Below are 57,671 nucleotides of genomic sequence, written 5' to 3'. Positions count from 1 at the left end.
CTAGGTACATTGGTTGGTATGGCGGTCGCAAACTGGATGCTGTCTTGTGGACTATCGATGTGGGGTGTTGCTGTAGCGATACTAGCTATGATGTTTTTGATTGAGTCGTTTGTCGATCGGCATTACGGACTGGCGGTGATTTTTATCACGCCGTTGACAATATTTATCGCAGAGTATGGCAGCACGATGCTTGTGCCGCCAGTGGCGAGCGTGGTTATCAATGCACGTATGATTGATACGGCACTTGGCTGTGCGATTGGATTGAGCGGCGGTTTGGCGATACATTCTACGCGATTACGCGTGCCACTACGGCGTTTAGAGAACTGGTTGCTGCTGCGTTTTGGTGCATAAAAAGCAGCAGTGTTTTTGATAACGCTCGTCTAATCAGTAGTCATTAATCATGGGCGGTACTTATCATGATTTTTGGCTCAATGATTCTGTAGCTTTGGCGACGTCAATAGTATGACCCGTCCAGCGCTCAAAACTCAGCGCCGCTTGTCCGATGAGCATACCGTAGCCTTCTGATACTTGGGCATCTCGCGCCGCGAAATGCTGTAAAAACGGTAGCGCACGCCCGTACATCATGTCATAAGCGTACTGGCAGTTTAGATTATTATCCAGCGGTAAGGTATCACCTGACAGACCAATCGAGGTAGCATTGATAACAATATCAAAGGCACCGCTCAATTCACTAGTAGCACAGCTCTCAATTTTCTTTGCTGCAATGACGGGACTGGTGTCACTTAGCTCTTTTACTAAATCAGTCGCTTTACTCACGGTACGATTGGCAATAGTAAGGGTGTCAATACCTGCTTCAACCAGTGGCAGTATAACACCGCGTGCAGCGCCGCCTGCCCCAATGAGCGCAACACGAGCATCCGCCAGTGGCCAGCCCAAGCTTGCGATGTGATTGACGAGTCCTTGCCCATCTGTATTATCGCCATATATAGCCTCTGCTATCGAGGCGCCTTTTGCGACTAATGCTTTGTTTATCAATAGGGTGTTGACTGCGCCTGCCGTCTTGGCGTGATCCGATAGACCACCGCGCGCCGCGCAGCAGTCATAAGCCGTTTGTTTAAAAGGAACAGTCACATTGGCACCCACGCCGCCCCCACAAAAAAACGCCTCAACGACAGCGATAAAACTGGCATCGTCAGCAGGGCAATACTGACGCTGGTAGCTGATATCTGCTCCTACTTGTCGCGCAAACTGCTCATGAATTGCTGGAGATTTACTATGGGCAATTGGATTGCCAATGACGATAAAGTGTTGAGTCATAAATAGTCCGTTAGCTAAAAGGGGCAAGGCTCATCAAAGAAGCCGTCAGTCATGACCAATCATCATAAGCGATAAAATGATGGTTGACAAACTGAAGGGTTAACCAAAAATAAGTCATTAGCCAGTAATATTAAAGGATTAATGCTTTAACAAATATGTACTCTCCAAGACTACTATGCGTAACGTAAAAGGTAGTCAAGCAATGAGCAGTTGGGTAAACTATGGATTATATGTTAATTAATATGCTCTAATGATTGTAAGGTTATAACTTTTATTAAATACATTATTTATTAAAAATTCTTCGTTATCGGCGGCATCTGTGTCAGCTCGGTAATGTCATTTTGAGACTAATTTAAAAGTGTGAGTAAACAACCCATGTGGAATCATAACCTTCAGACCCTGCTAGTTGGTACGATAATGGCGGTTAGTGTGTCATTAAGTGGCTGTGATAGCACCAAAGACGATACTCAAAATCCAGAAGCAAATGCTGAGAGTAGCGAGCAGACAGTCACTGACGCACCAGCCAATACGACTGATAATTCTGACACGGATACGGCAGCTGCCCAGCAAGGAACACCAGTGAAATATGACATCTCGGCATGGGGCGCTGATACGGTAGAGCCGATCAGTGTCAATGAGCTCAATGGCATCCAGTCGGCGTTCGGTGAGGTGATGAGCACGGATGAAAATAGCCTAGACTATGCCAGTAACCCTGCGACCAAATACCGCTTTATGAAAACAGATGCGCCTTATCTGGATATTATCGATTCTGAAAAATATCTAGAGCTTGGCTGGTACTATGCCAACCCTACTGACACAGACAAAGAAAAAGAGCTGAGCCAAAACCACGCCAAAAAAGCTTATCAACTATCACGTCAGTTGATGGGTGATGATGGCGGAAAAATGGTTGCTGATATGCTCAATAGTCAAATCATCAAAAATAGAATCGTCGGTGGACAAAAAATAGAGCTGGCAAAATGTGAGTTCTACAGCTGCATGCTAGTTATCAATAAAGCCGCTGCTCAAACAGACAATAGCTAAATCATGATCGATATGACGTCAGTGCCAAACGGTTGGGTGTGTCTGTACCCACAAGTCAGCAGTGTGACCGATGATAGTAGTTTGACCGAAGATAACAGAGCGACCAACCAAACGGTAACGATGTCTCTAGATAATCGCGGGCTGGCATATGCTGACGGGTTTTTTACTACTATGGGCGTCATTGATGGATTGATACTATGGTCAGACTACCATTATCAGCGGCTTGTCTCTCATGCTGAAGCCTTGCAGCTAAACATAAATAGCGAAGAGCTATTAGCAGTACTGCAACTGTACGCTCAGCAATTAGAGCAGGGGATGCTCAAGCTAGTAGTCACCCGCGCTGCGCAGGATGTACGCGGTTATGGCTATGCACCTAGTACAAATGGTAGCGACTGTGAGATATGGCTAAAAGCTACGGCAATGCGAGTTTCTACTGCGCTGCAACTGTCCTTGCCTAATGGAAACTTGGTACCTATCCAACCTAATGCTTCGGCAATATGTTTGTCTTCTCAGATTGCTTGCTTACCGCCACCGTTGGCAGGTCTCAAGAGCCTTAATCGTTTAGACAATGTCCTTGCTAGTGGTGAGCTACAATGTATAAAAGCTGAGCCATTAGCATCTGAGCTTGCTTCAACACTTCGTGAAGGTCTGCTACGCGATATGAGCGGGCAGTGGGTTGAGGGTACGATGAGTAATGTATTCTATCAATTGGCAGAAGAGCCACTATCAGAATCCAAAACCAGCTCTAGCGTTCATAAAGATAATGAAGATTACCTAACCACTGGCCAGTGGTACACACCTTCTATGGCTCAATCGGGCGTCGCTGGCGTCATGCGTCAGGTAATTATAGATGCGCTATCCACGACACAATACCCAGTCACAATCAGATCGCTACAAGATGAAGATTTGCCTAAGTTAACGCAGCTTTTCTTTTGCAATGCACTGCGCGGCATCATGCCAATGAGCAGTCTGACGTTATTGTCAGGTGATGTTGTGGATTTTGAACCCGTTTAGTTGTTATTGAAAAACAACAAATTTGGTATCAATAAAATCATCTGGATATAAAACCACTTGCTCATTTCTATACATTTCTTGCACTTTCAAAAGGGCACTTTGCTCATCTTCAGCATTTACTTCTACGATATTACTCAGCGTTTCCAAAATCTCTATTTGAAATTTTTGCGCTGCTTTCTCATCTTTTTTCATTGTATTCACTTCCATTTCTCACAAATAACTTCAGTCATCAATGCCAACTAGATTAGCAAAAGCGCTCAAAAGAAGTGATCGTCTTTTGTTACGTGGTCTTGTGTCTTAAAGCAAATCGATCAATGCTGCTTATCTAATAAGGAGATAAGCCAATGTACGAAGTTTATGAAGATGAAAGTATCCCGCTACAAATCCGTCGTTTGATGGTTTTTGATGAAATCTGTAAATTAGCAAAGAAAGATCCTGATGAAATTATTCATTTATCAAAATTTACTCAGTTATCACTCGGAGTTATGTATCTAAAGGATTTCAAGAAATTTATAGCCTTTGGTGGTGTGTTTGAGTATGCACAAACACCCGAAGAAGTTATTGAGCAACGTATTCGCATTTTTCCTAACGACGAGCCAGTAAAGTGTGCGCTGACTGTTAATCTAAAGCAGTTTACCCGCCCAGCTAGTACACCTATACAATTAGTGTGGTATTGGAATAAATATGTAAAGAATAGAATGCATGCTTATGTTGACTATCGTGAAGAAGTTTTTTTCGAATAAATGATGAAATTGATTCGGATTACCCACCGCATAAGTTTCATGACCGACTAGTTGCGACAGCTCGTCTGCCACTATGGGATGATAGAGATGAGTTAATTGCAGATGTATACCGTGACAATCAAGGCGAATCAAGACCTGAACGTTATAATGAAAAACGTCTGATATAATTCGAAATAATCACTATGTTATACGAAACTCATAATTAGGTTACTACGTATAGTTATAGCTGCTAATAAATTTTAGCGGCTGTAATATTATGATCTTGATACTGTGTTTATATGACGTATCAGCCTTCTTACATAAATCATCACTAGCCTTTGTGGCTTCGTCAATTGAAGTTAATGCACTGGTACTTTCGCAAGAAGTCTATTGAGTGATGCATATCTCCAATAACGTTCTTCATAATTGATCGTCTTTTGTTAATGAGTATTGCGTACTGATGTTAATCGATCAATGATTGCATTCTATCCAATACTATCTAACAGGGGATAATAAATGCGTACTACATATGAAGATCAACGAATTCCACTACAAGTTCGTAGATTGATGATATTCAATAAAGTTTGCGGTGCAGCGAAAAGAAATCCTGATGAAATGATTCATTTACCTTGTTATTCACAGATAGCATTTAGTATTGTTTATTCTAAGAAAAATAAAAAATACACAGCATTTGGGAGTGTGTTCAAGTATGCGCATACTCGTCAAGAAGTCATCGAACAAGGTTTAGATAAGCGGTTTCATGAAGACACTGTGATGTGTGCAATTACAACTGAAAAACAAGCTTTTACTAAAGCTTCTCGCACTCCGTTAGGATTACTAATGAGTTGGAATAAACAGGTAAAAAATCGAGCGTATACCTGTCTCGATGGCAATGTAAAAATTTTTTTTAAAGTGAATGATGAGCTAGAGCTAGATTACCCGCCTCATAAATTTTACGGTCGTTTGGTTGCTGCCAAAGGTTTGCCATTATGGGATAATAAGTGTTCTTAGTATAATTTTCGATAGTGACCACGGCTTATAAATTCAATGATGCCTTTATCTCGTAATACTTGTAACTGTTGGCGGACCTTATCTTTTACATGGTTGTTTTCAGGATGTTTGAGCTGCAACTCATCAGCGAAACCATAAACCTGCTTTAGCGAAAAGTGAGTATCAAGCCTATCGATACATTGCCAGACATCGAGTGTCCAACCGCGTGAAACCATAGATTGTTTGCGTAAAAATAAAGTCTTTTGGAACTGTTGGGTGACATTTTCACGCGGTATAACTTGTTGGTCTTTGACCAAAAACACTTTGCCTGATTCGGGTACTTGGCGTAAGTCAATATTGCAACCAACCCAACCTGCTCGTTTGGCATTCACTGATAAGGGTTTACGCTTAACAATAATATCGGGTGTAAAGAAATGCTTGGGAATAATTAGAAAATTGTTGACGGTGTATTCTTTTGAGTAGGTTAAAAAGAAGAAGCTGGGATTATCCTTACTATTGATACGCTCAATCATCGTCTTATAAGCACCATCATTGACAACATTGCTTAACTTAGCTTTTTTACTTTTTAGCTCATATTGCTCATTACAATTTTCGCAATAAAAATCAGCAACAGGTTTGTTATTAGCAAACTCAGCTAGCGATTGGGCGCTACAATTGGTGCAGTAACTATTTTCTTTTACCCATGCTTCGCTGAGTACACGAACTTTTTGAGGTTCAGAGTGATAGTTTTTAGCAAGACTTTGGTTAAAATGTAGGTTCATAAGATATTTTCATTATTAATAGATAAGCTGAGAATACTGAAAAAAACACCTAAGTATTAAGCCATATAAACTGCTATCAATAGCAAGATAATTCATAAGCTAAGCAAATACCATTTCATAAGCTAAGCAAATACCATTGAAAATCGCACGGTTCAGTGCTAAATTCTAGCAAACATCTGCCTCGCGAGTTGCCATGAGCAAGCCTACACCCAATATACCACCTGAACGTCCCAATGAGTCGCCGTCAAACAAACAAGATGGCACAGTCGAGGAGCGTGTCGATACCACGCTGCCGGACGCACAACCAGTGGTAGATGAGGTGGAAGACACATCAGCAACGCCAGCAACCAACGTCTCGCTCATCAGTGGTAACAGTAAACCGCGTCAATATAAAGTCAATAACCCGTCGTTTTTTATGCAACGTGGCTATCAAGTGCTGCTGGTGTTGGGGCTTATTGCTGCATTTTTATTAGTCATGGTTTATCAGACGTTGTTTGGTCGTATCGAGCAGCCGCAGCAAATGGTCACGATTGAACCAGGTCAGACCTATTATGGTTTACTACCGCAGTGGCAGCAGCAGATTCCGCTGTTTTCGGCAGGCGTAGCCAAGCTGTATATCAAATCGCAAGTCGATGCACCGTTGCATGCTGGTACGTATCAACTACCCGAAAACCCGACTATCGCTGAGGCGCTACAAATACTAGGTCAAGGCGCAAAAGCGGCTATGGTCAAGGTGCAGATTATCGAAGGTAAGACATCTAAAGACCTTTATCAAGCGCTGCGTGACAATGACAAAATCGAAAAAGAAGTACTGACCGCAGATAGTGACAATGCCAGTATCGCCCAAGCATTAGATTTGACAGGTGTATTGCCAGACAGTGTGGCTAATAGCAGTGACCCGATTGTTAACTACAATCTTGAAGGTTGGTTCGCGCCTGATACCTATTATTATGGTGAAGGAACCAGCGATAAAAAAGTACTGACTGACTTGTATCAGCGTCAGCAGCAGGTACTGACTGATGCGTGGGAAAATCGTGCGCCGAATCTGCCTTACAAGAGTCTATATGAAGCGTTAGTGATGGCGTCTATTATCGAAAAAGAGACCAGCGTTGCTGAGGAACGTCCTTTAGTCTCTGCCGTATTTAGAAATCGCTTGAATAAAAACATGCGTATGCAGACGGACCCGACCATTATCTATGGTATGGGCAGTCGTTATGATGGCAATATTCGCCGCAAAGACATCAATGAAAAGACGTCTTACAACACCTACCAAATTGATGGTTTACCGCCAACGCCAATTGCGCTACCATCAGCGGCCTCTATCGAAGCGACCTTACATCCTGCCGATAGTGAGGCATTGTATTTTGTGGCAACGGGCAATGGCGGGCACAAATTTACCAATAGCTTGGCTGAACACAACCAAGCGGTAAAAGACTATCTCAGTGTCATGCGTGAGAAAAAATCTCAAACGCCGCCGCAGTAATATTCCTTCTTAATCTTCTCACAAAACTTATCGTTTATTGAGTGCTACAAAGTAGAGGTAGCGCTCATCAATGACATAAGGTCATATCATGTCAGTATCTATGCACACCAGCGCAACACCGTTCCATAGCAGCATACCATCATCGAATCTACCTGAATCAAGTGCTTCAAATACGGAGACGGCACCTACGTTAGGCCGCTTTATTAGTTTTGAAGGGACTGAAGGCGTGGGCAAAACCACCGCGATTGAACAGCTGTGTTTGCGCTTAGAAGCTAATGGCATCTCGTATCTGCGTACTCGTGAGCCAGGTGGAAGCCCATTTGCCGAGCAATTGCGTGACATATTATTGGACCCAGCGACTGATATCGAAGACGATACCGAGCTGCTGCTATTGTTTGCGGCGCGCTGTGATCACATGCAGCAAGTCATTTTACCAGCGCTCCAAAATGGTACTTGGGTAATATGTGACAGGTTTACCGACTCTACTATTGCGTATCAGGGCTTTGGGCGTGCGTATGGTGACGAGCTGGTACGCGGCAAAATCGATATGCTCATTAATCAATTTGTGACGCAGCTTCCTGAGCTGACATTGTGGTTGGATTTGCCAGTAGCCGAAGGCATGAAACGTGCCAATAAGCGCAGTGCGGCAGATCGTTTTGAGCAGCAGGCTACCGAGTTTTTTACTTGGGTGCATACTGGTTTTAGTCAGCTTGCGAGCGAGTATCCTGAGCGTATACAGCGTATTGATGCATCGGGCAGTACGGATGATGTGAGTGCGCGTATATGGCAAACGGTTATAGATAGATTCGATATCAAATAATTAAATTTTGCCAAGTAGATTTATACGGCAGTTGGATGTATCGATAGTTAGTTAGACAGTTAGCCAGTCAGTTAGCACTAATAAAAAGCCCCAGCATATTGCTGGGGCTTTTTATTAAGGTAAATCTTTCATTATCAAATCAATAAAGTGGATAACTATGCACGTTATTTGTCATCTATTTTATCTACTTTCACATCCTCAGTAGTAGCGATAGAGGCGTCGCTATCTTGAGCAGAGTCAGGTAGACGATTTGGGTCAAGCGCCCCTTTTTTGTTTTTAGGCGCACTACCATTGCCATTACTGTTCGTAGAGGTTTTGGTCTTCGAAGTCGCTGTCGAGTTTGCAGACATGACGCCTTTATTATCCCCATTAGTAGCAGACGTTTTTGGCTCTTCTACTGGTTCACTTTTCTCTACGGTAGTGTTAGAAGAGGACTTAGTCTCGGTGCTACTGCTTTGGGTAGTTGATGACTGATTAGCAGTGTTTTGTTCATCACTTTTATCACTATCTACCGAAGGCTCTGGCGCTGCTGTCTGGCTATCGTCAGGGCTAGGCTCCTGCTCTTTGCGCTTTTCAGGGGCTTTTGAGTTTGACTCAAAGTTAGCATCAGCTGCCATGCGAGCCTGCTCTTGCTTAGGCGTTACATCGACTGGCTTTGGCTGTACTTCATCGTCTACCACTAGCGATATAAGCTTACGGTCACGAGGGACAGTACCGTCAAACTTATCGGTGATGACGTGCAGTTTACCTTCTTTGTCGACGGTATATAGCGGTACAAATTGCTTATTATCCGCTTTATACTGCTCAAAGCTATAGCTATCCGTAATGTTGGTAATCTTAATTCGAGCTTTTTTGGACAGCATACTGGCAAGCTTGGTATAGGTCACATCTTTGCCAAACAACCACTGTGAATGGAAGTTCGATTGCTTATCATCACGCTCGCTTTTGACTTTTTCATCACTGAATTTAAGACGGTATAGCTTACGCTCACCAAATTCATGACGATAGTGAATCTCGGACAGCGTGTTCATTTCTTTGTCCATACTCATCGCAAACAAGCGACCAATACCGATCAGATCCAGATGATGATCTGCATGATCAGAGATAGGATTACCAAAGTAAGTACGCAGACCGCTCATGCGTGCGCGTGCAATATTGGTGTAGTTATTGTGCGCAACGATAACGTCGAAGCCTTGGTCTTTGAGAGAGGTAGCAATCAATAGCGCAATTGGGTTTGAGCCGACGATAAGGATACCGTTGGTCTCAGGCTCACGTACGCCAAGTAAATTACCGACGACCTTTGCACCTAGACCCTGAATCATGACCGTACCAATGATGACCATAAATACGAGAGGTACAAGTAGCTCTACGCCTTGGATATCATACTCTTGCAAACGAATTGCAAACAGAGATGAGATTGCAGCAGCGACGATACCACGTGGCCCAATCCAGCTAATCATCAGCTTTTCATTGGTCTTAAGGTTCGAGCCGATAGCCGATGCCCAGACTGATAGTGGGCGTGCGACAAACATCACGATAGCGAGCAGCACTAGCCCTGCAAAACCAACGCTGAGCAAACTTGCCAACTCTACACGCGCCGCTAGAATAATGAACAGCACTGAAATAAGCAGAATGGTCAACGACTCATTGAACTCTAAAATCGTCTCACGTGGGAATTTTGGCCAGTTCGCCAATGCCACGCCCAATACTGTGACAGTCAATAGACCTGATTCATGCTCTAGGTGATTCGATATCGAAAATAACACCAGTACAAATGCTAGGGTAAAAACATTACGCAAGAACTCAGGAATCATATGACGACGCATGAGGAATGCAAGTAGCCAAGCGCCTGCCATACCCATTGCCGTTGCCAATACGACAATTTTAGCAAATAGTAGAATACTACTGGCTTCACCGCCTGAGATAATGTACTCATAGACCAATACCACAGCGATAGCGCCGATTGGGTCAATGATAATACCTTCCCATTTCAAGATGTTAGAAATGGTTTTGTTAGGGCGTACACTACGAAGCAGCGGCATAATGACCGTTGGACCAGTCACACAGACTAACGCACCGAAGAGTAGAGCAATCAATGGGTCGACATCGAATAGTAAATAGGTCGATAGTGCCACGATAGCAATGGTAATCAGTACGCCGACCGATACTAGCATCTGTACCACGGTACCATGTTGTTTAATCTCATCGAACTCTAGCGTTAGCGATCCTTCAAATAGGATAATCGCTACGCCCAAAGAGATGAAAGGAAACATCAGCTCGCCCAATACCAAGTCTGGGTCAAATACACCCAGCACTGGGCCGACGATAATACCAATCAGTAATAAAAACAAAATGGATGGTTGCTTTAAATACCAAGCCAACCATTGGGCGGCAATGCCAATCCCAACCACGCCGGATAGCAAAAGGGCGGTATCCATAAATTAATCCTTTTATAATCTTGTCATATTTTATATCTATCGATAGCTGTTATAAGATAGTCGCTACCGTTTATTTAACAATAAGTTGTTATCCGTTTTTGTTGTAGCCAAGCTATCGCACTGATAGCCATCGTGAATCACAACATAAGCTAGATATGATATAACTACTATAAAGTAGCAAAGACAAAAGCGCTTCTAGATAAATCACAATACGCTAGAAATGCAAAAGATGGAAAACAAGAGTGATGATAGCCAGTTTAATGAGGTCGTAATAAACAGACTCATATACAAGCTAACTTTTGTTTGTTTAGTAAAATATTTGGTTTGACATCATACCATGATTTTATTTCAAGCTGATGTAAGCCGTACCTGCTAAAAAGCTATCTCACGGCCACAAAAGTATACGAAGCCCATATGAAATAACGCTGCCTTGGGTTATCCTGCACTATGCAAAAGACCTCAGCACAATACTTCAAGTTTTTATTTATCATACAGTAGCTGCGTGGGGCATGCACGTCGCGCACAGGATAATAGTGTTAGTGCCATGAAATATCATATACTGAACGTTGAAAGTATTTATTTTTATAAGACACTATTAATCATGTTCTACACTATTAACCACCTTCTAAAGACAAGCGCTCTATAAATATTCAAGTAGTGAGTAGTGATAAAAATAAGCGTAAAGTAATTGCTAAATAGGTATGACAATAAGTTCGAATAAAAGTGCTGCGTAGCATAAATAGACAAGATAAATAGATAAAAGAATATAATTTCACCAAATAGTAACGAATAGGGGCATGCCGCTTGGTGTAGTCGCTATCGCTGAAAATCATAACGTGGCTGTTAATAACAGCGATTACTCATATGGAGGACACAAAATGCCTATCAATATGTTCAAAGGACAGACCACTGCCAATATGCAGCGCTGGGCACAACGTAGTGCATTGGCATTCGCTGTTGGTACAGCGATGTTTGCTAGTATTAATGTCACGACGATCAACAGTGCTCAGGCTGCAGTCACTACGGCTGATTTCTCTGGTTTGGTGCAACAAGTTACGCCAGCAGTGGCACGTGTCAATGTCACCAAAACGATTAGTGAAGCCGAGCTTGCTAAAGCTCAGACTGCTGAAGTATTGCGTCAGTTCTTTGGTGATCGTCTGCGTATTCCTGATCGAGTCGCGACGCCAGCGATTGAGCATGCTTATGGTACGGCCTTTTTTATTACCTCTAATGGATATATGCTGACCAACCATCATGTCATCGCAGGTGCGGACAAAATCACTGTGACGCTTAATGATAGAACCGAGCTTGATGCAACTTTGGTTGGTAGTGACGAGCGCTCAGATGTGGCCGTGCTAAAAGTTGAGGGCAGCCAATTTCCAGCCCTGCCTATCGGCGACTCAAGTGGTCTAAAAGTAGGGGAGCCAGTATTAGCAATCGGTTCGCCATTTGGTTTTGACTACTCAGCCTCTGCTGGTATTGTCAGTGCCAAGTCGCGTAGCTTCTCGCGTGAAACGAGCGTGCCATTTATCCAAACCGATGTGGCATTAAACCCGGGTAACTCTGGCGGGCCACTATTTAACCAGCGCGGCGAAGTGATTGGAATCAATTCGCGTATTTTTAGTGGTACTGGCGGTTATATGGGACTGTCATTCTCTATTCCTATTGACGCTGCCATGGACATTTATGAGCAGCTAAAAAATGATGGTGAAGTGGCGCGTGCATATCTAGGAATTTATCCACAAGATATCGATCGCAATCTGGCCGAGGCTTATAATTTAGAGCGCCCTCAAGGTGCCTTACTGACTCGTGTATCACCAGATTCACCAGCACAAAAATCAGGCCTAAAACCTGGTGACATCATTTTGCAATACAATGACGTACAAATCATGGAGGCGTCCGATTTGCTGAACTTGCTCAACCGAGCGCGTCCAAGCGACCCCTTCCGGGCACGGATTCAGCGTAACGGTAAGCAAATGGTGATTAACGGAAAGCTCGCTTACGCGCCTAATGATGTAAGAGCACAAAGCGGTGATGAGCAAAATGATGATGTACAGTTGGGCCTACGTTTACGCGATTTGACGGCAGATGAACAAGCAGAAATCGCTGTCGATAATAAAACAGGCATATTGGTTACTACGGTGGATCCTACTGGATTGGCCGCGCGCTCAGGTATTCTGGCAGGTGATGTTATTACCAACTTTCATCAAAAGCCGATCGAAACAGTGGCAGACTTTTCAGGTGCTATCTCTTCTCTTCCTAAAAAAGGCGTGGTCACTATAGAAGTTATACGCCAAGGTATTCCTGCTATTATTGGTCTACGTATTGAGTAGGTGTCATGATTAAAGCGTGGCTGTGAATGTTACTGTTAATGTGACTAATAACGTAACTCAGATTACGGTACAGAGTATAAAGGCAGCGCGCACGTCAATAATTGTGCTTGTCTATCATGGAGGTCGACCTCTATAATGTTTGGTTTTTTATCAAACAGCTAAGAGTAAGACCTCAATAGCAATCCATTCGTTAAGTGAGTTATTGATCAATCAATACGCTCTAAGGTGGGCCGAGTCGCTTAGTAGGCTCGTACCATTATGCAACCGCTAGGTAATTATGACTGACCCCGCTCTACATACGCTTATTACAACGACGTCAGCAGCACTGCTAGCGTACATTGCACTGTGGTCAGGGCTACAAACGTTTAATGCCAATCCTACCAAGCGCTTTATACGTATTTGGGTGAAGCTTGCATTATATTATGCCGCTTATACGATGCCTGTTTGGGCGATATTGCTTATCATGGTTTGGTCACAGGACCTGATGCCGATGTTAGCGCAGCTATCACTACCTGCCGTACTGATGGCAATATTAATGATGGGTTTATACTTTTATACTGTCATTGTACAGCCCAACCGCTTACGACTAGAGCATCATTCTATTGACTTAGACTTATCTACACCGCTCAAGGTCGCCGTATTGGCAGATTTACGTATAGGGATATACGGTGGTAAGCCGCGTCATATTCGCAAGTTGGTCTCTACTATTAATGCCTTGTCAGCAGACGCCGTACTGATTACGGGCGACTGGCTATACTATCCAAGTGCAGATTTAGTGGGTCAGTTAATGCTATTTAAAGGGGTCAATAAACCTGTTTATACAGTCATGAGCACCTCGGACTTGCGTTATCAATCTATGAATACGACCAAACAAGGTCAGCCACTATTAGAAGATACATTGGCCAGTACTTTTGATGTACTCGATATTAACTATATCGGTCAGCAATGTACGTCGCTGCCACTCAAATATGCAAGAGCAACAAATAAGCAGTCAGTCGTTAACCAGTCTACTCATCAAACTAATAATCAAAATATTGTTGATCAAGAAAATTCAAATATAAATTCATTAGTAGCGGTGCTTTGCGGCTGGCAAGATGTGTCCAAGCAATCTACAGATATTGAAACGTCAGAGGCGACTGATAAAGCAATGCTTGGATCGGAGATTGCCAATGCCACCAGTCCAGTGATTATCTTGGCATCACGATTTGATAGTATCAGTGATCTGCCAAAGTCTTTACAGCCACGCCCTTTGTTGATAACCGGTGCTGCAAAGGCTATTCAAAAAAATATCCTGCTTGCTCAAAAACAGAACGATATTCGACGCAGTAGTGAGCAGTCAGCATTGCTATATAACAGTCGCATGGGTAAGCAGCGCGGCCTATACCAACATGCAAGTGCACAGATATTTGTGAGTAGCGGCATCGGTACGAGAGGGTTGCCTTTTCGATTCTATCGACCTACTATCGATGTGTTGACGATTCGTTAATATTACATAAGAGACTTATCAGCGCACGTTGATTACGCTAAACTGCTCCTTTAATGATGTAAGTATTCATCTACAAGGTTTTAGGCCAGGTTCTATAAATTTAAGCGAAAAATAATACCCATTTTTTGGTACTAAAATTATGTGCTGACTGCCAATTGATTGATAGCGGTCAAATTAAAATATGCTACACTAACGAGCACTCTTATTATTATATTTCTGTCGGTTAGTAAGCAGGCCTATTACTCTTGGTAGATGGCCATCACGATACTGATATCGTAGATATAATCATCTATGATACAAACGCTATTATAGTAAGTAGAGACGCAGCATTAACATCAAGTAAGTTACGCCATCAGCGTTTATCAACGCACACAAAGCAATGGCCACTTGCAAACGACCTATCATGTGACAGCTTTAATAAAAGCTAGGATAATACAGTAAGGCACGGTTATGAGCACAGCATACGACGAGATCAAAACCCGACTACAAGGCTCAATGGTAGCTTTGGTAACGCCCATGCACCCTGACGGTAAGGTCGATTATAAACGTCTCGCAGATCTCATAGATTGGCAGATTGAGCAGGGCACACACTGCCTTGTGGCTGTTGGTACTACTGGCGAATCAGCGACCCTATCTATGCAAGAGCATAGCGATGTCATTCGCTATTTTGTCCAGCATGTCAAAGGTCGTGTACCGGTCATCGCGGGTACTGGTGCCAACAACACGATGGAAGCCATCAAGCTGACTCAGGATGCTGCCGATGCAGGCGCAGACTGTGCGTTGCTAGTCGCTCCTTACTACAATAAGCCGCCACAAGAAGGCTTGTTTCAGCATTATGAAGCCATTGCCAAAGCCGTAAATATACCGCAAATGCTGTATAACGTGCCTGGACGTACAGTGGTTGATATCGCTCAAGAAACGGTCGAGCGTTTGTGTGATATCGATAATATTGTTGCTATCAAAGATGCGACAGGATCTGTCGGTCGCGGTGAGCAATTGATCAAAGCTGTTGGTGACAGAATGGTTGTGTTATCTGGTGATGATGGCACTGCGCTTGATCTAATGAAAGTGGGTGGCAAAGGTAATATCTCAGTCACTGCTAACGTGGCGCCAAAAGCCATGAGTGAGACTTTTTCTGCGGGTTTACGTGGTGACTTCGAAGCGGCCGGTAAAATCCATGACGTGGTCAAGCATCTGCACCGCGACCTATTTATCGAATCAAGTCCTATCCCAGCGAAGTACGCCTTGCATAAAATGGGCATTATCGATAAAGGTATTCGTCTGCCATTGGTTTGGCTCGCCGAGCAGCATCATGCAACTATTGATGAAGCATTGGTTCGAGCAAACATACGATAAATTGATACTTAGCCAATTGATATTCGGCGATTTTAGATTTGCCGCTAGCCTGATAATTGATATTCGAGCTAGCGGTAGGTCAACTTATCATGATAAGTCAATCGCCTACATAAGCAATAACTGCTAACTCAGAGAGACAACATGATGACAGTAACATCAAAGACAGTATCATCAACGACAAAATTATTTCCAGCCATGCTGACCTTGGTTTTGGGTAGCACTTTGGTATTGAGCGGCTGTCAAGCGACCAAAAACCTGCTTGGTAAACGTGATAACGGCAGCTTAGATTATCAGCAAAGCAAAAAGCTTGCACCGATAGAGCTACCTGCCGCCCAAGAAACGGCACCTTTTGTCCCTTTGTATTCAACACCTAATGCTGGGGCAAACACGCTCCAACTACAAAATGAGTCAGGCAATCAGTATCAGCTGCCAAAACCTCAGCGTACTGTTAGCAACACTTCGAACTAAACTTATTCCCTTATCTATATCGCTGACTTTTGCGTTTTTTATTATAGCCGCAAACCATGTATCTTACATCAGTCAGCGGTAGCTGCGCGTTTTTACCACATAAGCTTGAACGAACAGGAACCCCCATAATGCAAAAGCAACAACTGCTGTATAAAGGTAAAGCCAAATCTGTCTATGAAACAGAAGACAATGATCTTCTGATTTTGCACTTCCGTGATGATACCTCAGCGCTTGATGGTAAGCGTATCGAACAATTAGCACGTAAAGGTGTGGTTAATAACCGCTTTAATGCTTTTATCATGCAAAAATTGTCTGATGCTGGTATCGAAACACATTTCGAGAAGCAATTGTCTGATGACGAAGTGTTGGTTAAACGCTTGGACATGATTCCTGTAGAGTGCGTGGTGCGTAACTTTGCAGCTGGTAGTTTGGTGCGTCGTTTAGGCTTAGAAGAAGGTCAGGCATTGACGCCGCCAACTTATGAGCTGTTTTATAAAGATGATGCGCTAGGTGATCCGATGGTTAACGAATCACTTTCTGTATCTCTTGGCTGGGCGACCAAAGAGCAATTGGCTAAAATGGAAGAGCTAACCTATCAAGTCAATGATGTATTAAAAGCATTATTTGATGCTGGTGACTTGATTCTAGTTGATTTTAAACTAGAGTTTGGCGTATTCCATGACCGTATCGTATTAGGTGACGAGTTCTCACCAGATGGCTGCCGTATCTGGGATAAGAACACTAAGAAGAAACTTGATAAAGACCGTTTCCGTCAGTCATTAGGCGATGTGATCGAAGCTTATGAAGAAGTGGCTGACCGTATCGGTGTACCATTAAAATAAGTAACTGATACTGAGCATAAAATAAAAGACTGAGCCATGTGCTCAGTTTTTTTATGGCATTATATTTATGATGATACCCTAGTGAGGACTTGAACCTTGGGCTGTAGCATTATGGTATTAAGGTTTTAACTCAATAAGATAGGCGCGATGTACTTCATGGTGTAAAGAACGTCAACTTTTGGTAGTAGATAACATCATCTTTATTCATGATAAGCACTGTTATGGGTGCAAAAAAATTTTTAGGGATATATTTGCAAGCATCTCACTGTTCAAACAGACCAGTTGATATTAGAATGGTAGAAAAGCTTAGAAAACATAAGTTTCTCATCCTTGATTCCTGACTCTATAGAGCTTTTAATTAACTTTTCATCAATATTATCAACTTCGTGGACTCTACTAATTAGGGTTCGAACTCTATTTTCAGTAGCAAAATAGATAGCTAAGATATTTTGTTTGTTCTCAATAAAAATATCTGGGAATGTGTTGGTTGATATCATATTTCTTATACTACACATAATATCTATTAATTCGACAGTATACTCCGGGTATTGTATCCAGACCTCGCAACAGTCGATCAGCATAGGATAGCCTTGCTCATAATTGATACCCTGGACATGCTTATCATCAAAATCAGACATATACCATTCACCAAGCTCATTAAAGCTCTCGGTAGACAATAAGAATTTTATTAACTCTTCTTTAAACATAATTTAGTCTCTAAACCCATTTTCAAAGTAGTGTATTCATTCAATGAGTTATCAGTATATGTTCGGTGCGCTATACAGGAACCTAACTGCTAGTGTTAGGTATAAACTTAATGACTACGAAATCGTTGGAGTAGTTCATTATAATTAAGAGGTGCGATTAAAATCTTTCAAGTTGGTTTCTACGAAATCAACGATAGGGGTCACTTATTAGTTAACCTAAATTAGTATCAAATGTATAGAAGGGCTTTCTTCATTGAGAATAGATTTATCGTTTACGCATTTAATAGCATAAAAAAAATTATTAATAATAAACTCATCATTATAAGGAAAGTTTTTAATCGTTAGACTCAATATTTCATTTTCTCCTATAGTGACCTCTGACATGCCGTATTCTGGATAACGTATATCACCCAAACAATCAATCAGAGCATTGAAATTTGCTCCATAAAAATCTGGAAAGCCAAAAGCTTGCTTCAATTCTTTATGCATTTTATCAACTGTATCAACATCTTTAAAATCTATAACCATTTCCATATATTATCACCATTTTTTAAGTATACCCCAGCGGAACCAGCTATTTCACCTTTCAAACCTATTAACAGACTACTTAAAATAGACCACTATAATGGAACCACTTATAACAGACTATAATTCCTATCCATTTATCAACAGTATCACTCTTCAGCCATAGGCTTATCATTTAACTCGTATAAAAAATCAAACATAGCGCCAACACTGTCCTCGATACCTTGTCTTACTTTTATGCTAATTTGTTAGTACTTACTCATATCAATTAGACCATAAAAATAAGAAAAGGTTTCGCTAATGTCTACTGCTTCATCAACTGTTTTAGAGCCAGCTTGGTTTACGCGTCCAACCTGTGTGGTGGCCGCTGATTTGGTGGGTAAGGTGGTTTGTAGAAAGCTGATCGACAGCGACGGATCAGAAAAAGTTTTGCGAATGCGTATTTCTGAGACAGAAGCCTATATTGGTCAAGATGACCCCGCCTGCCATTCACATGCAGGTACTCGAACGGCGCGCACAGAGATTATGTATGAGCAAGGTGGCGTGTTCTATGTCTATCTGACCTATGGCGTGCATCATATGCTAAATTTGATTAGTGGTGCTGTAGAGTCACCTGAATCGGTGCTGATCCGCGCTGGGTTTTTGACCGATGATAGTGACCGTCTGATCGAAGAGCAACAACTCAGTCCAGATAAGCAATTTACACATTCTAAGCAGTTCGCAGGCCCTGGTAAATTGACCAAACGCTTGCAGATTGATCGCGATTTATATGGCAAACCTGTTTCGCCGACATCCGAAGTTTGGATAGAAGATGATGGCTGCCAGCCACCTGTATCACTACGTCCACGTATTGGTATTGATTATGCAGGTGATGCCAAAGACTGGCTGCTACGTTATATATGGACTGATCACCCTTCCTTATCTAAGAACTAGCAGGTGATGCTTAAAACCACTCTATGAGGTAAACCTATGTATAAGTTGACCGTTTTCATTCCTGATGCAGCGTTAGAACAAGTAAAATCTGCTCTGTTTGCTGCTGGCGCTGGGAAGATTGGAAACTATGAGCAATGCTGTTGGCAGGTACAAGGAGCCGGTCAGTTTATGCCACTATCAGGTAGTACGCCGCATATCGGTCGTCACGATAGTTTAGAAACGGTCGATGAGTGGCGAGTGGAAATGGTGGTAGATGAAGCTTTTATCGATGCTACCATTGCCGCGTTAAAAGAGGCACACCCCTATGAAACGCCAGCTTATGATGTGATAAAAGTCTTGGATTTTTAGTTTTATATAGAAAGATATTAGCTTATGGAGTGTAAGACTTCTCATAAAAAAAACAAATAAGCCACTTAATGACTTATTTGGTTATAAAATTTTTGATATTTCAACTGAGTAGTAACAGTGAATATCAGCCCTTAACAACTGATTAATCTTTTTTAAGTTTAATCACGTTGTAGCTTGGATAGCCTAGCTCGATTTTATAATTGTCGCGTCCGCGTTCAGCCTTTACCTTAATCTTACGATCACCGTTTTTATATTTAACGTCTTTGACGCGATATCCCATGCTACGGACTTTACTAGCAGCTCGTTGCTCGACAACGGAGACATAGCTGTCTTTAACGTTCTTTTTATCTTTGTGTTTTTTATGGCCTTTATTGTCCTTATGAGTATGCTCGTATAGGTCGTCATAGCCATTGTAGCCATTCGGCGCAGTCACACAGCCTGTGGTCACTGCTAATAAAGTTGCGACTATGCTGCCAGTCGCTACCGTTTTTAATGTTGCAAATGATAGAGTCTTCATAATGATTTCCTAGTAATATATCGTTGCTCAATATGGGTAAAAGTTAAATGTACCGAGGTCATTAGCTGAAAATGCTTAAAGCGATCAATCTTTTCTGACTTTGATCACATCTAAATTTGGATAACTTAATAGTATTTCGTACTTCTGCGAACCTCGTTTGGCCTCAATCTCGAAGACGCCGCGCTTGTTTTTTTCTTCAAGCTCGATATCTTCGACACGGTAGCCCATCGCTCTTACTTTATTGATAGCACGGCGTTTGATAGCTGGGTAACGTGATTCTCTTTTAATAGTGTTTTCGACATCGCCTTTTTTATAGCGCTGACCATTCTGATAATTATCTTGATGCTTGTTTTCTTTATAGCGGCTATTATCATTTTGCGACTTATTATTGTCCCAGTTATCTGGCCATGCTTTTTTGCTTGAGCTGATGAGTCTTAGGGCAGGGTAAGTATATTTTAGCTCGTAGGCCTGGTTGTTCTTTTTAGCATAAGTCGTAAGAGCTCGATCACCACGGTAACTATCAGCTCTGATATCTATAACCTGATAGCCTTTGCGGCGCAAGTCTTGTCGAAGCTGCTGACTTACGCGATTAAAATTATTGTTTTGGCTATTATCACCACGATATACGGGCTGATTGTCATATCCTGAGCCTACAACCGCACAACTCACTGTCGTACCTAATAACGCGACGACAAGACCAGTAGATACAATGGCCTTAATAGAGAAGGGTTTTATCGTTTTCATGAGGCAATATCCTATGATGGTATTAAGTAGGCGATATATGTTGGAAATATCTATATCTGCTATAACTATAAGATTTTAAAAGTATTCTGGCGAACTAAATTAGATCGTAGTTAATAAGTATTTCTAGTAATTTATTTTTTGAAATATTTCCTTACATTGTCTATAATAGAGTACAAAACTTTGCGCTAGGTGTCATTTGCGTTAATAAGTTGTAATAATTGTGGCAAGTAAAATAGATTGTTGTAAGCATATGCTTACACACAATGACGTTTACGCGACTTAACATAAGAGTGAGAGTTAGGCATTATAGTTACACGGCATTAGGGAATGTGACTCAAGGATTGAGTTGACCGCATTAAGGATAATGATTCGATAACTAGCGTCAGGATGACAATAGCGATTGAAGTAAGGACACAGTCCCTTTGCTAATAGCAGCAAGTAATACTGAAGCTGTAGTGTAGTAAAAAGGGCAGGATGCCCAGTATCACAATATACTGAATATTTATGCAAGGATGCATGAAAAGCAGTCGTGATAGGTAACATGGATAGTTAACAATAAAACCGCATAACAATTGATTGCTATGCGGTTTTATCGTGTCTGGAGAATGGTAATTTATTTCTCCAACAGCTTATCTGTACAGTATAAATCTGCCATAAAAAAACCGCATATATTTCTATGCGGTTTTTTAGTACAGTTATTATGTGGCGAATAAGCATGCAATGAATATATTAATATTTGTTTTCTACACGCCAGTCGTCTACTTCACGCTCTGCGTCTTCTTTGGCATGACCATAACGCTCTTGTACACGGCCTACTAGTTTGTCACGGCTACCTTCGATATGGGTAAGATCGTCGTCTGTTAGCTCAGCCCATTTTTGTTTAACTGAACCTTTCATTTGGTTCCATTCGCCTTTTAGAGTATGTTCGTTCATTGTATTATTCCTTTTATTGAACTTATTGTGTTTGATTTATTTCTTGATCACTACTTTGGTTCTTATTTCACGATTTCGATTACTGATACTACTATTTAATTTTTATTATAATTGTATTGCACAAGGATAAATGATTGGTTCCAAATATCTTGTGAGATCAAATATAGGACTTTTCAATTCAGCTGTCTGTATATGCTATGTTTATAGTGTTACTTAATTATAGTGAGCGTTTACTAAGTGTTATCTACAGAGCTACTGTAGTGGTGCCGCGTAAATTGCGTCTACTATGCGTGATAGTAGTTTCTTGTATAAACTTGTTTTTTATATAAATATTAAGAAAATATATTATTTATTTAAAAATACTTATGTAAGTAAAGAAGTAGCTACTCAAAAATAGAGTAGCTGCTTTTTTATTATCTTTGAAATTGATTAAAAGCTATTTCGTCGAATATTTATTCAAATAGTGATGATAGCGTTTAGTGAGTTTCTTTATTCGTATACGATCAGAAATCAATGAGAAAATTGGCGAGGCATTTGGTTTGGGCGACTTCCCTTGCCCCATGCGCTGTAATTGTCGCTTGATGACGGCCATTGTAGCAACTGCACTTAAGGTTTTATCTTTCCAGCGTACCACAGGATTGTGAGCACTAAGCGTACTATCATTTTTCCAGTCATTCGGTAGAGCAGGGTTCATGGCTAATGCGGTTCCCATACCAACCACGTCAATCCCTTGCGCCAGTACATCTTCTGCGACAGTCAATCGTCTAACGCCACCTGTCGTCATGATAGGCATGGTAGCGACTTGAGCAATCTCTTTTGCGAAGTCTAAAAAGTACGCTTCTCGTTGCAACGTGCGACCATCTGCTGTGCTGCCTTGCATGGCTGGGCTTTCGTAGCTGCCACCTGATAGTTCAACCAAATCTACGGCCAATTCATTCATCGCTGAAATAACCACTTTGGCATCATCTGCATCAAATCCTCCGCGCTGGAAGTCGGCGGAGTTTATCTTAACAGCGACTGCAAAGGTAGGCACAACTTGAGCGCGAACGGCTTTGATTACTTCGATCAATAGTCGCATACGATTCTCAACCGAGCCGCCGTATTCATCTTTACGTTTATTGGTAAGCGGTGATAAAAATTGAGAAATTAGATAGCCGTGGGCGGCATGAATTTGCACGCCATCGAAGCCAGCTTGTTCTGCTTTTAGGGCACTATCGGCAAACCGCTGGATCAATTGTTCAATATCTTGCGGAGTCATCGCACGTGGTTTGCCAAATAGATGAGAGTGCTTACCCAAGTCAATTGCCACGTCAGAAGGTGACAGCACATCGCCGCCCATGGCAGCATATACTTGACGGCCAGGATGATTGAGCTGCATCCAAACCTGTGTATTGTTGTGCTTGGCAGCATTTGCCCATGCTCTAAAAGGCGCTATCTCACTGTGTTTGTCTAATACGACACCACCAGGCCCTGTCATAGCGCGGCCATCTACCATCACGTTTCCGGTGATTAACAGACCTGTCCCGCCTTCGGCCCAGTTTTTGTATAGACGGAGCAGAGTAGGGCCAGGAATTTGACCGACATCAGCCATGTTTTCTTCCATGGCAGCTTTCGCTAAGCGATTGGGTAATGTAGCGCCACAAGGCAGCACTAAAGGCGAGAATATAGGTGATGTCATGATAGTGGCCTAGAAATGGTTGTTTTGTGAAGCATGAGTTCTACTATGGGTTTGGCTATAGACATATGGTTTAAATGACTATAACCTTATAGCTAAAATATTCGCTGTCGGTAATTGACCATTATCATCACATTTTTTTGGCATAATAGCACCTAAGGTAAATTACTGGTGTGTCGATATAATTATCTATTGAATAGGAAAACCTCTGCATTGAATGTATTAGCGCAAGATTTGACAGTTCCAGTAGAATCTAAACGTGAGCTGGCGAAAGCTAAGACTCGGCGTGCGTTATTAAAAAGTGCCTTGCGGTTGTATAGTTTGGAAGGTGCTCAGGGCATGAGCATGAATAAAGTTGCCAAAGGTGCAGGTATTGCCCAACCCAGTTTTTACAATCATTTTGAGAGCCTAGAGACGTTACAAAATGAGCTGAGCGCCCAACTAAAAGACAATTATCTATCACCGATGCGACTGGCATGGGTCAATATGCTCAAAGATTATGATGTGTTGAGTAAAGATCAGTTTAATCAGCAATGTCGACAATGTCTGATTATGATCTTTGATTCTGCATTTGAGAATATCGCACTGTTTCAACACTTGCTCGAAGATCGTCCTAGATTTAGTGACAGTATAGAAAACCAGTCATCATTGAATAACGGACTGGGCAATCTGATTACTGAAATACAAGAAGAATGGACAGAGATATTTATTCAGGGATTACAGTTATCCAATCGTACTTGCGAGCGCAGTGCTGTCAATCTATGCGTCGATATGGCGGCGGCACAAGTACATGAGTTGATATTGGGCTGTCATCAGCAGCGTTACTCAAGACAACAAGCGATTGCCACGTTGAGTATCAGCTTTGATGCACTGTTCGCCAATTTTTTGCACGGAAGCAATACTAGTCAGTAGTGATAATAAGCAAAAATTATTGTCATGAAATCTAGAACAAAAAAACACAACAGGGAGAGTGACTATGGCCACAACCACGGCTGCACCAACGTTAGGCGAAACGCAAACGCATTTTAGAACTTGTACATTGTGCGAGGCAATGTGCGGTGTTGAGATAAAACATGATGGCGAAAAAGTCTTGTCGATTAAAGGGGACAAAAACGATCCCTTTTCACAAGGCTATATTTGTCCGAAAGCCACCGCTTTGCAAGATTTGCATGAAGATCCTGACCGTTTGCGTCAGCCGGTAGAGAGAACGGCAGATGGTTGGAAATCTATTAGTTGGCCAGAAGCGTTGGATAAAGTTGCTGCAGGTATTCAATCCATACAGCAAAAGTATGGTCAAAATGCGTTGGGTGTTTATCTAGGTAATCCTAACGTACATAATATGGGCGGTATGTTGACCATCAAGCAACTGCTTACCAGCTTAAAGACGCGCAGTCGTTTTTCTGCCACTTCTATCGACCAACTGCCACATCATATTATTAGCATGCATCTGTTTGGTCACATGCTGCGTATTCCAGTTCCTGACGTCAATCACACGCAATACATGCTTATCATCGGTGGCAATCCGTTGGCTTCTAACGGCAGTATCATGACTGCGCCCAATATGCGCCAAAAGCTAAAAGATATCAAAGCGCGCGATGGCAAGGTGGTAGTAGTTGATCCAAGACGTACCGAAACTGCCGACATCGCTAGTGAGCACCACTTTATTCGTCCAGCGACGGATGTATTGCTGCTATTGGCCATGCTCAATGAAATCTATACGCAGGGTTATGCCAAGCTCGATACTAGAGTGGCAGCCTTGGCACCTGAGATCGATCGACTTGCTTTGTTTGCTGAACAATACACGCCTGAGTCAGTTGCAGACATCACGGGTATTACCGCAGCCGAAATCAAACGTATCGTCAAAGAGTTTTGTGAAGCGGAAAGCTCAGTTTGTTATGGCCGTATGGGCATCTCAGTGCAAGAGTTTGGTTTGCTCAGCCAATATCTATCTATGGTCATTAATATCGTCACGGGTCGTTTAGATGAGGTGGGTGGACTCATGTTCCCAAATCCTGCTATCGATGTTGTGAACAGCTCAGGCCCAGGTTATTTGGGTAAACGTCATAGCCGCGTCAGCAACTTGCCAGATTTTAATGGTGAGTATCCAGTAGTTGCGATGGCGGATGAAATGTTAGTTCAAGGGGAAGGCCAGTTAAAGGGATTCGTTACGGTCGCTGGCAACCCTGTTCTGAGTACCCCAAATGGTGAAAAGTTGGATGAAGCATTATCTCAGTTAGAGTTTATGGTGTCACTTGATTATTTTGTGACTGAGACCAGTCGCCATGCCAATATCATTTTGCCGCCTGTATCACCATTAGAGCGCGACCATTATGACATTACTTTTAATGGTTTTGCCGTGCACAATGTCGCCAAATATTCGCCTGCTTTGTTTGATAAAACTGATGACACCAAGCATGATTGGGAGATTTATTTAGGATTAGCAGATCGCTTAGACAAAGATGCGCCAGAAGCAACGCAAAAAGAACGTGCCGCGACAAAAGCCTTTGGTCCTAAGTTCTTGTTAGAGCAAGGTCTTAAGTATGGACCTCATAAAGAGGTAACGTTTGAAGCACTGATCGAAAACCCGCATGGTATCGATTTGGGTCCGCTGCATCGTATGTTGCCAGAGGCTATCAAACATGCCGACAAACAAATTCATCTTCATGTTGATTTTTATCAGTCAGATTTGGCCCGTGTCAAAGAAATGGTGCAACAGTACAACAGTAATGAGATTTTGCTAATCGGTCGTCGTCATGTACGTAGCAACAATTCATGGTTGCACAATAGCCATCGATTGGTAAAAGGTAGGTCTCGTTGTACGTTAATGTTGCATCCGCAAACGGCAGCGCAACATGGTATTGCAGACGGTCAAGATGTCAGAGTAACTTCTCGAGTAGGTAGCGTGGTCATTGCAGCAGAAGTGACAGATGAGCTGATGCCAGGAGTGGTCAGTATCCCGCATGGCTTTGGTCACGGACGCAAAGGGGTTAAGCAAAAGATTGCTCAAGCGCATGCAGGTGTCAGCGTTAATGATTTGACTGATGAAACGTTGATTGATCAGTTGAGTGGTAATGCCGCAGTCAACGGTGTGCCTGTGCAACTAGAAGCATTGGATATGGGTGCAGATAGTTTATCCACTGCTACAGAGACTGTAGCGGAAAGCGCACTAGCATAAAGTTAATCGCAAGTTCATAGACATACAAAAAAGGCGTTCACGTAAAGTGAGCGCCTTTTTTTGCAATCTGAGTACATCACTGAGCCGATCAAACGCTCATGCCGATAAAATCAAAATCAACGTTAGGGGTTTCGCCTTGGATTAATAAACTAAGGGCCTTTGCAGAGCCGCAAGAGTGTGTCCACCCTAATGTGCCATGTCCTGTATTGAGCCATAAATTATCAAAAGTCGCTGAAGCATTATGACTACCATGTTTGACTTGACCACAGTGCGTGCGTCCAATCAAAGGTACGTTCGATGGGGTCATCGGACGCAGTCCTGTCCAATATTGCACAGAGTTTGCGATGATGCCTTTTGGAAATAACTGCTGCACACGGCGAGTGATGGCTTCACAGCGCGTGGCATTTAAATCTAGGTTATAGCCATTAAATTCAGCTGTGCCAGCAACACGTAATTTGTCACCCAGTCGTGAGGTAACCAGTTTGAATTCATCATCAATTAAACTGACAAAAGGCGCTAAGTGCGGCGCCCGTGGATTCACCGTATAGGTAGCCGAGTATCCCTTTGCCGGAAAAATAGGTACATGGACGCCCAAAGGTTTTAGCAGAGGTACGCTGTAGCTGCCAAGCGCGACCACATGATTATCAGCCGTGAAGGTCTGCGCGTTTTCGCCTTTTGGACGGATGGTAATACTGTGTACATGCGGACGGGCAGAGTCGGTATCGGTATTGAGTGCCAAAATCTCAGTATCATATAAAAACTGTACACCAGCATCGATACAGCGCTGCGCTAAACGTTGGGTAAACAGGTGGGCATTGCCAGACTCATCACGACTAGTGTATGTCGCCCCAGTTAGCTTATGCGCAATTGGGTAGAGCGCTGGCTCTAAATTGACAGCGTTATTGATATCAATCACATGGCGCTCACAACCAAGCGCTTGCATGCGTTCAGTGGGTTCGATAGCCGCATCAAACTCTGCCTGATTGGTATAAAAGTGCATGATACCGCGTGTTTGCTGCTCGTAGTCGATACCAATATCCGCGCGCAGCTGTTGTAAGGTATCTCTTGAATATAGACCTAGGCGCACCATTTGCACCAGATTGGCATCGGCCCTATCGGCGCGGCACTCTTGCAAAAACTGCATGGCCCATTTGAGCTGCGCTTTATCCGCACGCAAGCGATACAGTAGCGGAGCATCCTCTTTAAACAGCCACTTGAGCGCTTTCATCGGGGTCGCAGGATTGGCCCAAGGCGTGGCATGTGAGACAGATATTTGACCGCCGTTGGCAAATGACGTCTGCATACCTGCTGCCGATTCGCGCTCAATCACAGTCACATCATAGCCTGCCTGACGTAGATACCATGCGGTGGTCACGCCCACCACGCCTGCTCCGAGTACCGCAATATGTGTCATAGGATTCTCTATGCTCATGTTAATCATGACAGGAGCTCTGTATTAAACTACCATCACCTTTGCTGCGTCGCTTGCCTGATTCGATGCAATTTTATTTTGGACGAGCAACATCTACTTGTAGTGCAGCTGGCAAGTCCAATATGCTCAAATCGCTTTCTGCCAACTGTTCAGGACGCGCTACGACCAAAGCGGTAAAGCCATCGTCATTTTTCATCGCATTGACTACTTGGATTTTATCGAGTTTGTCACCTGCGCGTGGTGCTGCACCGGTGCCTTTTACATAGTGTAAAAATGCTTTGGGTGCAGATTTAAAGTAGATACGAGCGATGACTTCTTGGCCTAAGTAGCAGCCTTTATCATAGTCCATGCCGCCGCGCTGATGTAGACGCAGCTCTTGCGGTTGAAACTCACCTTGAGTCGCGGCCACAATCCAATAATTACCAGTAGCTAAGCTGCATGCCATCCAAGCCTGCGTATCCTCAGCAGTATTATGGTCGTCTTTATGGCTAAAAGTAGGCTCATTTGATAGCACGCAAGGATAAACCGCTGCTGGTGCACTGGTCTCAAATTTAGAAAATGCCCCGTACTTATTAAGATGCGCCTGCAAAGACTCAGCACAATCGCTACTGATGACCACATCATAATGTTTCTCTGCTTGTTTTTTGATCCAGATACCAAACTCAATACGACCTTTTAGATTACAAATAGCCGCTGCTTGATAGCTAAGCCCAAGTTTGGTGACATCGCAGGTCAATTGCCCTTGCAGGAATTTTTCGGCATCCTCGCCTTGAATGGTCAGCTGCGAAAACTGCAGCAATGCTGAGGGATTTGGAGATTGTGTCATTGTTGTTATCCTTCTGATGAGAGCTTACTTAGTAATAATATAGAGGGTAAATCGAAGTGATAAAAAATTATATGGACGCTTTTATAATTGGCAGTATCTGTGCACATAAATCTAAATGAGGTTAAGAAGAGTACCACAAAAACGCTATCACAAAAACGTCACTACTAAGTGGGGCGCTTCAGTGAGGGTTAAGCATTAAATTGGGCGTAGTGCGCCATTTTCAACGGTACAAATTGGTTAAAAATGGCGAGTTACGGTACAATGTCCGCTCTACAATAAACCCAACGTCTGATGACTGCCGAGGATATGATGAGCTTACCAAATTGCCCAAAATGTGATGCTGAATATACGTATGAAGATGGTGCGTTACTGGTATGTCCGATGTGCGCTCACGAGTGGACGGCGGCTGAGACGGATGCGGCACAAGCGGAAGAGCAAGATGCCGTCATTCGTGATGCGGTTGGCAATGAGTTACAGGACGGCGATGCGGTCACTGTGATCAAAGATTTAAAGGTCAAAGGCTCTTCACTTGTCATTAAAGTTGGAACTAAAGCGAAAAATATTCGCCTATTGCCAGACGCAACCGATGGTCACGATATTGATTGTAAACTTGACGGTTATGGCCCAATGAAGCTCAAATCTTCTGTCGTTAAAAAAGCGTAAATTGTAAAAATGTCTTGAAAGATTCGATAATAAACAAATATAAGACTGACGACATTTAGAAAATACAGAACTGACAGAATATAAAACCTATAAATAGAGAATAGCTATGAGTACTAAAAACGAACAGCTTTTTGCCCAAGCTCGCAAACATATTCCAGGCGGCGTTAATTCACCCGTCCGCGCCTTTGCAGGGGTCGGCGGTACGCCAATTTTTATGCACCGTGCCAATGGCAGCAAAATTTATGACACCGAAGACAACGCCTATATTGACTATGTTGGCTCGTGGGGCCCAATGATTTTGGGTCATGCGCACCCAAAAGTCATTGATGCAGTTAAAAAAGCGGCCGATGATGGTTTGAGCTTTGGTACGCCTACACCGTTTGAAACCACCGTTGCTGATAAGATTTGTGAAATTGTACCAAGCGTTGAGATGATTCGTATGACTAGCTCTGGTACAGAAGCGACCATGAGTGCGATTCGCTTAGCACGTGGTTATACTCAGCGTGACAAAATCGTCAAATTTGAAGGTTGTTATCATGGGCATTCAGACAGCCTATTGGTAAAAGCAGGCTCTGGCATGCTTGATATTGGTGAGCCAACGTCAAAAGGCGTGCCTGCAGACTTTGCCAAGCATACGATTACGATTCCTTATAATGATCCGCAAGCGATTAAAGATTGTTTTGAGAAATGGGGTGAAGAAATTGCCTGCGTTATCTTAGAGCCTATCGCTGGCAACATGAACATGGTTATTCCAACACAAGAGTTTCATGATACGTTGCGCGCAGAATGTACAGCTAATGGCGCAGTATTGATTTTTGATGAAGTGATGACGGGCTTCCGTGTTGGTCTTGGCGGTGCGCAAGCCCATTTCGGTATTGACCCAGACTTGACCTGTTTCGGTAAAATCATCGGGGCTGGCTTACCTGTTGGTGCTTTCGGTGGTAAAAAAGAAGTCATGTCCTGCATCGCGCCACTTGGCGGCGTCTATCAAGCTGGCACGTTATCAGGAAACCCACTCGCGATGCGTGCTGGTATTGCGATGTTTGAAGACTTAACGGCAGAAGGTTTCTACGACAAGTTAGCAGCGAAAGTTGATCGTCTGGTCGATGGTTTCCAAGCGGCGGCGGATAAGCACGGTATCAATCTACGCACCAACAAGTTGGGCGGCATGTTTGGCATGTTCTTTGTCAAAGATAACGCAACCGAAACGCCAAAAAACTTCGATGACGTGACAGAGTGCGATATGGACGTATTCAATACCTTCTTCCACGGTATGCTAGATCGCGGTATTTACTTGGCACCATCAGCTTATGAAGCGGGCTTCATGTCGATTAAGCACAGTAATGAAGATATCGATGCGTCAATCAAAGCAGCTGATGAGATATTTGCAGAAATGGCAAAAGCATAGTTTAGCTATGTAAGTTATTAGCTCGTCAAAAAGTTGCAGTTTAAAAAACCAGCAAGGTCATCCCGTGATCTTTGCTGGTTTTTTTATTTATCGATATCTTATTTATAATCGTATGGGGAAGAATATAAAGTGTGTCATTTAATTTATATGACGACTAAATTTATCGTGCTTTATCAAACTTACGATCTCTCAAGCTCAGATTGCCTCGTAGCACATCGCTATACATACGAAAATCACTGACAAAGCTTTTCAATGGGAATTTAAAAGAAGCGGGTTTATTCTTTTCAAAGAAAAAATGGCCAACCCATGCACAAGCATATCCAGCGGCAATGCCCTTTACCAAAGGCTTAGCTGAGCCACTTTTGACAGACTTTGCCAGTCCTAATAAGCCAAAGCTACTACCTGCAAAATGTAGGCGGCGACAGGCCATGTTTTGATGCTCATCTAAGTAAAAATCATAAAATGCCTGTTTAGGCGAGGTTTCAGTTTTTACCATGTCTTTTTTAGCGCTACTGATAGGGGCTTCAGTATTTTGGGTTGCGTCTTTTGTCGTGGTCTGATTCATATGACTAGCTTCCTTGCTGGTGGGTTTGATAACTACTAATTGCAAATGATTTTTAACCGATTAGCTGGTGGCTTTTGAAGTAAATTATATGGATAAAAATTCTGTAAATAACGGTTTTTTATCATGATATTGATAGCTTTCAATGTAGCAAACCGATATGTGTAACACAAGCGCTAGATGCTGAGCCGATACCTGTCAGCTTATAGAGTGGTCTTCGATGTTCCCGCTACAGTTTTGCATCGCTTGCGAGTGTTTGGCATAAATGCTTTAATGATAAAATTGCCCTGATTTTTGTGGTTATGACTTTTTTCTATACATGTGATTTTATAACTATATAGCACGTGATTTTGGTAAACTATCCACTCTCTCTAACACGGTGACGACTTGTCCTATGCCTATTGACTACCTTACGAATCCGCCAATTGGCGATGATGAAATGATGGCAGCTATCGATATTGGTTCCAACAGTTTCCATTTAGCTATTGCTCGTCTTGACCATGGGGAAGTGCGAAAAGTAGTCTCGATGTCTGAAAAGGTACAGCTCGCCGCCGGTTTGGACGAAAATAATATTCTAAGCGCAGCCGCTGAGCAGCGCGGTCTTGATTGTTTAAGCCGCTTTGTGGCGCGCTTGGATTCAGTACCGCCAGAGCGGATTCGTGTGGTCGCGACCAATGCGTTGCGTCAAGCTAAAAACGCCAACGACTTTATTTCCCGTGCCAATAAAATCCTGCCAAAACCTATTGAGATTATCGCGGGCCGCGAAGAGGCGCGATTGATTTATTTGGGCGTCTCGCATACCAACGAGAGTAGTGATAAACGCTTGGTTATGGATATTGGCGGCGGTTCGACAGAGTTTATTATTGGTCAAAATTTCGATCCATTATTGACTGAAAGTTTACAAATGGGCTGTGTTTCTTTTACCCAAAAATTCTTCGCTGACGGCCTGATTACTAAAGAAGCTTTTAATAGTGCGATTTCGGGTGCGCGCAAAGAAGTCTTGGCGATTAATGGCAGTTATCAAAAAATGGGCTGGAGCAGTGTGGTCGGCTCAAGTGGCACGATTAAAGCCGTGCGTAACGTCCTTGTGTCCAAAGGCTGGGCCGATGAGCAAGAACGCATTACCTATGAAGGCGTCAAAAAACTAGAGCGATTGCTGCTTAAAATTGGCAATATTGATGATATCGAGTTAGAAGGCGTCAAAGACCATCGTAAAGCCGTATTTCCGGCAGGTGTGGCCGTGTTGCGTGCGGTGATGAAGGTACTAGGCGTTGAAACTATTACCTACTCAGATGGGGCGTTACGTGAAGGCGTGATGTATGACATGCTTGGGCGTTTTGCGAGCGAAGATGTACGTGACCGCAGTGTGCTTGCACTAATCAAGCGTTATTCAGGCGACAAAAAGCAAGCCAAGCAAGTGGTGAAAACCAGCCGCCATTTATTCGAACAAGTAAAAGACAAACTTGCGCTGTCCAATGATGATTGCGACTTGCTCAGACGTGCTGCTTTCTTGCATGAGATAGGACTGGCAATCAGTCACAGTAGCTATCATAAGCACAGTGCGTATTTGCTGGAGTATTCTGATATTCCAGGGTTTTCGCAAGTCGATCAAAAACGCATGGCGCAGCTGATGCTTAACCATCGTCGCAAGCTCAAAGCCGATATGCTAGAGCAGACTTGTCAGATTGGTGGTGATCAGTTGGTTTCTCTCTGCTTATTGTTGCGCCTCGCCGTACTGGCACATCATAGCCGCAGTGATTATGCGCTACCAGAGCTAGAACTAAAGGTAGTCGCTGAAAACAGCTGGCAAATCACCTTAGCGGATAGCAGTGAGCATTATGCGTTCTTGCTCGCAGATTTGCGTACCGAGATTGATCAGTTTGCCAAATGGGGCGTACAGCTTAGTGTGATTGAAGCTCAAGAGGCTGAGACTCCAGAGGTTGAGCAGTTACCATTGTAAGTATTGAGTTAAAGATTAACGTAACAAAAGCGGCGTCGTCGATAATGTCATGCTATTTAAGATGTGCTACTATAGCTCCTATTGAGTTTACAACTGTACTTTCATTATCTGAATACGGATAACGATATTATTCTTAAACATAAATACATTAAGTATAATTATTAAAGGGAAGCGTCTATGAGCACTGTCTGGGATAGTGTGCAGCTTGCACGACACGCCAAGCGTCCATTATTTATGGACTATGTTAATCAGCTTTTTACCGAATTTGACGAGTTGCATGGCGACCGTGCTTTTGCCGATGACAAAGCCATTTTGGGTGGTCTTGCGCGTTTTGATGGTCAGCCTGTAATGGTAATTGGTCAGCATCGTGGTCGTAGCACCCGTGAGCGTATTGCTCATAACTTTGGTATGGCCAATCCTGAAGGCTATCGCAAAGTGATTCGTTTGGTCAAAATGGCTGAGCGCTTTAACATTCCTGTGATGACCTTTGTAGATACCCAAGGTGCTTATCCTGGTATTGGTGCAGAAGAGCGCGGACAAGCGCAAGCGATTGCAGAAAGCATTGCTGTATTTTCTAGTCTGAAAGTGCCTGTAATTGTGACTATTATCGGTGAAGGCGGATCAGGCGGCGCATTGGCAATTGGGGTTGGTGACAAAGTAAATATGCTACAAAACAGCATTTACTCAGTGATCTCGCCAGAAGGTTGTGCTTCTATCCTATGGAAAACCGCTGAAAAAGCACAAGACGCTAGTGAAGCGCTAAAACTAAACGCCATTAACCTGTATCAAATGGGTTTGATTGACGCTGTCATCGAAGAAGGCGAAGGCGCACATGTGCAGCCACAACCTGTAATGAATGCGCTAAAAGCACTGATTACTGAGCAGCTTGATGAGATTAAAGATTTAGATCCTCAAAAGCGTTGTGAGCTACGTTATGAAAAGCTAAAATCTTTTAACTCAGAAGTGATGTTGCCTGCTTAACTGGCTGCTATGGCGCCTTTATTGTTGAGTCGCTATTATTCAATAATAGGTTTTTCATATTAGAGTCTGAGTCTTAATGCTAAAATAAAAACGTGTCATTTAATGGCGCGTTTTTTTATGGCTGTTACTATATGAAGATATAACGTAACTAAAAATAAGGCTGAATATGACCAGCAGTGCAATCATCCCGCATCCTATTAAGCTAATTGCTGCTTTGCCAGTTGATGAGATGCTAGCGAAAGCATTATTGAGCAGTATGTCTGAATATAGTGATCAACTGCACGGTCGTCGTCTTTGGCTGGCCTGTAGTGGTGGGCGTGATTCATTGGCACTTGTGGCACTGTGTGTGCAGCTCTATAGGCAAGGACGATTGCCGTGTTTGCCGCAGCTCTTACATGTCGACCATGGGCTTCAAGCGGATAGTCACAACTGGGCCAAGCATGTTGCCAATTGGGCACAAGCGCAGCAGATACCTTGTCGCATTTTACAGGCAAAAGTAAATGGGCATGATGAGCAAGCAGCACGGCAAGCTCGCTATAACGTCATGCGCGCACATATCAATAAAGGTGATGTTTTGCTACTGGGCCACCATGCTGACGACCAAGCCGAAACGGTATTGATGCGACTCATTCAAGGCGCTGGAGTCAATGGCCTCTCAGGCATGCAGCCATGGCGAGTGCAAACGCAGGGCTCGCAGCGCAATATACTGTGGCGACCTTGGCTTATCATAAGACGCGCAACTATCAGCGCCTATGCCAAACGCTTAGCGCTGCCTTACATCGATGACCCTACCAATAAAACTGGAGATAATGTGCGTAGTGGGTTACGCCGCGACATCATGCCAATACTGGCTACATACAATCACAATGTCATCGATAATATTGCTCGTAGTGCGCAGCTGTTAAGTGATGCACAGGAAACAGTCAATGCTCAAGCTATGCAGGATATGCAGCAGACAGAAAATACAGACCTGCAACTTTTACCTGCACAGCGCGTGCTAAATATCGATACGTTGCAAAAGCTACCCATGTATCGTCAACGGCAATTATTGCACTATTGGCTCGGTCAAGATGAGCCGTTACCACCTGCTAAGCAACTCGTCGATGATGTGTTAACTCTAAGCCAACGTGATAACCAAGATCATCAAACAGAACTGTTTTGGCAAGGTCGTAAGGCATCTTATACCATTCGCCGCTATCGTCAACAGCTCTATCGTATGAGCAGCGATTGGCTGTCTTGGCTAAACGTACCGCTGACCGAGCAGGTACTGACTTTATCTAGTAACTCATCTAGTCATTCAGCTAATAATTTAACATCATTCATCGTACGTAGTAGTGATAGTTATACTTGGCAGTTACAAGTAAAGCCATATGCGCTGGTACGATTGTTAGAAAATAGTGCGGACGGTGTAGCACAGCAGGTAGGGTTAAAAGTAGTACCGTTAGGTAGAAAGCAGCGGTTACAAACTAAGATGGCTGGGCGCCCACAAGCAGGAAAAAAACTGTATCAAATGCTTGGGATTCCACTATGGCTACGAGACAGCTTAATGGTAGTCAGCATCACCCTTATAAAAAAATCTGAAGATGGAAGCGAAATAGAAACTGATATTCCTCTATTACTAGCATCACCATTTGAGAGTTGGCTTTTGAGTTCTGAGCAGACAGATAGCGATACCGATGCTAAAAGCAATCAATTGGCTGAGTACATCAAAAGTGAGCTTAGTCTAAAATAGAAAGCGTTAAAAGTTTAATATCCGTTGGCTGACTCATTGATTTTTATCAGGTTGATGTCAGGCGTGACATTTTGAATTTATCAAACGGTAATAGTGGCAGTATGATAAACTGAGTGTCGTTTTACATATCAGTATGTTAAGTTGAATACCTTTGAATTTTGTGACTAGGAGACAAGTATGTCGGTATTAGATAATAAAAAAATCAGTTTTATTGGTGGCGGAAACATGGCACAAGCGCTCATTAGCGGGCTTGTGGGTTGCGGCATCAAACCAAATCTAATCACGGTCGCCGATCCTAGCAGCGATGCACGTGAGCAATTAGCCGCCAAAGGTCTAAATACTGTTGATCCAATGGCTGATCCAAAGTCTGCTGTGATCGGTGCGGATATCGTGGTGCTAGCAGTCAAACCACAAATGATGAAGGTGGTAGTTGGTGCTTTTGCTGATGTGCTAGACAATCAATTGGTCATTTCAGTGGCGGCAGGCTTGTCGACTGATCTTTTATCAAACATGTTGGGCGGCTATAGCAATATCGTCCGTGCAATGCCAAACACGCCTTCTATGATTCAAATGGGTGCGACTGGCCTTTATGGTACAGATAACATTTCAGCAGAACAGAAGCAGCTAGCAACGGCCGTTATGGAAGCCTCAGGTTTGGTCATGTGGGTTGATGACGAAGAACATATGCATGCGGTCACAGCCGTATCAGGTTCAGCGCCAGCGTATATGTTTTACTTCATTGAATCGATGGTCGATGGGGCAGTTGCATTAGGGTTAGATAAAGAACAAGCCTCAGCACTTGCTATGCAGACCATGTTAGGTGCTGCAAAAATGGCGATGAACAGTGATGATGCGCCAGCTGAGTTACGCCGTAAAGTGACTTCACCGAACGGTACTACTCAGGCAGCGGTCGAGTCAATGCAAGCAAATGAGATTGGTCGTCAAATCAGCGAGGCCATGCAAGCTTGCTATGATCGTAGCCAAGCGTTAAGTGAAGAGATGAGTAAGTAAACACTGACAAGGTGTGCTGTGAGTCACCACTGACGACACACCTTATGTAATCATCAGCATCTGATAATGACATTTGTCATCCTAGAATCTGTTAATAATGTCACATTGAGTAGCACTTCATGAACAACATGTTATTTCAAATTTTTGATTTGGTCACCACATTCGCTATGATGCTGGTGTTTATTCGTTTTATGTTGCAGTTTGCAGGGATGGATGCGAGCAATCCGATGATTGCACCTGCTTATAAAGCGACGCATATCGTCGATGTATTCGGGCGTATTTTTCCGACTGTTGCGCAGGGTCGTATTAGCATTGCCGCTATCGTGCTGATGTTTTTGATTCGCCTAATCGATATCTCTGGAAAGGCCGCACTGACGCATAAAGGTATTGCCCCTGTACCGCTATTCTTCACGGGTACGACTAGCTTATTGTTAGACTTTTTACGCATGTGTCGCTACTTGGTGATTGGTTCTATCATCGTTAGCTGGATTGTGGTGTTTACCAGATCTGAGCATCCGATTATTGGCATTATTATTAATTTGGCTGAGCCTATTTTGGCCCCGTTTCGTCGTATCACGCCGAACTTAGGTATGCTCGACTTATCGCCAATGGTCGCTTTCTTAGCATTCTATTTGCTGGAGATATTCATCGGTGGTTTAGCCGCGAGTGTGTTGCCAACCTTGGGTTAAGACTAATTACATTTAAAAACTGTCATAAAAAAGGCGTTCTATAAAAATATAGAGCGCCTTTTTTGCGTCTGCTACTTGGGTAAGCTATAGCTTGTTAGGTATGCTAAAAACGAACAAAGCGATTAGGTATGAGCTGAGCTTGAATATCATCAGGATGCGGTGCATCAGCTGCCCGCAATGTCTGGGTAATCCAACTGTCTGCCGCTTTTACCGCATCAATGAGAACATCGCCCATTGCCAAGCGTCCAGCGATGAAGCTGGCAAGTGAACATCCTGAGCCATGGAACTCACCATCTAAGCGCGGCAAGGTACTTTTATGGACCATTTCGCCCTGTATATATAAGTACTGCTCGATATCACCACTATCAAAATCATGTGAGGTTTTTACCAGTACGGCATGAGTACCTTGAGCACATAGCTTTTGTGCACCGACATGCAAGTCTTGCTCACCGCTAAGCGCTCGTAGTTCATGAGTATTTGGAGTGATTAAAGTGGCGTAGGGCAGCAGTTGTCTAAAGGCGCTAACCAAAGTTTTTTCATCACCCAAACTGCCACCGCTATTTGCGACTAGTACAGGGTCTAAGACAAATGGCGTATTATTATCGATAACTTGATCAGCAAATAGTTCGGTCAACATTGCGATGTTATCAGTGGTGCCGAGCATACCTGATTTGATAGCACTAACAGGCAAGTCATCAAGCACCGCAGTAGCTTGAGCTTTTACCAATGATGCTGCGCAAGCCTCAAAGCCAAATACCTGCTGTGAGCTTTGGATAGTGACCGCCGTACACGCGATGGCTGCATGTGCCCCTGACTGTCCGATGGCCTCGATATCCGCTTGTAATCCAGCACCGCCTGAGGGATCTAATCCTGAAAAACACAGTACGACAGGTCGCATAACAGCTCCTTTTAAGAGATTTTAAAGTAAGTGACAAATACTATAGCCACCTACTACTAAAAAATCTATCATAGTCTTATGCTTGTGGATGGGGTATAAGACGGTAGAGTGAGTAGGCCTAATATTAGTGAGCAGTTTGGTTGTTATATTTAGCGATGATATGTCGCAATTTTCCGTATAAAAATGCAATATAAGTACTTATATCTATAATTTTGATAAAAGCCGCATTAAATCTGTAGACAACGCTTGCAATTCGTTTTGGCTTTGTTATAATACTCGCCCACGACATGAGACGTATTGTTAGCATCAATACTGTGTTTATAGAAATTTTATAAATGTCTTGAATCGTTAGGTGAAGTGGGTGAGTGGCTGAAACCAGTTCCCTGCTAAGGAACCATACGTGTAAGCGTATCGAGGGTTCGAATCCCTCCTTCACCGCCATTTATTCAGTTGTTATTAGAGTAGTAACGCAATATACTGCGTTAAACATTTTAATAATTAATTCAAAAAATAATTTGTTTTAATTAAAAAAGATGTTGACACAAGCGATATTATCTATATAATGACCAACCTAATTTACTGCAAAAGATATTATCTGCGCAGTGGATAAAGTGCAAAATACGCGCCTGTAGCTCAGTTGGATAGAGCACTTGGCTACGAACTAAGGGGTCGGGAGTTCGAATCTCTCCAGGCGCACCATTTGCATAATAGCTTAATACGAGCTGATAAAACATTAAAATAATCGCCTGTCTTATGACAATTGGCGGTTTTTTTATGTCTGTAACTTTTACCCTTCTATTTATTTATTCTACGATCATCTCTTGTATGTAGCATGATTGGATAAGCATCTAATAATATTAAAGAGCAATCTAAGGTATTGGACAGTCATCTACGATGTTAGGCCACCTATGATATTGGACAGTCATCTAGGATAATGTACGATAGCCCCACCATTTACGGTACAATAGCGTTACTATTCACTGCTTGCTATGAGCTTGTACCATGTCAAAAAGTCTATCTAAACGTCCGTCAAAAACGACTCAAAAATCAAAGCCTCAATCGAGTGCGCCTGTACAGCAAGATCCTAACGAAGAGCCAACCATCGCTAAGCCTATGATTCGTGTCGTGGCGATTCTCTATGATGGTATGCTGATTTTAGCGCTATTATTTTTGGTCGGTACTATATTGACTGTGGTGGGTACACTGTTGACCATGGAGACGGGTACTGAGTCCTCACAAGCTCAGTCACTGCCGCTCTGGTATCAGAACGCCATTATGACGCCGTCATTTGTACTGACACTCGTGGCATTCTATGGGATATTTTGGCGCCGTGGTGGTCAGACATTGGGTATGCAGACGTGGCGATTAAAAACGATTAATGATGCAGGTCAATGGCTAACGTGGGGTCAGTCGTTTAAGCGTATTTTGGCCGCTTGTTTGATGCCGTTGATTTTCGGCATTATTGGCAGTCTTATTGATGGATCACGCGCCGCCTTATTGGCCAGCGCGTTTCTTGGTTTGGTATTCAACTATGTGTTCTGCCTGTTCAACCCTCGCGGTCTGGCAGTACAAGACATGCTGTCCAACACCATCACCCTAAAAATGCCAAAAGTAACACATGAAGGGTTATGGCGCGGTTTTAAAAATCGTAAGAAAAAATCTTAGTCTGATTTTATTGACCTAATAATTTTTATTGAACTAGTAACTCTTATCGACGTAATAATGTAGTTGTACTAATGATCAATTAATTCAGCTTAAACAGTTACATACTAACGCTTTGAATCAGCCATGCGGTGTAGCCCATAAAGAACAGTACCAATGTGGCACCTGACGTACGACCGAATTGTCGCTTTGTTTTAAAGGCAAACACGCATAGTGTCACTAGCAATATCGTCAAGACTCCCATTGCCATCACATCACGCGACAGAATCACTGGGTCGGCGGCGATAGGAGCAATGACCGTTGCCAAGCCGACAACTGCCAAAGTATTGAAGATATTAGAGCCGATGATATTGCCGAGCGCCATATCATGTTCGCCTTTACGGGCGGCTGACAGGCTCGATACCAGCTCAGGCAATGAGGTCCCAACTGCGACAATTGTTAGACCAATGATAAGCTCACTGAGCCCCCATAGTGTTGCCAACTCGACAGCACCCCAAACGATAGCACGTGAGCTAGCTACGAGCATCAGCATACCGATAATTAAACTCACAAGACCACGCGTTACGCTTGGTTCTAGCTTTTCTAAGCTCTCTGAGTTATCTAAGTGCTCTAAGTTGTTTGAGTGCTCTGAGTCAGCATTAGCCACGACCATATCGTCTTCGTGCTCATGATAGCCTTCGCGTATACTCATTATGATCTGTAGTCCTAAAACGGCGACCAACAAAATCAACAATACGATACCATCAGCTTGGCTCAATGTCCCATCACGTAGCTGCCAAGCGGCGATGACAGTAATTAGCAGCAGTAAGGGCAAGTCGCGCTTTACGATGCCTCTACGGATGATAATAGGGCTAATCAATACGGTTGCACCGAGTACCAATGCGATGTTGATGATATTTGAGCCATAAGCGTTACCTAGAGCCAGCTCAGGGCTGCCTTCTATTGCTGCTAGTACTGATACCACCATCTCAGGCGCTGACGTGCCTATACCCAATATTAAGACACCAATTAAGAAGCTAGGCACACTAAATTTCTTGGCTAGTGCTGTCGCCCCATCAATGAAGACATCGGCACTCCAAACTAAAATTGCTAACCCAATCAGTATTGCAAGCGCGGCCAACCACATCAGTATGTTTCCTTGTATATGATGAAAAATGTGAATTTGATAAATAAAAGTGGTATAAAAAAAGCCGAATCTTGATTTAGATTCAGCTTTCCTTTTAGCATCGAGATTTTTAGTAATAATAGCAGCTAATTCAAAGATGTAACTTTGTGTTTATCTTAACTTTACCAAAACCTCACCATCCTGTCATATTAAGCAACTTGTACAGGAATGATATTTGCAGTGTCTTTTACTGTGTTGTCTTCGTTGCAATAGACCAGTTTTGGCTGATACGTTGACGCTTCAACTTCATCAAAATGCGCGTAAGCACAAATGATAACGATATCGCCCAAATCTGCCATATGAGCCGCAGCACCATTTAATGAGATAATACCAGAGCCCGCCTCAGCACGGATAGCATAGGTGCGAAAGCGCTTACCGTTGGTCACGTTATAGATATCAATAGATTCATTTTCGCGTAGACCAGCAAGATCTAATAGATCGCCGTCGATACCGCAAGAGCCTTCATAGTGAAGTTCAGCGTGGGTAACACGGGCACGGTGTAATTTGCATTTAAGCATATTAAGTAGCATAGGTTGGTTCCTTGGCGTAACTGATATTAATTAACTAAATCAAAAGGTTAATGGGGATAAAACTGCCAAAATAAAAGGTCATTATCATTGAATGACTATATTATTCAGGCAATTTAAAGCCATTAATTTGTGAACGTGCTTTTTCGACATCACCATCTAACAATAATGGGAGCGCCTCAAAAGCAGCTGTCAGCGCGCTATCAATCGCAATCTGCTCATCAGGAGATGCTTTAGAGAGAACGTGTCCACTAACTTTAGACTTGTGTCCAGGATGGCCGATACCCACACGCAGGCGATGAAAATCATTGCCAATATGCGGCGTGATATCACGTAGGCCGTTGTGACCACCATGTCCACCGTCTGTTTTGAGTTTGATACTACCAGCTGGAATATCGAGCTCATCATGAGCAATCAACAATTCATCATTTTTGATGCCATAGAAATTTACCATAGGCACCACTGACTGACCAGATTTATTCATAAACGTCAGCGGCATAAGTAAACGCACATCAGACCCATGAATTTGCCCACGCCCTGTCACTCCATGAAACTTCTTATCAGGGGAGAGCGTGATATTAAACTGCTGAGCCAAATGATGGACAAACCAAAATCCTGCATTATGACGCGTAAACATATACTGCTGACCAGGATTACCAAGACCGACAATAAGCTTTATGGCCATAAAAACACCCTGCTTGAATTTGATAAATAGGGGTAAGGTTTAAAGTACTGATAGACAGTTTATTTTCAAACCTTACTTACAAAAACAGCAGGAGATTTTAATCACCTGCTGTCTTATTGACTAAACGAATGTATCACTAACCAGCACAAAATAATGCACTAGTTAGAAATAGTATATTACTCGCTGTCTTTGTTTTCTTCAGTACCGTCGTTTTGCTCAGTTGCTGGTACTTCATCAGCATCAACGTCAGCATCAGCATCAACTTCTTCTACTGTTGGTGGCTGCATGTTAACGATAGTACGGTCATGACCGTCTTCTAGCTCAAGCTCATGAATAACAACGCCTTCAGGAAGTTTGATGTCTGATAGACGGAACAAGTCACCGATTTCCATGCCAGACACATCTACTTCTAGGTATTCAGGAAGTTGTGATGGTAAGCAGATAACTTCGATGTCAGATACTAGAGTAGATAGTACACCAGCAGCAGCAGTACCAGGCGCATCTTCACGACCAGTGAAATGAACAGGAACGTTCATGTGGATTTTCTGACCTTTTACAATGCGCTGGAAATCAGCATGCATTGGGAAGCCTTTAGCAGGATGGCGCTGCAAGTCTTTGATAACTGCTTGATGCTCTTCACCGTCAACGTTGATAGTCAAGATGTGTGAGAAAAACGCTTCGAATTCTAGTGATTTTACTAGTTCGTTAAGCTTGATAGAGATAGCTGTTGGCTCTTCGTTACCACCATAGATGATAGCAGGAACTAGGTTCTGCTTACGTAGGCGGCGGCTCGCACCTTTACCTTGTAGTTCAGCAGCACGATCAACGGCGTTTAGTTCAAAATGATTAATGCTCATGGATATAATCCTATAAAAAAAATGATGAAGTGTCTGGTCATAAAAAAGTGGATTTGCGACCAATCCACTAATACGTGATGATAGCTAATATTATCATTACGAATAAACCTCGTAATGTCTAAGCTTAGCCATTTGCTTATAGCAGCGCTCGCTACGATAATGACCATAACGATAGTTACTGTTAAGCATGATCAGCACTTTTGATAGTGCCAGCCTAATAAAAACAACGAAAAGGTCAGCACAGGCGCGCATTATACGTGATTCTGTAGCAATAATAAAGACCTACGCAAAACGCCTACACAAAACAAAGCGCCAAGTAAGGATACTTGACGCTCTGTTTTTTAACTATTCAAGATATATTTCAGCAGTCATTGCTACTAAAAATTACCGCAATAGCTGTTTTAAAAATAATTGTATCAGGTTAAGCGTCAAACATCGCGCTAATAGATTCTTCGTTATTGATACGGCGTAAGCTTTCAGCCAGCATCGGTGCAATACTTACCTGACGAATTTTGCTACAAGCTTTGGCTTCAGCGGATAGTGGAATTGTATCGGTCACAACCACTTCATCCAATGCAGATTCGCTGATGTTTTTCAGTGCGTTACCTGATAGGACAGGATGCGTGATGTAAGCTAAGACGCGACGAGCACCATTTTCTTTCAATGCTTCAGCGGCTTTACACAATGTACCTGCAGTATCGACCATATCATCAACGATAACGCAATCACGGTCTCGAACATCACCAATGATATGCATTACTTGTGACTCATTGGCACGAGCACGGCGCTTATCAATAATTGCCATGTCGGTATCGCCTAACTGCTTAGCCATCGCACGTGCACGAACCACGCCGCCTACGTCAGGTGAAACAACCATGATATTGTCATAGTCTTGCTTTTGTAGGTCGTTTAGCAATACAGGTGTGCCGTAGATGTTGTCTACAGGGATATCAAAGAAACCCTGAATCTGATCTGAGTGCAAATCAACCGTCATTACGCGATCGATACTAACGATGTTTAGCATGTCAGCGACCACTTTAGCCGAGATAGGTACACGAGCTGAGCGTGGACGACGATCCTGACGAGCATAACCAAAGTACGGCATAACAGCTGTGATACGGCCAGCACTAGAGCGACGCAAAGCGTCAGCCATCATCATGATTTCCATCAAGTTGTCGTTGGTCGGTGCACAAGTAGGCTGCATGATAAACACATCTTTACCACGTACGTGTTCTTTGATTTCCACGGCAATTTCGCCATCAGAAAAACGCGTGATGTCAGCTTTACCAAGAGGTATATGAAGATGATCGGCTACGGTTTTTGCTAATTCTGGGTGGGCATTACCCGTAAAAATCGCCAAATAAGGCATGACAGAAGTCCTATTGATTGACTCAAGCAGCGACCGCTAAGCAGTGTCAAACTGCTCAAATTAAGAAAAGAGTGGTGAAGGTGTTGAAGTATACTATTACAGTAAAAAATGGCAGGGGTAGCTGGACTCGAACCAACGGATGTCAGGATCAAAACCTGATGCCTTACCAACTTGGCTATACCCCTGTAATGTCTAGGCTATGAACAACCGATATTTAATAGCGACTAAGTAGTCGTTCTTAATATGGTGTCATTACCTGTCAGTTATCTAAAAAACGGATAAACCGTTTAAAACATAACTTTTCCCTAGCGGTGTCCATTGCGAACTATACCGAAACTGGGATAACGTTGTCAATGACAATAAGATAAGTGGCTGTCTATAAACCGCTTATACTCGATGTATCTCTAACGCTTCGTACTAAAAAATGGCAGGGGTAGCTGGACTCGAACCAACGGATGTCAGGATCAAAACCTGATGCCTTACCAACTTGGCTATACCCCTATTGTGGCGACCTATTATAAGTAAATTTTCAGATTTTGCAAGTCATTTGCGGGTTTTTCTGCTATTTATTCTTAATTCATCAAGGGCGGTATGATTTCGAAAGGTATATGGTGAAACTCGGTAACAAGGATTGATGCCTTACTTGTATTCTCTCGTAGGGTTATATTAGTGAGCTTGAGACTAGGGCGTGTCTTCAATTGGATAAGCCCTAAATAATAGTTACAATACCGCATCTATTGAGTCGATGCGAGAAATACAAGTTATGGCAAGAAAAGCATTAACAGATACGCTTTGGGATCAATTGCAATCGACGATGATAAAGTACGGCTGCTATCAAACTCAAAACAGCCGAGAGATCATGGAAGCCATACTGTGGAAACTACGCACAGGGGCACCTTGGCGTGACATACCTGAAGAATTATGTTCGTGGAAAACAGCCTATAGTCGTTTCAACCGCTGGTCGAAAACTGGCTTATGGGCGGATTTTTTTTTGGCTTACGAAAAGAAGTTGATACGGAATGGGTATTCACAGACGGAAGCTATGTTCGCTGTCATCAGCATGCAAGTGGAGCTCGGCTTGGTGAAGAACGAGCAATTGGACAAAGCCGTGGCGGAGCAACTACAAAGATACACCTATCCTGTGATGCCGATGGATATCCGCTCAATTTTAAAATCACTGGGGGTGACGTCCACGACAGTCAAGTTGCAGGTGAATTGATTGAAATGATTGGGCAAGCTGATTACTTTATCGCTGATAAAGGCTATGACTCAGAGTCTATCAGAGACAAAGCTCGCAGCCATAATATGATACCTGTCGTTCCTAAAAGGAAAAATGCCAAACAGCCTAATCCAGAGTTTGATAGCTATTTGTACAAACTGCGTCATCTTGTTGAAAATATGTTTGCAAGGCTTAAGCATTTTCGTAGTATCGCTACTCGCTATGAGAAGTTAGCGCGTAATTTTAAGTCAATGCTTTATCTGGCGTGTACTATCGTTCATTGTAAGATGAATTGAAGACACGCCCTAGTTTGTCTGGTACAGGATTTCCAAAGTAGTCTTATATGTTCCGAGGAGCAGCGTAAGATTCAACTGTATGCAACAGATTTATCAATGTAGCTAAGAACTCACTTTTCTTTATTCTTGAAGTGATAGTATTATTGCTATCAAAAAATTTCCCAAAAAATATCAGACATTCATCTTCTTGGTAAATGTAAAATAGAGATTTGTTAGTAGATAAGTCATAGAACAAAAAGTTAGTTATCTCACTACTGCTATCGTAAACTTCAGTTTCAGTTTCAGTTTCAGTTTCAGTTTCAGTTTCAGTTTCAGTTTCATAAAAAATATCGTGTAGCTTGCTTAGTGGTGTATTGATCAAGCTTTTATTTAGGTGAAATTCGCCATCAGTAATAAGTTCTATTTCTTTCTTAATATTGTTAACAAGTGGAAACGCATAATAACTATTATCTTGATAACTGATGTTTACTGAGTTCACAATAATATCCATCACTATGAATGGCTTTTCCATTTTGTGTATTTTAAAAGCAATAGTTTCTGTATTTCCGAGAGTGATCATATTTTGCTCTTAAATGCTTTAGGCTTGATAGTATTTGCAGCTCTTACCTTTTCACCTATCTATAAAAACTTACGCAGTTACAAACTCCCCACCACATACCCTGTACAAGGCGCATCTGCAATCCACTTCGCCACAAGATTTTTATCAGTGGCTACGCTTGCATCTAGAGGCAAAAACACGGCACTACCAGAGCCGGTCATTCGTGCTGTGCCGAGTGTTTGCGCTTCTAACCCCTGTAGATAACTTAAGGCATCTGCAACAGCAGGAGCGAGGCTCATGACCACTGGGGTAAAGACATTATGATAAGGCGTAGTGAGCGTTTGTAGATAGTCAGCGTATTGGTTTTGGATAGTTGCAACCGATAGGGGCGCGATATCTCGCTGTAGTTTAGGATGCGCAAATAACTTGGCAGTATTGACATGAGCGTTGGGCGTCAGTACTAAATAGTGCTGGTCAGGCAACTCAATCGTAGTCAGTTCTTCACCAATACCCATCGCAATAGCATCTTGGCCAAAGATAAATATAGGTACATCTGCGCCTACAGTCGCGCCAATCTTTATAAGTTCATCACAAGTAAAATTAAGCTGCCAAATATCATTGAGCACCAGCATAGTCGTTGCTGCATTAGATGAGCCACCGCCTAGACCCGCGCCCATTGGCAAGTGCTTATCTAAAGCGATATGCACTTTTGCTAATTGCTCAGGCAAAATATTTGACTGTATGGCAGATGCTAGCAATGCGCGCGCCGCTTTGAAAATCAAGTTGTCTTCTACATCAGCCGTGATCGTCTCTGCACCAGCTAATACTAATAGCTGATGACAGAGGGTGTTGGCATCTAATCCATTATCAGCCGTTTGTATCACAGTATCATCAGCAACCGAAAAATGCAGACAATCGCCCCAGTCGAGCAGGCGAAATACGGTCTGCAAATTATGATAGCCGTCAGTCCGCTTGCCTGTGATATGCAAAAATAAATTGAGCTTTGCAGGGGACAAACGCGTAACAGTAGAGCCAGATGCTTCGTCTATATTTTTAATCATGTTTTTTTATCATAAGGTACGGTCATAAACGGCTATGGTAATGAGCAATACTGGCTGATTTTTCAGTGGTGATACACTAGTAATGACGGACTAGTGATTGATCGTCATCACAACTTTATTGCCCTGTGGCTGCACGGCACTGATTTTACTAGGGAGCTTGTCATTCCCTTTATAAGTAAAGCTAGCACTCCAGTCGCCGTTGACTGAGCTGACCAATCGATTTTGAGCATCGAGCTTTGGGGCGCTATCTGAAGGCGCTGGGCGACCAGAGATCCAGTAAGGCATTTGTGAGATGGGCGCTTGCCAACCAGTGGCTTTTTTGAGCAAGGTTTCAGGATCGTCAGCGGTCAATGTACCTGTCTTTTCGCTGACTAGCGTGGCGGTTTGACCGTTGTACTCGATGTTGGTTTTGCCAATGCCGAGCGCGCCGATGAGTTCAATAGCAAAGCGATCGTTTTCTTGTCCCCATGCATAAAACGCACTACCGCCTTGGGTGCCTGAGGTGTCATTAGCAGGTGTGGTCACCCCAATTTTACCCGTGATATTAAAGCTCTCTAGCTTTTTGGGCTGATCAGCGTTTTGACCTTGCATCGTGGTTGGTTGATTGGTCGCGTTGGCTGTCTTTAATGACTGACAACCAGAGGTAATGACCATTGCTGCAGTCATAGCAGTAAACAGAGCCAATTTATTTGGTTTATAAGAAGTGATTGATGCTGACATAATAGTTTCTCAAAATGGAAAGATGAACAAAGATATTAGCTTAAGCGTTATTTGTTGCTCGGTTATGCACGGCTGTTAGCTTCTTATAACGACCTTGTAATTTATAAATGCTTCGTTATTTATAAAAACCTTATCAACTATCATATCTCTGTGACTACAAAGCTCGAATAACATATCCAAAATCAGCGCTATTAATACAGCTGTATGCGGTCATTGATATTATGCTGTCCAAATGAGAAGCGCTGCTGCAAATCTGCGAGTAATGCCTCAACTTTGTCATTGTTACCTAAGCCTTGATAGGCGCGCAATAAAAGCGTACCTGAGCGCAGAGTTGGTAGCACATCATAAGGTGTCTGTAGGTAGTCGATGACCTGCTGATAGTTTTCTTTGGCCAGTGCATTACCCGCCAATACATTGAGAGCTTGCAGATGAAGGTCATTATCATAGCGTGGGTCGTCATAGCGAATTTGGATAATTGCTGTGGCGAGTGCCAGACCTTGTTCAGAGCTACGCTCGTTGGCCAGTAGCAACTGTGCATAGCTTAACTGATAGGATAAGTTACTAGGATCTAATGCCTGCAAATGGTTGAGCAGGGTGCGCTTAACGACATAGTCTTCTTTATCATCTAAAAGCTGAGCCCGTGCAAAGAGTAGCATCTCATTGTCAGGATATTTACGAGCGGCACGAGTTAGTAGGCGCAGTGCTTCATCAGATTCGTTTTGTTGCCACAAGATATCGGCTTGCATGACAAAAGTGTCAGGCGCGAATACTGTGAAGTCTTTGCGCAGCTTCTCTAAAGTCGCGATTGCTCCATCGACGTCGTTATCGAGTAACTCAAACGCCACTACCTTTCTACGCGCTTCCAATACCAAATCCTCTTGCATGACGCCATTGAGGTAGTATTTGGCTTGATCGAACAACTGCTGACGCTCAGCACTGATACCCAGATAATAATAGGCTTGATCAAGATAAGCTGGACTCTTGGCAAGCATATTGAGTAGCTCATCGGCACTAGCATATTCTTCGATATCTAGGCTCACTAAAGCTGCGAGCAGAGTAATTTCAGAATCATCACTGAAGCGGCTATGCGCTTCAAGTAGTAACTTCCAAGCTTGTTCGCTTTGCTTTAAATCTAATAAATAGCGAATCTCGTATAGATATAAGCTTTTGCTATCAGGATTACGTAGACGAGCTTGACTGACATAATTGATGACGGTTTCTGCGGTCACAATTTTACGCAATATATCGGCTTTTAACGTGATAAAAGGCACGTAGTCTGGCTGACGTTCTAGCGCTCGATTGATATGAACGATAGCGACTTCAGGTTCGTTAAACTGATAGAGTAAACCCGCTTTTAATACCGACAATGAGGCATTTTGCTCGCTATCCAGTGGTTGCAACGCAGCAAGCAGCTCACGTTTGTCATCATCATTGTTTGGATAAATACCTATAAGGATTTCGCTTAAGTCTGCACGTGGGTCATAGCGCAAGATGCGGTTTAACGTTTCACCCGCTAATATATAGTCGTGGGCACGTAAGGCCAAATGCGCGACATAAAACCACGCAGGCACATGGTCAGGGTTTTGGTCTTGCCATGTCTTAGCAAACTGTAATGAGTCTTCAACCCTTTCGTTACGCAAAGACAAGCTAAGCGCTCTCTCAAACACGGCTGTCGCATCTTCTTTAAAAGACTGTTGCTTATAAATAGAGACCGCCCGTCGTTTGTCATCGCGATCAGCAGCAAACTCGGCATCCAGTAGAGCGTACAAGCTTGGTTCTCTAAGCTCAGGCTGCCATAGACTGGCTGGCGCTAAGCCATTAATGGTTTTTACGTTTTCTATAGTAAGCGTATCTTCATTATAAGGTGTATCAATCGCGGCATTACTATCATTTACTTTATTGCCATTTAGCTTATTGTTAGCTGCTTTATTCTCAGTAGCAACGGATATCTTAGGAGTCTTTGCTTCTAGCAATACATCGGGATGGCTAGCATGAACAGGGGCTGCCAAACACAGGCATACAGCTAGAGACAACGCTAGCTTATACCGTTGACACAGGCGCTCAATAGCGACGTGCAATAAAGCACGAAAGCTAGAGTATTCGCTATAGGGATGTGGTGACCGAAGTAATGACCCAAAAAAAATCATAGATAGCCGTATTCGCCCATGGTTTACCTACACAGATAAGGCAAGTTTGTTTTAATCATTTTAAGTTAAATATTGGCAATATGTACCCATGACAAACATTATAAGAGTAGACCGATGAGATAAACAATAGCATCCGTGTTACTCAGATATTGGAATGTCTGACTGTATGAATGTGCTACTAGTAGCGAGTACGTCGCCAAAGAACGACACTGCAGATGATTAAATATAGATAGGTCTGTCAAACTGAATATTATAGAAATATAACAAGTTAAGATAGAGTAAGCGAATGATTTAACAATATATTATTGACCATAAGTTAAAACCCAGCTATTGATTTTATAAATCGTATGAGTAGTTGATTTGTTACATTTGCGACCAGATACAGAGATATGGTTATCATAGATGGGTGAGTGTTAATTAAAGCCCGCAATAATGATATAATAGGCGGTTTTTAGGGTCTTCCTTTTTAGCGCTGTCGTCAAAAACTGTCTTTTAAAAATAATAAGATAGCGTAAGGGGCAACTGAGCTTCATGTTTATGGTCTATCGATAATGAGATTAGTGGTCATTGGGGTCAATCACAAAACTGCACCAGTCGCTCTGCGAGAGCGCTTGGCGCTTGTGGGTGACGATGTAAATGTCGCACTCAAACAAATAGAAGCCTTTACTGATGGTAGCGTGATCGTCTCTACTTGTAATCGCACTGAAATCTATGCGCTAGTACCACAAACGTCAACGTCGCAGCACGCTAATAGCCAACTATCTGACTCACAATCATCCGATATACAGGATGTCAAAGCTGCTGGCCAGTCATCATCCAATAATACTTTATCCAACAATGCTTTTAGTAGTAGCATGAATATCTCGTCTGCTGCGATTAGTGCGCATATTACCAAAATCAAAATGTGGCTGGCTGACTTCAAGCAGCTACCACTCGTTGATATTGATCCTTATCTCTATGTACATCGTGATACCCATGCACTGACTCATTGGTTGAGAGTAGCGGCTGGTCTCGACTCTATGATACTGGGTGAGCCCCAGATTCTCGGTCAAATCAAAAACTCTGTGCATCTGGCTCAAGACCAAAAAGTACTCAGCAATCAGCTCGGTTGGATCATCGATCAAGTATTCGCTGCCGCCAAACGAGTGCGTAACGAGACGCAGGTTGGCGCCCAAGCCGTATCGCTTAGCTTTGCTGCAGCCAAATTGGTCACACAGATATTTGATGATTTACCCAGTCGCACGCTTTTGGTCGTTGCGGCAGGTGAGATGAATCGCTTGGTTGCTACCCATATCGCAGGGCTAGGGGTCGGACGAGTCATTATCTGTAACCGTAATCCCGAACGTGCCGAAGCATTAGCGGCTGAGCTACGTGGCCCTAATCGCCGTGTAGACGTTAGACCCTTACAAGAGTTACCGCAAGTATTGGCAGAAGCTGATATTGTCAGCAGTTGTAGTGGTAGTATGGATTTGTTGATTGATAAGACAATGACCATACAAGCGCTCAAGCGTCGCCGTTATCAGCCAATGCTTATGATAGATTTAGCCGTACCGCGCGATATCGATTCGACCATTAGCCGTATTGATGATGTTTATCTGTACTCTGTCGATGATTTGCAGCATGTGATTGCAGGTAATATCGAGCAGCGTCGCCAAGCAGCAGTGGATGCTGAGCTGCTAGTCAGTCAATTGGTGGTTGAGATAGACCGTCGCTTTCAAGTTCGCCAAGTCGGTAAAGATATTCAGCAATATCGCGCGTGTACTCAAGGTCAGGTGGATAAGCTGCTGCATGAATCTATTGCTAAGCTGCAACAGGACGATGTCAGTCCAGAAGATATCATCACTGAGCTGTCACGACGTTTGACTCAAACATTGACCCATGCGCCATCGAAACTTATGCGCAAAGCTGCCCGCGAAGGCGATAGTGAACTGCTAGACTTCGTGGTGTCAGGACTACAAGATGCTCATCGAGGGCACTGATGTTTTCACCGTGGCTTTATAAATCAAAATTTATCAACCAATACAATACCTACCAATAAATGCTCGATAGCGCAAGTCATATCGTTGCCTGAGCGTATCGTTGTCAACCTTCAGTATCAGTGCTAATATCAAGCTCTCATGGATGGCTTAGGTCAAGATATGTGCTGGTGTTTGCTCGTAATATGACTATAAATATATTAACTTCACGTTAGTAGACCTCATCAGTGTTCGTTATTTTTTATTTGTTTAAAAATAATGCATCTCTAGACAGCGCAAGACCTCACCATCAAATAATAGCACTTGACTACAGTGCTATCTAATCCATGTCGCATATTATCTAACCATACACTAGGAGTGTTCAATGCCTGCATTACGTCAAGATATCGATCCAAACGGCTTATTAGAGTATTCAGTGGTTTATACCGATCGCGCGCTGAACCATATGTCAAAAGCTTTTCAGCAAGTGATGAATGACCTATCTAGTGACCTAAAATCTATGTATAACGCGGACGCCGTGGTGATCGTTCCTGGTTCTGGTACTTATGGTATGGAAGCAGTCGCTCGCCAGTTGGCAAATGATGAAGACTGCCTAATCATTCGTAATGGCTGGTTCAGCTATCGTTGGACGCAAATCCTAGAAAAAGGCAAAATCGCCAAATCATCTACAGTCCTTACGGCCAATCGTGCCGATGATAGTGTGTCGCCAAAGCCGTTTGCTCCAGTCGACATCGATATGGCTGTAGCCAAAATTAAAGAAGAAAAGCCAGCAGTTGTATTTGCCCCGCATGTTGAAACCTCATCGGGCATCATCTTATCAGATGACTATATCAAAGCGTTGAGCGAAGCTGTGCATAGTGTTGGCGGATTGTTAGTCATTGATTGCATCGCCTCAGGCTGTGTATGGCTAGATATGAAAGCGTTGGGCATCGATGTACTGATTAGTGCACCGCAAAAAGGCTGGAGCAGTACACCGGGCGCTGGCTTGGTCATGCTAAGCGATGCTGCTGTCAAAAAAGTAGACAGTACTGAGTCTGATAGCTTTAGTATCGACCTAAAGCAATGGCTAAACATCATGCGTGCCTACGAGAATGGCGGTCATGCTTACCATGCAACGATGCCGACAGACAGCTTACGTCAGTTCCGTGATGCTGTGAATGAGGCCAAAGCGATCGGTTTTGATAAATTGTGTAACGCGCAGTGGACACTTGGCAAACGTATCCGCGAAGTATTAGAAGCCAAAGGCGTTGAGAGCGTTGCTGCTGAAGGTTTTAAAGCGCCAGGTGTTGTCGTCTCTTATACTGATCGTGATGACATGCATAAGGGTAGCGCGTTTGCTGAAATCGGGGTGCAAATCGCTGCTGGCGTACCATTGAAAGTGGGCGAGCCTGATAACTTTAAGACTTTCCGCTTGGGTCTGTTTGGTTTGGACAAGTTGACTGATATCGATGGCACAGTAGAGCGTTTTGAAACGGCACTTGATAAAGTGCTGGGTCAGTAAAGATACCAATTAAGAGAGCTGATAAAGATAGTAATATGATAGCTTGTTAAGTCTTTTTCACTGCCGTTTTTAAAGCCTTTGCGGTACAGTCTTTACAGTTATAAAAAATACTGAACTATTAGGGCGTGTCCCTAATTCAGTTTACAATGAATCATAGTACAAGCCAGATACAGCATAGACTTGTAATTTCGAGCCAACTTCTCGTAGCGTGTTGCAATACTACGGAAGTGCTTTAGCCTTGCAAACGTGTTTTCAACCAAGTGTCGTAGCTTATATAAATAGTGATCAAACGCTACATCTGGTTGTTTAGCATTTTTTCTTTTAGGGATAACAGGGCTTATGTTGTCTTGCTTTAGCCTGTTTCTAATGGTTTCAGAATCATAAGCTTTATCAGCAATGAAGTAGGTCGCATCCGTTAGCATCTCTATGATGTCATCTACCGCTTGGCTGTCGTGGATGTCACCCCCAGTGATTTTAAAATCAATCGGGTTTCCATGCGAGTCGACGGCGAGATGTATCTTGGTGGTGGTTCCACCTCGAGATTTTCCAGTGGCTCGAAGCTCTCCTCGTCTGGCGCCGCTTGAATGCTGATGACAGCGGATGTAGCTTCCGTCTGCGAATACCCATTCTTCATCAATACTTGCTCGTAGGTCAAAAAAAATTGTTCCCATAAGCCTTTTTTTGACAACCTGTTAAAGCGGTTGTAGGCTGTTTTCCATGGGCACAGCTCACCCGGTATATCACGCCATGGGGCGCCCGTACGAAGTTTCCACAATATGGCTTCCATGACTTGCCTGTCGTTTTTCCAAGTATGACAGCCATGAGCCTTCATGGTACTTTGGAGTTGTTCCCATGTATTATCATTGAGCACTGTTCTTGCCATAATTTAGAGAGCCATGTTTGAAATAGTCTCTTTATTTTAAAGGCTTTATAATTACTTTTCCAGATTAGGGACACGCCCTAGCATTATGCTAGGTTCAGTATTTTTTTACCTTTTTATTATATTTTATAATATAATGTATTTTTATAAACTAATACTCAAGTACGTATTTAATAAACTTAATCAGGTAGTCCGTTATGAGCATACAAATAGACTGGCAAGCATTTACGCCGATCTCCTTAGTTGGGGGGCTGATGCTAGGCGTAGCGACGGTTATCTTACTGCTAGGCATCGGTCGTATAGCAGGTATCAGTGGTATTTTTTCAAGCCTACTAAAACCCAAGCGTGTAGAGATGTGGCAGGTGCTATTCATACTGGGTTTGGTCATCTCACCGCTGTTATATCAGTTGGCAAGACCACTGCCTGAGGTAGCTATCAGTAGCTCTTTGCCATTATTGATTGGAGCAGGGTTACTGGTCGGTTTTGGCACGCGTTTAGGTTCTGGATGCACGAGTGGACATGGTATCTGTGGTAATGCACGGCTGTCTCCACGGTCATTGGCAGCGACCGTCACCTTTATGCTGTTTGGAATTGTGACCGTTTATATCGGTCGACACGTACTAGGCCTGCTATAGCGAATTCATGGCAGATTGCCAGATGAATGCTAATAATTGGGCTCACGCGCGAACGACATATGATTGTTAATAAAAGATAATAATAGCGAGATACGACGATGCTAAAAAATATAATCGGATTGCTGGCAGGACTACTGTTTGGACTGGGACTACTGGTGTCAGGTATGACCGATCCTATAAAGGTACAAGGGTTTTTGGACGTATTTGGCGCATGGGATATCTCCCTTGCACTGGTGATGGGTGGTGGTCTGATCGTCGCTTTCTTCGGTGTGCGATTGGCAAAGCGTCAACAGAGCAGTTGGATTGGCACACCAATTGATATGCCGAGCAAAACTGTCATTAATAAAAAATTGCTTATCGGTGCGATGTTGTTCGGTATCGGCTGGGGGCTGGTTGGTATTTGCCCAGGACCTGGAGTTGTATTGCTCGGTACTGGTCAATGGCAAGCCTATGTCTTTATTCCTGCCATGATTATAGGAATGCTAGTTTATCAACGGCTTGAGACTAAGCTTGGCTAGTATAATTAGTTCTCTATAAATTGGATACGGTGTCAGCCTCGCTTAGTCTACTATTTGTAGTACTTTCACTTGGCTTCCTTGTCTCCAAATTATATTGAACCAACTATAGTATAAATAGGCTAGCACTCGAAAAAAGGTCAGCTATATATATGTAGCTGACCTTTTTGATGAATGTTAATTGATGATATGACTTAACAAGTCATCGTTTTATTTAGCGCTGTCGGTTACTTTTGGTGTTTCGTGTGCCAATGATTTTGCTGCTTGGCGTAGCTCAAATTTTTGCACTTTGCCGGTACTGGTCTTGGGTATTTCTGCAAAGACAATATGTTTCGGCACTTTAAAACCTGCTAGGTGCTGACTACAATGCTCGATCACAGTATCACGTTGCAGCGTGCTACCAGTGTGAATTTCGATAAAGGCGACGGGTACTTCGCCCCATTTATCATGTGGCGCGGCGACGACGGCACAGCTTTCAATCGCAGGTAGTTTATACAAGACGTTTTCTACCTCGATACTAGAGATATTCTCACCGCCTGAAATGATGATATCTTTTAGTCTGTCCATAATTTTGATATAGCCATCAGGGTATTTAACACCCAAATCGCCTGTACGGAACCAGCCATCAGCGAATGCTTCTTCGGTAGCCTTGCGGCTTTTTAGGTAACCTTTCATCACCATATTGCCACGCAGTGCCAGCTCACCCATCTCTTCTCCGTCAGCGGCGACTGGCTCGGTAGTACCTTGTTTAAATACTTCAAACCCTGCCATCAAGTGAGAAGTCATGCCTTGACGTGATTTCTTTTGAGCGCGTGTGGCCACATCAAGCTCATCCCATTCTTCCTGCTCAGCGCAGACCGTCACTGGCCCGTATACTTCGGTGAGACCGTAGACGTGCGAAATATGAAAACTCATTGCTTCCATCGCGGCCAGCATGGTTTCAGACGGCGGTGCACCAGCGACCCAACCTTTGACGGTATGGGTGATGGCTTCTTTATACTCAGGTTTGCCGCCAGCAATCATATTGTGCACGACTGGCGCAGAGCAGTAATGGCTAACTTGATGCTTGGCAATCAGCTGCAATATCAAATCAGCATCAATTTTTCGCAAGCATACATTGACCCCAGCACGTTCAGCGATGGTCCA

At 43.1% G+C, this 57,671-nt stretch carries 54 protein-coding genes and 4 tRNA genes (2 of these 58 running past the window's edge); 31 read left to right on the top strand and 27 right to left on the bottom strand.

The window, feature by feature from the left end; translation table 11 throughout:
- On the top strand, positions 1-351 hold the 3' portion of the coding sequence (locus QL898_RS02565; protein WP_290175689.1) for an FUSC family protein. Its footprint begins 774 nt before the window's first position; 351 of the gene's 1,125 nt are visible here — the last part of the coding sequence; the start codon falls outside the window, past its left edge; the stop codon is at positions 349-351.
- Positions 352-414: 63 nt separating this feature from the next.
- Here QL898_RS02565 and aroE read toward each other — a convergent pair whose 3' ends face one another.
- Complete coding sequence (aroE, locus tag QL898_RS02560; protein WP_290175688.1) at positions 415-1,278, bottom strand: shikimate dehydrogenase; 864 nt, start codon at positions 1,276-1,278, stop codon at positions 415-417.
- A 375-nt stretch (positions 1,279-1,653) separates the two neighbouring features.
- Here aroE and QL898_RS02555 point away from each other — a divergent pair, with 375 nt between their 5' ends.
- Positions 1,654-2,319, top strand: a complete 666-nt coding sequence (locus QL898_RS02555) for a hypothetical protein (protein ID WP_290175687.1) — start codon at positions 1,654-1,656, stop codon at positions 2,317-2,319.
- Between the two features lie 12 nt (positions 2,320-2,331).
- The gene (locus QL898_RS02550; RefSeq protein WP_290175686.1) at positions 2,332-3,333 is read left to right on the top strand and encodes an aminotransferase class IV; all 1,002 of its coding nucleotides are present in this window, start codon (positions 2,332-2,334) and stop codon (positions 3,331-3,333) included.
- A 3-nt stretch (positions 3,334-3,336) separates the two neighbouring features.
- Here QL898_RS02550 and QL898_RS02545 read toward each other — a convergent pair whose 3' ends face one another.
- The gene (locus tag QL898_RS02545; RefSeq protein WP_290175685.1) at positions 3,337-3,525 is read right to left on the bottom strand and encodes a DpnD/PcfM family protein; all 189 of its coding nucleotides are present in this window, start codon (positions 3,523-3,525) and stop codon (positions 3,337-3,339) included.
- 152 nt (positions 3,526-3,677) lie between these two features.
- Between QL898_RS02545 and QL898_RS02540 the strand changes: the two genes are divergently transcribed.
- Both QL898_RS02540 and QL898_RS02535 read left to right on the top strand, forming a co-directional pair.
- On the top strand, positions 3,678-4,076 hold the full coding sequence (locus tag QL898_RS02540) for a hypothetical protein (protein WP_290175684.1): 399 nt from the start codon (positions 3,678-3,680) through the stop codon (positions 4,074-4,076).
- A 495-nt stretch (positions 4,077-4,571) separates the two neighbouring features.
- On the top strand, positions 4,572-5,066 hold the full coding sequence (locus tag QL898_RS02535; RefSeq protein WP_290175683.1) for a hypothetical protein: 495 nt from the start codon (positions 4,572-4,574) through the stop codon (positions 5,064-5,066).
- Here QL898_RS02535 and QL898_RS02530 read toward each other — a convergent pair.
- Positions 5,063-5,827: a DpnI domain-containing protein gene (locus QL898_RS02530; RefSeq protein WP_290175682.1), complete on the bottom strand. Its 765-nt coding sequence runs from the start codon at positions 5,825-5,827 to the stop codon at positions 5,063-5,065. The two genes, QL898_RS02535 and QL898_RS02530, sit on opposite strands and share 4 nt — an antisense overlap.
- A 193-nt stretch (positions 5,828-6,020) precedes the next feature.
- Between QL898_RS02530 and mltG the strand changes: the two genes are divergently transcribed.
- Together mltG and tmk are read left to right on the top strand one after the other, a co-directional pair.
- Positions 6,021-7,310 carry an endolytic transglycosylase MltG gene (gene mltG, locus QL898_RS02525; protein WP_290175681.1) on the top strand — a complete coding sequence of 430 codons (1,290 nt, stop codon included), beginning with the start codon at positions 6,021-6,023 and terminating at the stop codon, positions 7,308-7,310.
- A gap of 88 nt (positions 7,311-7,398) precedes the next feature.
- Positions 7,399-8,130 (top strand): dTMP kinase, encoded by a 732-nt coding sequence (gene tmk / locus QL898_RS02520; protein ID WP_290175679.1) that lies wholly within the window; start codon positions 7,399-7,401, stop codon positions 8,128-8,130.
- A 164-nt stretch (positions 8,131-8,294) separates the two neighbouring features.
- Here the strand turns inward: tmk and QL898_RS02515 are convergent, their stop codons facing one another.
- The gene (locus QL898_RS02515; protein ID WP_290175678.1) at positions 8,295-10,568 is read right to left on the bottom strand and encodes a sodium:proton antiporter; all 2,274 of its coding nucleotides are present in this window, start codon (positions 10,566-10,568) and stop codon (positions 8,295-8,297) included.
- A gap of 878 nt (positions 10,569-11,446) precedes the next feature.
- On the opposite strand from QL898_RS02515, the gene QL898_RS02510 reads away from it, so the two are divergent.
- The 5 genes from QL898_RS02510 (at position 11,447) to purC (ending at position 17,053) form a co-directional block, all read left to right on the top strand.
- Complete coding sequence (locus tag QL898_RS02510; RefSeq protein WP_290175709.1) at positions 11,447-12,901, top strand: Do family serine endopeptidase; 1,455 nt, start codon at positions 11,447-11,449, stop codon at positions 12,899-12,901.
- 277 nt (positions 12,902-13,178) lie between these two features.
- Entirely contained in the window at positions 13,179-14,387 is a 1,209-nt protein-coding gene (locus tag QL898_RS02505; RefSeq protein ID WP_290175677.1) for a hypothetical protein, read from the top strand.
- Between the two features lie 450 nt (positions 14,388-14,837).
- Positions 14,838-15,743 (top strand): 4-hydroxy-tetrahydrodipicolinate synthase, encoded by a 906-nt coding sequence (dapA, locus tag QL898_RS02500; protein WP_290175675.1) that lies wholly within the window; start codon positions 14,838-14,840, stop codon positions 15,741-15,743.
- A gap of 120 nt (positions 15,744-15,863) precedes the next feature.
- Positions 15,864-16,211: a hypothetical protein gene (locus QL898_RS02495; protein ID WP_290175707.1), complete on the top strand. Its 348-nt coding sequence runs from the start codon at positions 15,864-15,866 to the stop codon at positions 16,209-16,211.
- 128 nt (positions 16,212-16,339) lie between these two features.
- On the top strand, positions 16,340-17,053 hold the full coding sequence (gene purC, locus QL898_RS02490; protein ID WP_057757995.1) for a phosphoribosylaminoimidazolesuccinocarboxamide synthase: 714 nt from the start codon (positions 16,340-16,342) through the stop codon (positions 17,051-17,053).
- A gap of 269 nt (positions 17,054-17,322) precedes the next feature.
- Here the strand turns inward: purC and QL898_RS02485 are convergent, their stop codons facing one another.
- Both QL898_RS02485 and QL898_RS02480 read right to left on the bottom strand, forming a co-directional pair.
- On the bottom strand, positions 17,323-17,760 hold the full coding sequence (locus tag QL898_RS02485) for a hypothetical protein (RefSeq protein ID WP_290175674.1): 438 nt from the start codon (positions 17,758-17,760) through the stop codon (positions 17,323-17,325).
- Positions 17,761-17,976: 216 nt separating this feature from the next.
- A complete protein-coding gene (locus QL898_RS02480; protein ID WP_290175673.1) occupies positions 17,977-18,294 on the bottom strand; it encodes a barstar family protein in 318 nt (105 codons plus the stop codon).
- Positions 18,295-18,585: 291 nt separating this feature from the next.
- Here QL898_RS02480 and QL898_RS02475 point away from each other — a divergent pair, with 291 nt between their 5' ends.
- Both QL898_RS02475 and QL898_RS02470 read left to right on the top strand, forming a co-directional pair.
- Entirely contained in the window at positions 18,586-19,218 is a 633-nt protein-coding gene (locus tag QL898_RS02475) for a DNA-3-methyladenine glycosylase (protein WP_201549016.1), read from the top strand.
- A gap of 36 nt (positions 19,219-19,254) precedes the next feature.
- A complete protein-coding gene (locus QL898_RS02470) occupies positions 19,255-19,566 on the top strand; it encodes an NGG1p interacting factor NIF3 (protein ID WP_201549015.1) in 312 nt (103 codons plus the stop codon).
- Positions 19,567-19,708: 142 nt separating this feature from the next.
- Here the strand turns inward: QL898_RS02470 and QL898_RS02465 are convergent, their stop codons facing one another.
- From QL898_RS02465 to QL898_RS02450, 4 genes are all read right to left on the bottom strand, one after another.
- A complete protein-coding gene (locus QL898_RS02465) occupies positions 19,709-20,083 on the bottom strand; it encodes a hypothetical protein (RefSeq protein ID WP_290175672.1) in 375 nt (124 codons plus the stop codon).
- A gap of 84 nt (positions 20,084-20,167) precedes the next feature.
- Positions 20,168-20,827, bottom strand: a complete 660-nt coding sequence (locus tag QL898_RS02460) for a hypothetical protein (protein ID WP_201549013.1) — start codon at positions 20,825-20,827, stop codon at positions 20,168-20,170.
- 729 nt (positions 20,828-21,556) lie between these two features.
- Positions 21,557-21,760, bottom strand: coding sequence for a CsbD family protein (locus tag QL898_RS02455; RefSeq protein ID WP_057758006.1), 204 nt, complete (start codon positions 21,758-21,760; stop codon positions 21,557-21,559).
- Positions 21,761-22,196: 436 nt separating this feature from the next.
- Positions 22,197-23,438, bottom strand: a complete 1,242-nt coding sequence (locus QL898_RS02450) for an NADH:flavin oxidoreductase/NADH oxidase family protein (RefSeq protein WP_290175670.1) — start codon at positions 23,436-23,438, stop codon at positions 22,197-22,199.
- A gap of 210 nt (positions 23,439-23,648) precedes the next feature.
- Here QL898_RS02450 and QL898_RS02445 point away from each other — a divergent pair, with 210 nt between their 5' ends.
- Together QL898_RS02445 and QL898_RS02440 are read left to right on the top strand one after the other, a co-directional pair.
- A complete protein-coding gene (locus tag QL898_RS02445; RefSeq protein ID WP_201549009.1) occupies positions 23,649-24,347 on the top strand; it encodes a TetR/AcrR family transcriptional regulator in 699 nt (232 codons plus the stop codon).
- A 64-nt stretch (positions 24,348-24,411) separates the two neighbouring features.
- Entirely contained in the window at positions 24,412-26,610 is a 2,199-nt protein-coding gene (locus tag QL898_RS02440; protein ID WP_290175669.1) for a molybdopterin oxidoreductase family protein, read from the top strand.
- An 88-nt stretch (positions 26,611-26,698) separates the two neighbouring features.
- On the opposite strand, the gene QL898_RS02435 is transcribed toward QL898_RS02440, so the two are convergent.
- Together QL898_RS02435 and QL898_RS02430 are read right to left on the bottom strand one after the other, a co-directional pair.
- Positions 26,699-28,024, bottom strand: a complete 1,326-nt coding sequence (locus tag QL898_RS02435; RefSeq protein WP_290175668.1) for a D-amino acid dehydrogenase — start codon at positions 28,022-28,024, stop codon at positions 26,699-26,701.
- Between the two features lie 91 nt (positions 28,025-28,115).
- Positions 28,116-28,868: a folate-binding Fe/S cluster repair protein gene (locus QL898_RS02430; RefSeq protein WP_290175667.1), complete on the bottom strand. Its 753-nt coding sequence runs from the start codon at positions 28,866-28,868 to the stop codon at positions 28,116-28,118.
- A 309-nt stretch (positions 28,869-29,177) separates the two neighbouring features.
- Between QL898_RS02430 and QL898_RS02425 the strand changes: the two genes are divergently transcribed.
- Complete coding sequence (locus QL898_RS02425) at positions 29,178-29,531, top strand: zinc ribbon domain-containing protein YjdM (protein ID WP_290175666.1); 354 nt, start codon at positions 29,178-29,180, stop codon at positions 29,529-29,531.
- Between the two features lie 106 nt (positions 29,532-29,637).
- On the top strand, positions 29,638-30,939 hold the full coding sequence (gene hemL, locus QL898_RS02420; RefSeq protein WP_290175665.1) for a glutamate-1-semialdehyde 2,1-aminomutase: 1,302 nt from the start codon (positions 29,638-29,640) through the stop codon (positions 30,937-30,939).
- A gap of 160 nt (positions 30,940-31,099) precedes the next feature.
- Here hemL and QL898_RS02415 read toward each other — a convergent pair whose 3' ends face one another.
- Entirely contained in the window at positions 31,100-31,435 is a 336-nt protein-coding gene (locus QL898_RS02415) for a DUF962 domain-containing protein (protein ID WP_290175706.1), read from the bottom strand.
- Between the two features lie 460 nt (positions 31,436-31,895).
- On the opposite strand from QL898_RS02415, the gene ppx reads away from it, so the two are divergent.
- From ppx to QL898_RS02390, 5 genes are all read left to right on the top strand, one after another.
- Complete coding sequence (gene ppx / locus QL898_RS02410) at positions 31,896-33,461, top strand: exopolyphosphatase (RefSeq protein WP_290175664.1); 1,566 nt, start codon at positions 31,896-31,898, stop codon at positions 33,459-33,461.
- A gap of 177 nt (positions 33,462-33,638) precedes the next feature.
- A complete protein-coding gene (locus QL898_RS02405; RefSeq protein WP_290175663.1) occupies positions 33,639-34,442 on the top strand; it encodes an acetyl-CoA carboxylase carboxyltransferase subunit alpha in 804 nt (267 codons plus the stop codon).
- 166 nt (positions 34,443-34,608) lie between these two features.
- A complete protein-coding gene (tilS, locus tag QL898_RS02400) occupies positions 34,609-36,174 on the top strand; it encodes a tRNA lysidine(34) synthetase TilS (protein WP_290175662.1) in 1,566 nt (521 codons plus the stop codon).
- A gap of 177 nt (positions 36,175-36,351) precedes the next feature.
- Entirely contained in the window at positions 36,352-37,185 is an 834-nt protein-coding gene (proC, locus tag QL898_RS02395) for a pyrroline-5-carboxylate reductase (RefSeq protein ID WP_101205147.1), read from the top strand.
- Positions 37,186-37,313: 128 nt separating this feature from the next.
- Positions 37,314-37,874, top strand: coding sequence for a YggT family protein (locus tag QL898_RS02390; RefSeq protein WP_224737825.1), 561 nt, complete (start codon positions 37,314-37,316; stop codon positions 37,872-37,874).
- 103 nt (positions 37,875-37,977) lie between these two features.
- Here the strand turns inward: QL898_RS02390 and QL898_RS02385 are convergent, their stop codons facing one another.
- Positions 37,978-38,772 carry a hydroxymethylpyrimidine/phosphomethylpyrimidine kinase gene (locus tag QL898_RS02385; protein ID WP_290175661.1) on the bottom strand — a complete coding sequence of 265 codons (795 nt, stop codon included), beginning with the start codon at positions 38,770-38,772 and terminating at the stop codon, positions 37,978-37,980.
- A 351-nt stretch (positions 38,773-39,123) separates the two neighbouring features.
- Between QL898_RS02385 and QL898_RS02380 the strand changes: the two genes are divergently transcribed.
- From QL898_RS02380 to QL898_RS02370, 3 genes are all read left to right on the top strand, one after another.
- Positions 39,124-39,213, top strand: a tRNA-Ser gene (locus tag QL898_RS02380).
- A 181-nt stretch (positions 39,214-39,394) separates the two neighbouring features.
- Positions 39,395-39,471 (top strand) — tRNA-Arg (locus QL898_RS02375).
- Positions 39,472-39,774: 303 nt separating this feature from the next.
- A complete protein-coding gene (locus QL898_RS02370; protein ID WP_290175660.1) occupies positions 39,775-40,437 on the top strand; it encodes an RDD family protein in 663 nt (220 codons plus the stop codon).
- Between the two features lie 97 nt (positions 40,438-40,534).
- Here QL898_RS02370 and QL898_RS02365 read toward each other — a convergent pair whose 3' ends face one another.
- The 7 genes from QL898_RS02365 to QL898_RS02335 form a co-directional block, all read right to left on the bottom strand.
- Positions 40,535-41,560, bottom strand: coding sequence for a calcium/sodium antiporter (locus QL898_RS02365; RefSeq protein ID WP_102090874.1), 1,026 nt, complete (start codon positions 41,558-41,560; stop codon positions 40,535-40,537).
- Positions 41,561-41,748: 188 nt separating this feature from the next.
- Positions 41,749-42,129 carry an aspartate 1-decarboxylase gene (panD, locus tag QL898_RS02360; RefSeq protein WP_010196068.1) on the bottom strand — a complete coding sequence of 127 codons (381 nt, stop codon included), beginning with the start codon at positions 42,127-42,129 and terminating at the stop codon, positions 41,749-41,751.
- Between the two features lie 100 nt (positions 42,130-42,229).
- Positions 42,230-42,811, bottom strand: a complete 582-nt coding sequence (pth, locus tag QL898_RS02355) for an aminoacyl-tRNA hydrolase (RefSeq protein WP_101205142.1) — start codon at positions 42,809-42,811, stop codon at positions 42,230-42,232.
- Positions 42,812-42,987: 176 nt separating this feature from the next.
- Positions 42,988-43,668, bottom strand: a complete 681-nt coding sequence (locus tag QL898_RS02350; RefSeq protein ID WP_057758040.1) for a 50S ribosomal protein L25/general stress protein Ctc — start codon at positions 43,666-43,668, stop codon at positions 42,988-42,990.
- Positions 43,669-44,089: 421 nt separating this feature from the next.
- Positions 44,090-45,037: a ribose-phosphate pyrophosphokinase gene (locus QL898_RS02345; RefSeq protein WP_057758042.1), complete on the bottom strand. Its 948-nt coding sequence runs from the start codon at positions 45,035-45,037 to the stop codon at positions 44,090-44,092.
- Between the two features lie 109 nt (positions 45,038-45,146).
- Positions 45,147-45,222: transfer RNA gene (locus tag QL898_RS02340), tRNA-Gln, on the bottom strand.
- A gap of 240 nt (positions 45,223-45,462) precedes the next feature.
- Positions 45,463-45,538 (bottom strand) — tRNA-Gln (locus QL898_RS02335).
- 262 nt (positions 45,539-45,800) lie between these two features.
- Here QL898_RS02335 and QL898_RS02330 point away from each other — a divergent pair.
- A protein-coding gene (locus QL898_RS02330) for an IS5 family transposase (protein ID WP_290175658.1) occupies positions 45,801-46,552 on the top strand; the annotation gives its coding sequence in 2 pieces (ribosomal slippage) (positions 45,801-46,008 and positions 46,008-46,552; 753 coding nt in all).
- Between the two features lie 43 nt (positions 46,553-46,595).
- On the opposite strand, the gene QL898_RS02325 is transcribed toward QL898_RS02330, so the two are convergent.
- The 4 genes from QL898_RS02325 to QL898_RS02310 form a co-directional block, all read right to left on the bottom strand.
- Positions 46,596-47,111 (bottom strand): hypothetical protein, encoded by a 516-nt coding sequence (locus QL898_RS02325; RefSeq protein ID WP_290175657.1) that lies wholly within the window; start codon positions 47,109-47,111, stop codon positions 46,596-46,598.
- A 77-nt stretch (positions 47,112-47,188) separates the two neighbouring features.
- Complete coding sequence (ispE, locus tag QL898_RS02320) at positions 47,189-48,151, bottom strand: 4-(cytidine 5'-diphospho)-2-C-methyl-D-erythritol kinase (RefSeq protein WP_290175656.1); 963 nt, start codon at positions 48,149-48,151, stop codon at positions 47,189-47,191.
- Between the two features lie 90 nt (positions 48,152-48,241).
- Positions 48,242-48,871 carry a lipoprotein insertase outer membrane protein LolB gene (lolB, locus tag QL898_RS02315; protein ID WP_290175655.1) on the bottom strand — a complete coding sequence of 210 codons (630 nt, stop codon included), beginning with the start codon at positions 48,869-48,871 and terminating at the stop codon, positions 48,242-48,244.
- 191 nt (positions 48,872-49,062) lie between these two features.
- Complete coding sequence (locus tag QL898_RS02310) at positions 49,063-50,880, bottom strand: tetratricopeptide repeat protein (RefSeq protein ID WP_290175654.1); 1,818 nt, start codon at positions 50,878-50,880, stop codon at positions 49,063-49,065.
- 689 nt (positions 50,881-51,569) lie between these two features.
- Between QL898_RS02310 and hemA the strand changes: the two genes are divergently transcribed.
- Together hemA and QL898_RS02300 are read left to right on the top strand one after the other, a co-directional pair.
- Positions 51,570-52,997, top strand: a complete 1,428-nt coding sequence (gene hemA / locus QL898_RS02305; protein WP_290175653.1) for a glutamyl-tRNA reductase — start codon at positions 51,570-51,572, stop codon at positions 52,995-52,997.
- Between the two features lie 361 nt (positions 52,998-53,358).
- Entirely contained in the window at positions 53,359-54,495 is a 1,137-nt protein-coding gene (locus QL898_RS02300) for an aminotransferase class V-fold PLP-dependent enzyme (RefSeq protein WP_290175652.1), read from the top strand.
- Positions 54,496-54,626: 131 nt separating this feature from the next.
- Here QL898_RS02300 and QL898_RS02295 read toward each other — a convergent pair.
- A protein-coding gene (locus tag QL898_RS02295; protein ID WP_201600579.1) for an IS5 family transposase occupies positions 54,627-55,378 on the bottom strand; the annotation gives its coding sequence in 2 pieces (ribosomal slippage) (positions 54,627-55,150 and positions 55,150-55,378; 753 coding nt in all).
- A 194-nt stretch (positions 55,379-55,572) separates the two neighbouring features.
- Between QL898_RS02295 and QL898_RS02290 the strand changes: the two genes are divergently transcribed.
- Both QL898_RS02290 and QL898_RS02285 read left to right on the top strand, forming a co-directional pair.
- The gene (locus QL898_RS02290) at positions 55,573-56,010 is read left to right on the top strand and encodes a YeeE/YedE family protein (RefSeq protein WP_290175651.1); all 438 of its coding nucleotides are present in this window, start codon (positions 55,573-55,575) and stop codon (positions 56,008-56,010) included.
- Positions 56,011-56,108: 98 nt separating this feature from the next.
- Positions 56,109-56,528: a DUF6691 family protein gene (locus tag QL898_RS02285; RefSeq protein WP_290175650.1), complete on the top strand. Its 420-nt coding sequence runs from the start codon at positions 56,109-56,111 to the stop codon at positions 56,526-56,528.
- A 207-nt stretch (positions 56,529-56,735) separates the two neighbouring features.
- On the opposite strand, the gene QL898_RS02280 is transcribed toward QL898_RS02285, so the two are convergent.
- Positions 56,736-57,671 carry the 3' portion of an AMP-binding protein gene (locus QL898_RS02280; RefSeq protein WP_290175649.1) on the bottom strand. 729 nt of this gene lie beyond the right edge of the window, so the window shows 936 of its 1,665 coding nt (coding positions 730-1,665); its start codon lies off the right edge, out of view; it ends in the stop codon at positions 56,736-56,738.

The organism is Psychrobacter sp. APC 3279, assembly GCF_030407795.1.
GTDB lineage: Bacteria > Pseudomonadota > Gammaproteobacteria > Pseudomonadales > Moraxellaceae > Psychrobacter.
Note: the sequence above shows the minus strand (reverse complement) of the source record. Positions and strands in the feature narration are given on the sequence as shown.

Bases quoted from the DNA above. Each gene is read 5' to 3' on its own strand.
- aroE (WP_290175688.1), bottom strand. From the start codon at position 1,278: ATGACTCAACACTTTATCGTCATTGGCAATCCAATTGCCCATAGTAAA.
- QL898_RS02555 (WP_290175687.1), top strand. From the start codon at position 1,654: ATGTGGAATCATAACCTTCAGACCCTGCTAGTTGGTACGATAATGGCG.
- QL898_RS02550 (WP_290175686.1), top strand. From the start codon at position 2,332: ATGACGTCAGTGCCAAACGGTTGGGTGTGTCTGTACCCACAAGTCAGC.
- QL898_RS02545 (WP_290175685.1), bottom strand. From the start codon at position 3,525: ATGAAAAAAGATGAGAAAGCAGCGCAAAAATTTCAAATAGAGATTTTG.
- QL898_RS02540 (WP_290175684.1), top strand. From the start codon at position 3,678: ATGTACGAAGTTTATGAAGATGAAAGTATCCCGCTACAAATCCGTCGT.
- QL898_RS02535 (WP_290175683.1), top strand. From the start codon at position 4,572: ATGCGTACTACATATGAAGATCAACGAATTCCACTACAAGTTCGTAGA.
- QL898_RS02530 (WP_290175682.1), bottom strand. From the start codon at position 5,827: ATGAACCTACATTTTAACCAAAGTCTTGCTAAAAACTATCACTCTGAA.
- mltG (WP_290175681.1), top strand. From the start codon at position 6,021: ATGAGCAAGCCTACACCCAATATACCACCTGAACGTCCCAATGAGTCG.
- tmk (WP_290175679.1), top strand. From the start codon at position 7,399: ATGTCAGTATCTATGCACACCAGCGCAACACCGTTCCATAGCAGCATA.
- QL898_RS02515 (WP_290175678.1), bottom strand. From the start codon at position 10,568: ATGGATACCGCCCTTTTGCTATCCGGCGTGGTTGGGATTGGCATTGCC.
- QL898_RS02510 (WP_290175709.1), top strand. From the start codon at position 11,447: ATGCCTATCAATATGTTCAAAGGACAGACCACTGCCAATATGCAGCGC.
- QL898_RS02505 (WP_290175677.1), top strand. From the start codon at position 13,179: ATGACTGACCCCGCTCTACATACGCTTATTACAACGACGTCAGCAGCA.
- dapA (WP_290175675.1), top strand. From the start codon at position 14,838: ATGAGCACAGCATACGACGAGATCAAAACCCGACTACAAGGCTCAATG.
- purC (WP_057757995.1), top strand. From the start codon at position 16,340: ATGCAAAAGCAACAACTGCTGTATAAAGGTAAAGCCAAATCTGTCTAT.
- QL898_RS02485 (WP_290175674.1), bottom strand. From the start codon at position 17,760: ATGTTTAAAGAAGAGTTAATAAAATTCTTATTGTCTACCGAGAGCTTT.
- QL898_RS02480 (WP_290175673.1), bottom strand. From the start codon at position 18,294: ATGGAAATGGTTATAGATTTTAAAGATGTTGATACAGTTGATAAAATG.
- QL898_RS02475 (WP_201549016.1), top strand. From the start codon at position 18,586: ATGTCTACTGCTTCATCAACTGTTTTAGAGCCAGCTTGGTTTACGCGT.
- QL898_RS02470 (WP_201549015.1), top strand. From the start codon at position 19,255: ATGTATAAGTTGACCGTTTTCATTCCTGATGCAGCGTTAGAACAAGTA.
- QL898_RS02465 (WP_290175672.1), bottom strand. From the start codon at position 20,083: ATGAAGACTCTATCATTTGCAACATTAAAAACGGTAGCGACTGGCAGC.
- QL898_RS02460 (WP_201549013.1), bottom strand. From the start codon at position 20,827: ATGAAAACGATAAAACCCTTCTCTATTAAGGCCATTGTATCTACTGGT.
- QL898_RS02455 (WP_057758006.1), bottom strand. From the start codon at position 21,760: ATGAACGAACATACTCTAAAAGGCGAATGGAACCAAATGAAAGGTTCA.
- QL898_RS02450 (WP_290175670.1), bottom strand. From the start codon at position 23,438: ATGACATCACCTATATTCTCGCCTTTAGTGCTGCCTTGTGGCGCTACA.
- QL898_RS02440 (WP_290175669.1), top strand. From the start codon at position 24,412: ATGGCCACAACCACGGCTGCACCAACGTTAGGCGAAACGCAAACGCAT.
- QL898_RS02435 (WP_290175668.1), bottom strand. From the start codon at position 28,024: ATGACACATATTGCGGTACTCGGAGCAGGCGTGGTGGGCGTGACCACC.
- QL898_RS02430 (WP_290175667.1), bottom strand. From the start codon at position 28,868: ATGACACAATCTCCAAATCCCTCAGCATTGCTGCAGTTTTCGCAGCTG.
- QL898_RS02425 (WP_290175666.1), top strand. From the start codon at position 29,178: ATGAGCTTACCAAATTGCCCAAAATGTGATGCTGAATATACGTATGAA.
- hemL (WP_290175665.1), top strand. From the start codon at position 29,638: ATGAGTACTAAAAACGAACAGCTTTTTGCCCAAGCTCGCAAACATATT.
- QL898_RS02415 (WP_290175706.1), bottom strand. From the start codon at position 31,435: ATGGTAAAAACTGAAACCTCGCCTAAACAGGCATTTTATGATTTTTAC.
- ppx (WP_290175664.1), top strand. From the start codon at position 31,896: ATGCCTATTGACTACCTTACGAATCCGCCAATTGGCGATGATGAAATG.
- QL898_RS02405 (WP_290175663.1), top strand. From the start codon at position 33,639: ATGAGCACTGTCTGGGATAGTGTGCAGCTTGCACGACACGCCAAGCGT.
- tilS (WP_290175662.1), top strand. From the start codon at position 34,609: ATGACCAGCAGTGCAATCATCCCGCATCCTATTAAGCTAATTGCTGCT.
- proC (WP_101205147.1), top strand. From the start codon at position 36,352: ATGTCGGTATTAGATAATAAAAAAATCAGTTTTATTGGTGGCGGAAAC.
- QL898_RS02390 (WP_224737825.1), top strand. From the start codon at position 37,314: ATGTTATTTCAAATTTTTGATTTGGTCACCACATTCGCTATGATGCTG.
- QL898_RS02385 (WP_290175661.1), bottom strand. From the start codon at position 38,772: ATGCGACCTGTCGTACTGTGTTTTTCAGGATTAGATCCCTCAGGCGGT.
- QL898_RS02370 (WP_290175660.1), top strand. From the start codon at position 39,775: ATGTCAAAAAGTCTATCTAAACGTCCGTCAAAAACGACTCAAAAATCA.
- QL898_RS02365 (WP_102090874.1), bottom strand. From the start codon at position 41,560: ATGTGGTTGGCCGCGCTTGCAATACTGATTGGGTTAGCAATTTTAGTT.
- panD (WP_010196068.1), bottom strand. From the start codon at position 42,129: ATGCTACTTAATATGCTTAAATGCAAATTACACCGTGCCCGTGTTACC.
- pth (WP_101205142.1), bottom strand. From the start codon at position 42,811: ATGGCCATAAAGCTTATTGTCGGTCTTGGTAATCCTGGTCAGCAGTAT.
- QL898_RS02350 (WP_057758040.1), bottom strand. From the start codon at position 43,668: ATGAGCATTAATCATTTTGAACTAAACGCCGTTGATCGTGCTGCTGAA.
- QL898_RS02345 (WP_057758042.1), bottom strand. From the start codon at position 45,037: ATGCCTTATTTGGCGATTTTTACGGGTAATGCCCACCCAGAATTAGCA.
- QL898_RS02325 (WP_290175657.1), bottom strand. From the start codon at position 47,111: ATGATCACTCTCGGAAATACAGAAACTATTGCTTTTAAAATACACAAA.
- ispE (WP_290175656.1), bottom strand. From the start codon at position 48,151: ATGATTAAAAATATAGACGAAGCATCTGGCTCTACTGTTACGCGTTTG.
- lolB (WP_290175655.1), bottom strand. From the start codon at position 48,871: ATGTCAGCATCAATCACTTCTTATAAACCAAATAAATTGGCTCTGTTT.
- hemA (WP_290175653.1), top strand. From the start codon at position 51,570: ATGAGATTAGTGGTCATTGGGGTCAATCACAAAACTGCACCAGTCGCT.
- QL898_RS02300 (WP_290175652.1), top strand. From the start codon at position 53,359: ATGCCTGCATTACGTCAAGATATCGATCCAAACGGCTTATTAGAGTAT.
- QL898_RS02290 (WP_290175651.1), top strand. From the start codon at position 55,573: ATGAGCATACAAATAGACTGGCAAGCATTTACGCCGATCTCCTTAGTT.
- QL898_RS02285 (WP_290175650.1), top strand. From the start codon at position 56,109: ATGCTAAAAAATATAATCGGATTGCTGGCAGGACTACTGTTTGGACTG.